We start from the raw sequence: 56494 nt of genomic DNA on the forward strand, positions 1-56494 counted from the left end.
CCGCCGTCGGCATCCCCGCCTCGTGCTCCTTCAAAATCGCAATGATCTGCTCTTCGCTGAACCTGCTGCGCTTCATTCCGTCCGACTCCTTTGCGTCGGACTCTACTCAAAATTGGTCACATTCCAGGGGTGCACGTCAACAATTATAAACGCAATGCTTTTTTGAAATATAATTCATATTACACCTATCTATGTAGCTTAGTTGGAGAAGAAAATATTCACGTTAACCTGTATGAGAAAACAATAAAAGAAGAAAATATATTTCGAGTATTTTTGCGTAATCTTGGTATAGACGATAATAGTTTAACTTATGATATCACGGAAGTTAATACTAGCTTATCTAGTAAGGAACTTATTATTATGTTACAATTAAACCGATTTCTTCCTAGAATGAATTTTTCCGATTTAGTGGTTGAAAATTCAATTGTTGCCGGACTTTCGCGATCCGGAACACGGCATAACTTTTTAAAACCTGAGCAAATAGAAATAATAAAAGCATTTTTCAATGAAGAGAATTCATTGATTTCAAAGCGATTATTCGAAGGGATTGACATTTTTTCTTCTTCCTCCGAGGGAGAACTATTTTGTTTTAAGCCTGAAATGATCGAGATTTCTGATCTAATTAGCTTTTTTGGAGGGTTATTAGTTGGATACGATAAGCGAATTTCTAAATTAGAAAACGATCATTCTGGAATGAATCAAACTTAGAATTTTCTAGTAAAAAATCCTTATAAGATTGTTGAGTAGATATAAAGGATTCTGCTTCGAGGGCCACTGACGAAACCTCCGTAGCAATCTGGGCATATATCAAAGATTCATCAATTAATTTAAGAGCTAAAAGTAGTTCGCCTTTTGCTTCACAAAGCTTTGCCTCGGCTTGCTTTAGCTGAGCGCGGTCGAGCCAGCTGAGTGCATTAAACTGCTCTATAATAAATTTTATAACGGATGCAAATTCATTAATTTTCTCTAATCTATCAATATTGCCTAGTTCAGGGTATGATTGCCAATCAATTTGCAAATCCGAGATTTTTATTTGAGGCCATTCAGTGACAAGAGAATAATTGCTTTCATCAAAGCGAGATTGAAGACTCTCAGCAAAAGAACGGCCGAGTTGCAGTCTTTCTAAAACAGGAATTTTTTCAATAAAAAAATTTGCGTTTTTGTTGGCTCTTCCGTCGGCGCGGTGCAGTTTAAATTGAAGCGCATTCGAGATTGCGATTGTCCGATAATCTAGCGCTTCGTTAATACGAGGAATTGAGGAGAATTCGCTTTGGTCTATTCCAAACTCCTCACAAAAAAAGGATATTATATTATCTATTTGCTTATAAGAGACCGGGTGAATGGCTTCTTTTCCATAAACGCCAGACCACTTCTGTAAAACCTGGCGATAATTAAAGTAATGCTTGCTCGGACTCATTTCGCTACTAAACCAGTCTGCAGTCACTTCGCCGCCAACCCTCGCGCGGGTAGATGCAAGAGACAGACACATTTCTAATTGGGGGCGAATAACAAAATAAATCTTAACTTCGCTAAACAAGGGAGTTAGCAAATCGGCGGTATTTTGAATTACTTTTGGACTAAGGAGGCGGCTATGACAATGCTCATTGCTAATAACGAAAATTTTGGAACCGGCATTTTTGGCTTCTCGAATTTCGAGAAGAAGTTTTTCTTTGGTTCGGTTAATGAATTGCAGCTTTTGCTCATCGGATACAGCGCCATAAAACAAAAAACCTTCATCGGGCCGGACTCCGCCCGCCCAGAGATAGATGCCAGTGTTGTTGGGCCGACCCAGCGCCTCAGAATACCAAATCCCTTTTTTCCGAAGAGCAGCCGAGTTTTTATGAAGCCAGGATTGGATCGCCGTACTTCCGGTTTTTTCCGCGCCAATATGAAAACATAACTTCATCAGGTCTCGCGCTCTTAGGTATTGCTAATTTTATATAATTCCAATTAAAATTGTCAATCGTTCTTTTTTGGATTAAATTTGCGTAGTCGCGCATGTCTGCTCCAGTGCCGGTCTGTCGCCTTGTAGGTAGCGGCACATCCGATCGCTACGGTCTTAAAGAGCGTGCGCAGGGGCAATATTGCTGTGCCATCCCAGTCGAGGTGGCCAGTTTTGGTTAAAACCTGAGTCAGCGCGCGTGTGAGAGCGGCTGGGCCGGTCGCATACCAGACTCCGTCGTTGTCGCCCCGGTTCACCGCCTCTACCGCCAAACGTAGTGCCTCAATAATAACGGGGTGCTGGGGTGTGACCGCGATAAAATTATTTCCGACAGTTCCTAATATTTCTTGAGACAGCACTAATTTCATACCGGGAGGCAACATGCCGGCCACCGGTCGGAGGCAGCGGTCATCCGCATCTGCATAGATGCCCCCCGTCCGTGCCAGCCAAGCCAGCCTGAAAATATCGCTTTTCTGTGCAAATTCGCGGGATCGACGATAAGCAAGAAGGACAGGAGTCGGATAATGCTCCTCAAGCCAGGCCAAAGCGCGAGTATCATCAAAAAGGAAATATTGATGCTGTGGATTTTGCCCGCGCCAGGAGGACGTCATATCGCTAATCTCCTCTGGCAGGATGGGATCGTCCCAGAATTGCATGATGATGTCAGGAATGAGCTTGCCCCTATCCAGTGCGGTCGTTATTTCTAAAGCTCCGCTTTGGCGCAGCGCTACCAGGAGCGAAATAGCTGGCCCGCTATTCTCAGGGTAAGCCCGGGCGAGGTGTATCAATTTTGAAATGCGATCCGCCGGCGCGAGGACGCGCAACGCCTGAAGCTCTTGAGCTAAAGTCTGGTTTACCGAGAATTCGTTCAAAAGCTGCCCAAACTCGGTTTGGGATGTATTGGGAGATAAACCGCGCAGTTGCAAGAGCGGAGCATCTAAGTCGCGGGCGCGGCGCAAATGCCGTCGTGCCCCGTCTAAATCCAGACTCATGATTTTGCTACGTGTAAGAAGGTTTTGGAGCATGCTTTCATTAATCAATACAGATGCTGCGCGTTCATAGTAAGTAATGGCCTCTTGGATCCGCCAACAGCTTTCCGTCCACATGCCTTTCATGCGGTCGAGATGCGCGCGCTCCTTTACTGTCGAAGCATGGATGGTGTTAAAACAAGCCTCCACATCGTCATCGTTCCCCACATATAATTCTGTTTGAATTCGTTCCATCCAGAGCCAAAATGTATATGGATCGGCACGCGTGGCCGCACGGGCGAGGTGGAGCGCCTCATAATACTGGCCCGCTTGACGCAGCAGGCTAATTTGCCTGATTCGTAAAAACGCAGAGGTGCCTTGAGCATCTTCGATACAGCGAAGGACATCCAAGCCTTCCTGTATTCTACCTAGCCTCGCTAGGGCCTCCGCCTTGCCAAACAGAAACTCAGCGCATCCGGGTTGGTCAGCAGCAGCTTCCGTATATAATCTCAAAGCTTCGTCGGGTTCATCAGCCATTAGGGTGTTCTGGGCTCTCGTGGAAAGGGCCTGAACGTTACGGGGCTCATATTCGAGGGCCAAAGTTAGATACCGGTCAGACTCTCTTTGTTGGCCGAGCTGACGATATTGAATGGCAATTTCCACTAGAGCCCCAACATGGCGAGGCTCCGTTGCATTGGCTTCCAAAAATGCAGCTAAGGCGGCTTCGTTATTGCCGGCAGCCCGCTCGATCATCCCCAACATTATCAGCGGGTAGGATGTTCTTCCGCTGCGATCGAGCGCATGTTTGGTCATTACGCGGGCAGCGTCAAATTCGCCGAGCTCCCTTAATTCCGTGGCGGCTTCGAGTCTCGGCCCTGGCAGGCCTGGCGCCACCTTGATAGCTGATTCCAGCCACTCCAGCGCTTGCTGACGCTGTCCTCGTTTCCGGGCGCTGAAGGCCAGATTGATGTAGGCATGCACATTATTCGGAGCGATGGCCAAGGCCTCTTTCGCCATTGCCTCGGCTTCGTCCAGACGTCCCAGCTCTCTCAGTTCTGTGGCGGCTTCGAGTTTCGGTTCCGGAAGATTGGGGACTATATCAATGCAAATTTTGAAATATTCCAAGGCTTTTTTGTGATCACCTAATCGCCTTATGCATTTTCCAGCGCCCATAATTGAAGTAAAAATGCTAGGAGATAACTGTAGCGCAGCAATAAAGGTGTCTTTTGCTTCTATCAGCTTGCCTTGAGCCAGTAACCGTTCTGCTTTATCTATAAAAGTTTCAACCGACATCAACTAAACGCCTCTAGCCCCGGTTACGAAATTTATGCCAGACGGTCAAAAACATGTCTAGCAAGCTGCCGGCGTTATCGTAGCGGTTGCCTTGGGCCAGACATTTAGATCTGGGCGCCATGTTTGCGCCGTTCGGCCTGATAGATGGCAGGTCAGGCTTGGCCGGGCGGCGTAGCTGGTTTCCAGATATTTCTGTTCTGAAAATGGTGCCCCCGGCAGGACTCGAACCTGCATAACCGAACTTAGAAGGATCGGAGCTTATCCAATTAGCCAACGGGGGCGGAGCGCGAAGCCGCTCAGCTCATAACATGGCCGGATAAAAGCTCAAGGCGCCGGGTGCCTTACGCCGCCACCGCCCGGATGCGCCGCAGCGCCTCTTCCTTGCCCAGGGCCAGCAGCGTCGCGTCGATACCGGGGCTCATCGTGCTGCCGGTAAGCGCCACTCGCAAAGGTTGCGCGACCTGGCCGAGCTTGCGCCCCTCCGCCTCGGCGAAGCCGCGCAGAGCGGCGTCCAGCGCCTCGGCGATGAAAGGCGTGGCCTCCAGCACCCCGGCGAGGCGCGCCAGCATCTCCCGGTTTTCCAGGGTGAGCAACGCCTCCGCCTTGGGCTCGAAGGGAAGGGGGACTTCCCGCGCCAGAAACGCCGCCGAATCCGCGAGCTCAACAAGTGTCTTGGCCCGCTCCTTCAGCCCCGGCATCAGCTTGAGAATGCGCGCCATCGCCTCCGTGCTCACTGTAATATCCGCCCGGGCCAGGCGCTCCACCACCTCGTCGCGCAACCGGGTATCGTCGGTCTGGCGCAGCCACATGCCGTTAAGATGGGTGAGCTTGGCGTAATCCATGCGGCTCGGGGCGCGGCCGACATCCTCCAGCGTGAACAGCCTGATCTGCTCCGCGCGGGCGAGAAACTCGGCATCGCCATGGCCCCAGCCAAGGCGTAGTAAATAATTGCACAAGGCCTCGGGCAGGAACCCTTGTTCGCGAAATTCGAGGATCGAGACGGCGCCGTGGCGCTTCGAGAGCTTCGCCCCGTCCGCGCCATGAATCAGCGGAATATGGGCGAATTCCGGTTTATCCCAACCCAGCGCGTCATAGATTTGAATCTGGCGGAATGTGTTGGTTAGGTGATCATCGCCGCGAATGACATGGGTGATGCCCATATCATGGTCGTCCACCACCACGGCATGAAGATAGGTGGGCGTGCCATCCGAGCGCAGGATGATCATGTCATCCATCTCGGCGTTGCGGACTCGCACCTCGCCCTGCACCAGATCGCGCAACACCACCTCGCCCTCCCGCGGCGCCTTGAGCCGGATGGCGGGCTTCACGCCCGGCGGGGCGTCGGCCGGGTCGCGGTCGCGCCAAGTGCCATCATAGCGGGGCGGGCGCTTCTCGGCGATGGCGCGCTCGCGCATCGCCGCCAGCTCCTCCGGGCTGCAATAGCAGCGATAGGCCTTGCCGGCCTTCAGAAGCTGCATCGCCACTTCCACGTGGCGGGCGGCGCGGCGGCTCTGAAATACCGGCGGCTCGTCCGGAGTCAGCCCCAGCCAATCCAGCCCGTCGAGGATGACCTGCACCGCCTCCTTGGTCGAGCGGGCGCGGTCGGTATCCTCGATGCGGAGCAAAAATTCGCCCCCATGATGGCGGGCAAAAAGGTAGTTGAACAGGGCCGTGCGGGCGCCGCCAATATGCAGCAGCCCGGTGGGGGAGGGGGCGAAACGCGTGCGGATTTTCATAAGTCGCCCTTAGCCTCTCGCACCGCGTTGTGCCAGGGCGCAGAACCGGCTAGCCTCCGGCTCGCAACCGGAGGTGGTGGTGGCGACGCAATGGTTCGCGCGCTGGATAGAGGCGGAGCGTGGGCGCTTCGTTCTGCTGCTGCCCATCGCCATGGGCGCGGCGATTCTGGTTTATTTCGTCTTGCCCGCCGAGCCGCCGCTCTGGCTGGGGCTGGCGCTCACTCTCGGGGCCGGATTGCTCCTGATTTTGGGCTGGAGGCGCCCCGTCTGGCGCTTGGCCGGAGCGTTGGCGCTGGCGGCGGCGCTGGGTTTCGCCCGGGCGGAATGGCGCACGGCGGCGATGCCGCCCATCGTCGCCGTCACCAACGGCGTCCAGGGGGTTTCCGGCTTCGTCGCCAGGGTGGAGCCACTGCCGGATGGCGCGCGGGTACTGCTGCGCGCGCCGCGCCTTGGCCATGGACGCACCTTGCGGCGCATGGTGCGCCTCAAGCTTAAGCCGGGCGATACGCCGCCCCGGCCCGGGGCGCTGGTGAAGGTCTATGCCTTGCTCTTCGCGCCCGATCCGCCCGCTTATCCCGGCGGCTGGGACCAGGGCCGGGACTACTATTTCGCCCGGCTAGCCGCGACCGGCATGGCGCTGACGCCGCTGCGCGTTTTGCGTCCCGCGCCGGATAACCGGCTGGACGATGCGCTGCAAAGGCTGCGTGGCCATATCGCGGGCGCAATTCTGGCGGCTCTGCCAATTTCCACCGGCTCCATCGCGGTCACGCTGCTCACTGGCGATGAGCAGATCATCCCGCCTCAGGAACGGCAGAATTTCGTGCTCGCCGGGCTCGCCCATATTCTCGCCGTCGCGGGGCTGCACGTTGGCATCGTCATGGGGCTGGTGTTTCTGGCGGCGCGCTGGCTCCTCTCGCGCAGCGCCTGGATGGCGCTGCATTGGCCGGGCAAGCCCATCGCGGCGGTGTTCGCGTTGGCGGGCGGCGGGGCCTACGCGCTGCTCACGGGCGCGCATCTGCCGATTCTCCGCAGCCTCGCCATGGCCAGCCTGGTCACGCTTGGCGTGCTGGCCGGGCGCAAGGCCATTTCCCTTCGCGGCCTCGCCATCGCCGCGCTGGTGCTGATGCTCCTCATGCCAGAGGCGATTCTCTCCGCCAGCTTCCAAATGAGTTTTTCCGCCGTCGCCGCGCTCATCGCTGGCTATGCGGCGGTGCGGCCCTTCTGGCGGCGCTTCCACGCTTCGCGCGGGGTGATGCGGCGCGCCGCCATGCATGGGGTGGAGCTCGCCTTCACCAGCCTGCTGGCGGGGGGGGCCTCGATGCCGTTTTCCGCTTATCAATTCCAGCAGATCGAACCCTATTGGATTCCCGCCAATCTCGTCGCCGTGCCGCTGACGGCGCTCTGGATCATGCCCTGGGGGCTGACGGGCATCGCCCTGCTGCCCCTGCATCTGGCCGGGCTCGCCTTCCGGCCGATGGGCTGGGGAATTGACGTCATCGTCTGGATGACCCGCCATATCGCCGCTTGGCCGCATGCTTTGGTGCCGGTGCCGCCCATGCCCGCCGCCGCCATCCTGCTCATCGCCGCCGGCCTGGCCTGGCTTTGCATCTGGCGGTCGCCCGCGCGGCTGGCCGGGCTGGGGCTGATGGCGGCGGGAGTGGGGGCGGCGTTGCTGGCGCGGCCGCCGGACGCGCTGATCTCCGCCGATGCCCGGTTGATCGCCATCCGCTCCGGCGCGGAGATTTTTCTCATTCGCCAGAAGGGCGCCAGCAAATACACGCTGGAGCAATGGGGTCCGCTCTGGGGCGGAAGGCCGCTCATCCAGGCCGCTTGTACCGCCGCCACCTGCCGCATCGGCCCTGTCCTGTTCGCCAGCGTTCCGGTGACGGTTTGCGCCGGGGCGCAGGTGTTGGTCTCACCTGTGGCACAGCCTGGCTGCCCCGGCGTGGCGCTGCTGGACGCCGCCGCCGTGGCGCGCGGGGGCGCTATCGCCGCCTGGGCCGGGCCGGGCCGGGCGGTGATTCACGTGAGCCGGGAGGCGCAGGGAAACCGGCCATGGGTTAGCAACTAAAAGTTGTATTTTGGTAGGATTCGGTTAACCATGACGTATGAGCGTCGCGCTTCCTAGCCTGAGCCTCCCCGCCCGGCAGCCTCTGGCCGAGCAGCTTATGGCGTTGCGGCGCCACTGGCGGCTGATCCTGTTTTGCGCTCTGGGCCTGCCAGCCTTGGCGCTGGCCGGGCTGCTCGCCTTGCCGCCGCGCTACAGCGCCACCGGCATTTTACTTTACGATCCCGCCAGCGCCGCCCTGCCCGGCGCCCAGGCCGGAGCCGCGGCGGGGCTGGACGAGGATGCCGTAACCGCCAGCCAAGGGGCGATCATCGCCTCGCTGCCCGCCGCCGCCGCCATTGCCACCCAGCTGCATCTGGCCGCCAACCCGGACTTCAACCCGGATTTGCGTAAACGCCGCTTTCCCCTCAGCCTGCTGCCGCGACCGGCGCTGCCCAGCGGGATGGCGCTGGCCGAGGCGGTGCAGAGCCGGCTCAGCATCTCCGTGCTGCCCGGTTCACGGGTCATCAGCGTGGCCTTTGCCGCCGCCGCGCCGGAGATTGCCGCCGCCGCCGCCAACCTCGCCATGCAGATCTACCTCGATCATGAGCGCGATGTCGCTTTTCAAACCCTCACCGACGCGCAAGCCTGGCTTGAAACCCATTCCGCTCAGGTGCAGCAGCAACTGGACGATACCGAGGCCGCTCTGGCCCGCGCCCGCGCCCGCGCCGGGCTGGTGCAGGGCGCGCAGGGCATGACGCTAACGGATGAAACCTCCAGCCATCTGGGGTCGTCTCTGGTGGAGGCCCAGGCCGCCCTGGCCATGGCCGAGGCTCGTTTGCACGCCGCCAGCCAAGCCGGTGGAGACGCCGCCGCTGCCAACGCCGCCATCGCCCCCAACCTTCTGCCCTTGCGCGCCCAGCAGGCGCAGCTGGCGGCGCAGGTGCGGTCCCTGGCCAGTGAGTACGGCCCCGGCTACCCTGCCCTCATCACCGCCCGCGCCCAGTTGGCGGCGGTGACGGCGCAGATCGGCGCCGAGGCCGCGCGGGAGATGGACGCCGCCCGGGCCGAGGTGGCCGCCGACCAAGCCCAGGTGGCGACGCTGCAAACCGCGCTGGCCCACGCCCGCACGCAGAGCCAGACCGAGGATGAGGAGGCGGCGCCCATCCGCGCTTTGGAGCAACGGGCCGAGGCCGGGCGGGATATGCTGCGCGCGATCACCCTCCAGGCTGGCCAATTGGCGCAGGACGCCTCGCTAACCCGGCCCGACGCCCGGATTCTCTCTGCCGCCGCCGCGCCGGCGCGGCCGGATTCGCGGCATGGGTTGATCGTATTCGCCGCCTCGGCTGTGCTGGGCCTTTGCCTGGGCGTATTGCTGGCGGGGCTGCGCGACGCGCTGGACACCTCGCTGCGCTCGGCCGAGGCTTTGCGCGGCGAAACCGGACTGCCCTGCCACGCGCTTTTGCCGGAAGTGCGCAACCCTGCCGAGGCGGCCCTCATCGCGCCATTCTCTTTATATGCGGAACAGCTTCGCGCGCTGCGGATGGGGTTGCGGCTGGGCGGGAGCGGCTGCCAGATCCTCGCCATCACCGCCGCGCGGCCGGATGAGGGGAAGACCACCTTATGCATCGCCTTCGCGCGCGCGCTCGCCACCGCCGGCTTGAAGGTGCTCGCCGTCGATGGCGATATCCGCCAACCCAGTTTCGACCCTGTTTTCGTCATGGGCGGCCTGCCGGGACTCACGGATCATCTAGCGGGCAAGGCGGCGCTGGAGGAATGCCTGCACGCCGACCCTCTCTCGCCACTGATTCTGCTTCCCGCCGGCACCCAGGCCCAGGCGGCGCTCAGCCTGTTGCTCGGCCCCGCCATGCCGGAAATGCTGGACCGGCTGCGCGGCGAATATGACGTGATTCTTCTCGACGTGCCGCCCGCCTATGCGCTGGCCGAGGGCAGGGTGTTGGCCAGCCATGCCGACGCCGCCTTGCTCTGCGTCCGCTGGGGCCGCACCCCACGGCGGGTGGTGCGCGGCGCGATCACCCTGCTGCAGGAGGCGGGGGTGCGGCTGGCCGGGGTGGCGCTGAGCCGGGTGAATGTCAGGACGCATGGCGCTTCCGGCTTTGCCGATGCTGAGTTCTACGCACCCCGCTATGGCGGTTATTTCCGGCGAGGTTAACGCCCGTCCGAGCCGGCGAGCACGACCACATAGCCGCGCCAGAAGGGCAGGCGGATGCGCCGCCGCCAATCCAGCCGGTGGCGGGGGCGGTGGCGCATGGAGAAATGCAACTCCACGGCCCGCAGCTGGGCGGGGGAAAAACTCGCCGCCAGTGGCGCGGGCAGACGGGCGAGGAACCGGGTGATATCCGGCGACATGGGATTAGCCCGTCAGCCGGTCCAGAATTTTGACGCGCCGAAAAGCGTGGCGCTTGACCATAACCGGGCCAAGCATGCCGGCGGTCATCAGCGCCGCGGCGTAAACGCCGAAATGCGCCGCATCCCAGGGCAGGAAATGTAAAAGGGCGGCCTTGGCGAGACCGATGCAGATGGTGTTGCCGAGATAGATCATGAAACTGTACCGCCCGAAAAACAAAAATAAGCGACACAGCCAGCCTATGTTCAGGCATCTTAACAAACCGTGAAGAGCGGGGAGGGATAACGCGCCGAGCGGCAGCATCACACTTTTTTGAGCCTCGCTTTGGCCCCAAAGCGCCACGGCCGCCAGCCCGGCCAGCAGCAGCGCCAGCGCCAGAGGCCAGAGGCGGTCCATTATCCGCTCCCAGCGCGGCGCGGCCAGCCCCGCCATCGCTCCCAGCAGGAAGAACGGCGCATAGGCGCCCACCCGGTCCAGATAGATATAGGCGGGGAGGGGGAGGGCATAGAGCGCCAGCGCCGCCGCGAGCAGCCAGGACAGGCGGCGGGCCTGGCCATTCAGCAACCAGAGCGTGGCCAGAGAGACGACGAACAGCACGAAGAGATACCAGATGGAGAGGGCGGGGCTGGCCGCCGTATGCCAGAACAGGCCGAGCAGCCCGGCCCTGATCCCGGCCGGCCGGTTATCCACGAATAGGATTGGCGAGGCCAGCAGCTTGCCCGCCAGCACCAGCAGGCCGAGCGAGAAGAAAGGCAGCAACAGCCGTTGCGCGCGCGCTCGCGCCGTTTGTGCCCAGCCGGCGCGCCCGCGCAGCAAAACCCCGGAGAGCGCGGCGGCGAAGCCGCTGAGATACATGAAAAACGGCATATGGAAGGCATAGATCGCCCGGCGCAACGGCTCGTACCAATGCAAATGCTGCGGGTCCTGCCGGGCCACCAGGTGGCCAAACACGACGAGCAGAATGGCGAGGCCCTTGCCCATGTCGAGATCGGCGCGGCGGGGAGGATTCGTTGCAACCATTAGTTGTTAAATGATTAACAAAATTCTACTAAAAGTGATATGGCGAAATGGTGAGTTATTGCTCCCGTTTGGCCATTGCCGCCGCCTGTCTCGCCGCGCCGCTCGCCGGGCGGGCGCAGATGCTGGACGAGCTTTTGCCCGCCGGGGTGCCGGGCTTCGCGCAGGCAGCGGGCATTTTGAATGTCCGGCGCCTCGCCGCGCCCAGCCCAACCGGTTTCGAGCTCGGTGGGGTGCAGGTCGCGCCCGGCCTTGGCTTGCAAACCGGCTACGATTCCGCGCCCAACGCCGCCGCCGGCTCCGCCCTGTTCAACGCCGCGCCCCGGCTGCTGGTTAAGGATGTTCCCGCGGGGTTCGGGGCTTTTGCCCAGGTCAGCGAGACCGCCTATCCTGAGAGCGCCGCGCAAAATCTGTTCAGCGCGGCGCTTGCCGGGGGGTGGCGGATCCAATTGCCGGAGGAGACGCTTACCGTTTCCGCCGGATATCTGCGGGGCGATGAGACGGATTTCTCGCTGAACGGCCTCAGCGCCGCCAAGCCGGTCGCCTTCAGCGTCAACTCACTGCGCGCCCGCGACGAGATCACCACCGGACGGCTGACGCTCACTCCGGATGTCTCGGTTGATGTCTATCGCTTCCCCGCCTGGGCGGGTGAAGACCGTCAGGACTACCGGGCCGGGCTCACGCTGCGTTACGATACGGACGGACCGGTGAGCGCGGTGATGGCGCTGCGCGGGGGCCATACCTCCAGCCCGGACGCGGCGGAGCGGGCAGAGACATACGCCATACTCGCCGGGTTGCAGGACGTGGCGGACGGGCTATGGACCGTCTCGCTGCTGGCGGGAGGCGCCTGGCGCGCGCCGCGCACGGGGCCGGGGCTTTCCGCGCCAGTGGTGGAGGCGCGGCTGGATTGGGCGCCCAGCCGCCTGGATGAGATACATCTCAATATCACCCGCGAGATCGACGATCCCGACCGGCTGAGCACCACACCCTATACCCTCACCCAGGCGAAGCTCAGCTATCAGCGGGCAGGACTCGGCCAGCTCACCGCCGATGGCATGGCCGAGATCTCCCGCGCCGCTTACATGTGGAGTCCGGTGCGCGAAACCCTGTTTTCCACCAGCTTCGCCTTGTCCTGGCGGATGGGCCCGGCTTTGGCGTTGCAAGGCCGTTATGTCTTCAACGACCGGCAGGCAAACTTTCTCCGCGCCGCCAATGAGCATGTGCTCACGCTCGGCCTGGATTGGGCGCCGTGAGGTTTTTTGGTCTCAGCTTCGGCACGCTTTCCCTGGAAGAGGCGGTGGCCTGCCTGCGCGCGCGGCCCGCCGACGCGCCCTTTGCCTATGTGGTCACGCCCAACGCGGATCATCTCGACCGGTTGCGCCGCCAGCCGAGTTTGCGCCCGGCCTATGAGGCCGCTTGGCTGCGCCTGTTCGATTCGCGCTGCCTCGCCCATTGCGCCCGGCTGCTGGGCCGCGCCGCGCCGCCGGTGGTGACCGGGGCGGATCTCGCCGCCGCGCTGCTGCCCCATCTCGCCGGGGCGCGGGTCGCCGTCATCGGCATGGGCGAGGCCGCCTTCGCGGCGCTGGCGGCGCGCTATCCGGCCATCCGCTTCCGCCACCACAACCCGCCATTGGGGTTGCGGACCGGCCAGCCCGCCTTTCACCAGGCGGTGGAATTCGCGCGCCGGCAAGACGGGGGGTGGGTGTTCTTCTGCGTCGGCTCGCCGCTCCAGGAATATCTGGCCCAGGCGGTGGCTCAGGCCGCAGACGCGGCCGGGACCGGGCTTTGCCTGGGGGCGGCGCTGGAATTCACAGCCGGCACGCGCCGCCGCGCGCCTTTATGGATGCGCCGCGCCGGGTTGGAGTGGCTGCACCGCCTGGCTTGTGAACCCCGCCGCCTGGCGCGGCGCTATCTCATCGCCGGGCCGCGCGTGGTCCTCGCTCTGGCCCGCGGGGCGGACGCCTCTGGCCTTCCCCCGGCTCCGCGCGCATAATTCCAGGCAGCCGGCTTGTCCGGCAACCGGGAGATGGCTGATGGATTTTGCGTCACCTGAGCGGCGCCGGGGCGGTGAGGATTCACTCTGGGCGGTGGTGGCGGTGATCGGGCGGGTGATCCGCATCGCGGAGGTATTCCCCAGCCGCGCCCAGGCGCTGACCGATCAGGCGTGGCGCGAAGCCCAGGTCCGCGCTTATGCCGGGTTTCTTGAAAGAACCGAGCATCCAGCCCCACGTTACATGATAAGGCCGATCCGCCGCGCGGATTTGCCCCGGCGGTGGAAACCTCTGCCTGCCCTTGGATTTTTGCATGGGAAATGGTGATGGCTGAAACACGGATCGAACATGACGCGCTCGGAGATGTCGCGGTGCCCGCGGACCGCTTATGGGGAGCGCAGACCGAGCGCAGCCTGGAGAATTTCAAGATCGGCCGCGAGCGCTATGTATGGGGGCGCGACGTGATCCGCGGCCTCGGCGTTCTCAAAAAAGCATGCGCCCTCGGCAACCAGGCCCTCGGGCAATTGCCGGAAGAGAAGGCGCGGCTGATCGTCGCCGCCGCCCAGGAGGTGATCGACGGCAAATGGGATTCCGAATTCCCGCTCGTCGTCTTTCAAACCGGCTCCGGCACGCAAAGCAACATGAATGCGAATGAGGTGATCTCCAACCGCGCCATCCAGATGGCGGGCGGGACGCTGGGCAGCAAGACGCCCATCCACCCCAATGATGACGTTAACCACAGCCAATCCTCCAACGATACATTTCCCACGGTCATGCATATCGTTGCCGTGGAGGTGGCGGCGAATAAGCTGCTGCCCGCCATCGAACGGTTGACGGACGTGTTCAAAGCCAAGAGCCTCGCCTATGCCGATGTGGTGATGACGGGGCGTACCCATTTGCAGGATGCCACCCCCGTGACGCTCGGCCAGGTGTTCTCCGGCTGGCAGACGCAGCTGGAGGACGCGGCGGCGCTGATTCGCGAGTCTTTCAAGGGGCTTTACGAGCTGGCGATCGGCGGCACGGCGGTGGGCACCGGGCTGAACGCGCACCCGAATTTTGGCGCCACCGCGGCGGCCTTCATTGCCGAGGAAACCGGCCACCCGTTCATCTCCGCGCCCAATAAATTCGCGGCGCTTTCGGCGCATGACGCGCTGGTGGCGGCCTCGGGCGCTCTGCGGGTGCTGGCCGGCGCGGCGATGAAAATCGCCAACGACGTACGCTGGTATGCCTCCGGCCCGCGTACCGGCATTGGCGAGTTGCGGATTCCGGAGAACGAGCCCGGCTCCTCGATCATGCCGGGCAAGATCAACCCCACCCAATGCGAGGCCCTGACCATGGTGGCGGTGCAGGTTTTCGGCCATGACCATGCCGTCGCCTTCGCGGGGTCGCAGGGCAATTTCCAGCTCAATGTCTATAAACCCGTCATGCTGCATAACTATCTGGATTCGGCCCACCTCCTGGCCGAGGCGCTGGATAGTTTCCGCATTCATTGCGCCGAGGGCATCGAGCCGGTGCCCGAGCGCATCAAGGAGCATCTCGACCGTAATTTGATGCTGGTCACGGCGCTAAATCCCCATATCGGCTATTCGAAAGCCGCCGAGATCGCGTTGAAGGCGCACCGGGAGGGGCTCACCCTGCGCGAGGCCGCGCTGGCGAGCGGGCTGGTAACGGCGGAGCAGTTCGATCAATGGGTGGACCCCAAGGCGATGACGGCGCCGCTGGCCGTCTAGCCGCCTTATGAGTATTGAAGCAGGATTGACGAGCCCGAGGGATAGATGACCATGGATGGCGGAGCCGATTCACGCCGGATCACGATTTACAAACCGGAGGATTTCGCGCCGATGCGCGCCGCTGGGCGGCTGGCGGCGGCAACGCTGGACATGATCACCGAGCATGTCGCGCCGGGCATGACCACCGAGGAGCTGGACCGGCTCTGCCACGATTTCATCACCGCCCATGGCGCGGTGCCGGCTCCTTTGAATTACCGGGGGTTTCCCAAATCCATTTGCACCTCGATCAACCATGTCGTCTGCCACGGCATTCCCAACAGCCGCAAGCTGGCGGAAGGGGATATTCTCAACATCGACGTCACCGTGATTCTCGATGGCTGGTACGGGGATTCGAGCCGCATGTATGTGGCCGGGGAGCCCAGCACCAAGGCGAGGCGGCTGATGGAGGTGACTTACGAGGCGTTGATGCGCGGTGTGGCCGCGGTAAAACCCGGCGCCACCTTCGGTGATATCGGCCATGTGATTCAGCACTACGTCGAATCCCAGCGTTTCTCGGTGGTGCGGGATTTCTGCGGCCATGGCATTGGCCAGCGTTTTCACGAACCGCCAAATGTTCTGCATTTCGGCCGCCGGGGGGAGGGGGCGGTGCTCAAGCCCGGCATGTTCTTCACCATCGAGCCGATGGTGAATATCGGCCGGCCGGATGTGAAGATTCTGGAGGATGGCTGGACCGCCGTTACCCGTGACCGCTCGCTCTCGGCCCAATTCGAACATATGGTCGGGGTGACGGAAACCGGGGTGGAGATCTTCACCCTATCGCCCAAAGGATATACCGGGCCGCCTTATATCGCCGTTTAGGCGGCCCGGCCCGGCTTAAGCGACGGGGTCGATCCAGCCGACATTTCCATCGGCCCGGCGGTAGACGACGTTGAGCCCGCCGGTTTTGCTGTTGCGGAACAACAGGACGGGCTGGAAGGCGAGATCCATCTTCATCACGGCATCGCGCACGCAAAGCGTTTCGATGGAGGCGGTATCCTCTGCGATCACGGTCGCGTGCAGCTCCGTCTCCAAGGCCTGCCGCTCCTCACCATGGCCATTGGCGGGCGGGCGGGCCTCGCCATCGTCCAATTCCGGCGCCAGCACATAGGCGCGGGCCATTTCCGGCTTGATCTTGGTCAGGTCGCGTTGATGCGCCGAGACCCGGCGGCGGTAACGGCGCAGGCGCTTGGCGATATGTTCCGCCGCGTCATCGAAGGCGGCGTGAGCGTCGCTGGCCTCCCCCTCGCCCCGGACGGTGATGCCCTTGCCGGCATGAAGATTGATATCGCAGGTGAAGAAACTTCTGGCCCGGCTGAACGTCACTTGCGCCTCGAGCGCCTGGTCGAAATATTTATTGATGATGGTGCCAAGCTGTTTGTCCACATGGGCGCGCAGAGCGTCGGACAGATCGATTTGCTTGCCTGAGACCGTCAGTTGCATTGTCTTCTCCCGAACATGGCCCGGCTCGCTTTCGTCTCGTCAGACAAGGCTGCTGCGCCTTGCTCACACGGGCAGCTTCTCCCGCCTGCGCTGCGCCGAACCGGGAATGCGCAACGCCTCCCTGTATTTGGCAACGGTCCGCCGGGCGATGTCTATCCCCTCTTTTTGTAATAAGACTGCAACGGCGTCGTCAGATAAAATATTTTTGGGAGATTCGGCGGCGATGAGGCGCGCTACCCGGTGCCGCACCGCCTCCGCGGAGAGCATTTCCCCGTTCGTCCCCGCCAGCGCGGTGGAGAAGAAGAATTTGAGCTCGAAAACGCCGCGCGGCGTCGCGATGGATTTATTGGAGGTAACGCGGCTCACCGTGCTTTCATGCAGGTTGACCTCCGCCGCGACGTCTCGCAACGTCAAGGGGCGCAAAAATCCGATCCCATGGCGGAAGAATTCCTCTTGCCGCCGCACGATCTCGCCAGCCACGCGCAGGATGGTCTGCGTTCGCGATTCCAGGGATTTCACCAGCCAGGAGGCGCTCTGCATCCTCTCGGCAAGGTAAGACCGGGTCTCCTTGCTCGCGGAGGCGAGCAAGCGGGCATGAAAGCCCCGGCGGATGAGCAGCCGGGGCATGGTCTCGGGGTTGATTTCGAGGACCCAGTCGCTTTCCCCATTTTCCTGGGGCGGGGCGGGATGCATCAGCACATCCGGGATCAAGGGCCGGAGAGGCTCCGAATCGAAGCGGGCGCCCGGCTTGGGGTCCAACCGTCTCAGCTCGGCCGCCATCTCGGCCAGGTCCGCCCCGTCAACGCCGCAAATCCCCGCCAGGGCGCGCATCTCGCGCCGGGCCAGCAGGTCGAGATGGTCAAGCAGCGCCTGCATCGCTGGGTCGAGCCGGTTGAGTTCGGCGAGCTGGGCGGCGAGACACTCGGCCAGGCTGGTCGCGAAAAGCCCCGCCGGGTCGAACCGCATCATCACCGCGCGCACGGCTTCCAGCCGCGCGGGATCCACCCCCAGCATCGCCGCCAGCGCGTCCGGGGCTTCGCCGAGCCGTCCGGAGGGATCAAGCGCGGCGATGAGCGCGGCGGCGATGAGCCGCTCCTCGCGGGAGGCAAAGGCGAGCCGGGCCTGCTGTTCCAGATGTTCGCGCAGGCAGGGGCGGGCGGCGCCCATCTGGTCCGGCCACGAGCCGTCCGCAGCGGCCTCGCCGCCGCCATACCTGTCCGCGCCGGCGCCGGGAACGTAGATATCCGCTTCGCGCGGGAAAAGATTTTCGGCCCGCTGGACCTCTAAGTCAGGGGAGGGGGCGGCGCCCGGCTCCGCCTCTCGCGGGCCGGCAGCGCCGTCCAGCTCCAGCAGCGGATTTCTCAGCAGTTCCTCGGAGAGAAAGGCCTCGACCTCGAGATTGGAGAATTGCAGAATTTGGATCGCCTGGCGCAGTTGCGGCGTCATCACCAGGGATTGGGACTGGCGAAGATCCAGGCGCGGCCCGAGGGATGGAGCAAAACCCATGCCAGAATGCTAACGCCGTTTTAAATTTCGTCCAGAACATTTATGCATGGACGAGAAGGATCAGAGGCTGAATTTCTCGCCAAGATAAACCCGGCGTACATCCTCATGGGCCACCACCTCCTCGGGGTTGCCTTCCATCAGCACCTGACCGTCATAGAGAATATAGGCGCGGTCAATGATTTCCAGCGTCTCGCGCACATTATGGTCGGTGATGAGCACGCCGAGGCCGCGATGCTTGAGATGGGCGACGAGATCGCGGATTTCTCCCACCGCGATGGGGTCGATGCCGGCCAAAGGCTCGTCGAGCAGGATGTAATTGGGGCCGGTGGCGAGAGCGCGGGCGATTTCAACGCGCCGCCTCTCTCCGCCCGAGAGCGCCAGGGCCGGGGTGCGGCGCAGATGCGAGATGCCGAATTCCGCCAACAGGCCGGCCAGCATTTCCTCCCGCTGTTCCTGGTCGGCTTCCACCATATCAAGCGCGGCCATGATGTTCTGCTCGACGTTCAGGCCGCGAAACACGCTGGCCTCCTGAGGCAGATAGCCGATGCCAAGCCGCGCCCGCCGGTACATGGGCAGGCTGGAAATCTCGGCGCCGTCCAGCGAGATGGTGCCCGAATCCGGGCCGATCAGCCCGACGATCATGTAAAAGGTCGTGGTTTTGCCCGCGCCGTTAGGGCCGAGCAGCCCTACGGCCTCGCCACGCTTCAGGGAGAGCGAGACATCACGCACCACCGGGCGCTTCTTGAACCGCTTGCCCAACCCCTGCGCCACCAGCCCCGTCTGGTTGGAGGGCGGCGCGGCGCGGCTGGTATCAGAGATCTCATTCATTGGGTTTTCCCGAACCCGGCAGGATGACGCCGGAGACGCGCCCGCCCGGCGCGGCAAGCAGCGTGGCGATTCCGGTTTTCATATTTATCAGCGCGTCCGAGCCCGCCAGCTCGTTGGGGCCATGGATGACATGGACGTTCCCGCCGATCCGCGCCTCTCCCGTCGGCGGGAGATACACGCCTTTATCTCCGGTGACGGTATCGGTCCGGGTTTTGATGACAACATGGCCGATGGCCTCCACCCGCTTGAGGTTGCCGCTCTCATCCGTTTGCGGGCTGGCCCCTGCGGCGGGCTTGGCGCCGCCGGCAGCCGGGTTGGAAAAATAGCCGGTGATCACGTCAGCGGCGATCGAGCGGCCGTCTTGGGAGACAATAAGCGCGTTGCCCCGCGCGATCGCCTTGCGGTCGGCGGCGTAATATTCAATGGAATCGCGGGCGGTGACGGTATTTTGCGGGGTGGTGAGCTTGAGGTCATGGCCAGTGAGCACGAGAACCTGCTGTTCAACGGAATAAACGGCCTTGTCTCCCCAGGCATTATCCGTCGCGGTGTAGATATGAACATGGCCGAGGGCGTCAAGCTCGGTAAGCTGGGCGTTGCCCTGGTCCAGCCCACCCTCCACCGTGCCGCTGCCCGTTGGGGGAGGCTGAGACGCCCCCGGCTTTTTGACATAATGGGCGACGAGTTCATCGGCGGTCACGGTCACATCCCCCCGTACCGCCTTGGCGCCGCCCGTGGCGGTCACGGTCTGTGCGTCCTGCGACCAGGTGATGCCTTGCGCGGCGGAGATTTGCACGGGCACGGGCGGCGCCCCCGGCGGGCCACCGAGATTCAAATCCTGCCCCATGGCCGGGGCGGCGGCGGCCAGGCCCGGCAACAGCAGCAAATGCAGTTTTCTCATTGAACCTGGGTAAGGGTCAGCGTTGCCGGACCGTGAAATGTAACCTGATGGCCATGGTCGGATATGGTAAAGCCGTTCTGCGCCTGCAACGTGCCGAAGGGGCCGGTGACCTGAACGGGAGCGGAGCCCGAGGCGGTGCCCGCCCGCATATCGATGACCGCGCTGGGCGAGGTCATCACCGTGCCATCATTGCGATAAAGGGTGGTCCCGCCACTGAGGTCGAGCTTGCCGTTTTGCTGGTGGTAATCCCCCGCAGCGGATTTGAGGGAGAGCCAGGCGCCAGATTTCAGGGTTAGATCCCCCTGCGGCGCGGTGAGCAGCACATTATTGCTGTCTTGCTGGATAGCGCTGCTCGCGGTCACGGTATAAGGCTGCCCCTGCGCGTCCCGGCCATGATAGGTCGCGCCCTGCATGCGCGAGGCCGCATCATCCTTCTGCGGCGCCATATGATAGGTGACGCGGTATTTGGCTGGCCCGGCCCGCCAGGATGGCGCGAGCGCCAGCGCCGCCAGCAAGGCCAGCGCCGCGGCGGGTAAGGACCGTTTAAGCAGAGCGATTTTAAGGCTGCGTTTGGCCAGATCGCCTGTCATTTTCCCCTGCCGCTGACGCTGAATCTCATCGAGAACCGAGCGGCGGGGGGGCATGCGGTGAATGTGGTTCATGATGCGGTCCACCCAGCGGCCACGCATGTCGAAAGCATGAAATTCATGGCTCAATTATGAGGGAGAAATAAGGCGATAGCAGGGCAGCCGGGTCCATGGCCCCCCTGTGCTCCGGCATTGTCCCGTTTTCATATCTCTTCATGGCTTGCCTCATGCGGCTTACAACTATGGGCCAGCAGCGCGTTGCCGGTCAACATGAGATGCGCAACCCTGTGTAACGGCCAGGGCAGGGACCCTCAATGCGCGAAGAGGTCCGGCTCCTCATAGCCAAGCAGATCCAGCCTCGCGCGCGCGGGGAGAAACCCATAAGCGGCCTCGGCGATGTCCAGCCGGTTCTCGCGGATGAGCAGCGATCTCAGCTTCTCCCAGATGCGGTGAAGATAGAGCACATCCGAGGCGGCATAGGTGAGCTGGTCCGGCGTCAGTTCGGCGGCGCCCCAATCGCTGGTCTGTTGCTGCTTGGAAATTTCTACGCCGGCGAGATCCCGGCATAAATCCTTTAATCCGTGGCGGTCCGTGTAGGTACGGACCAGCTTGGAGGCGATCTTGGTGCAGATGACCGGCTGGGTGAGCACGCCCAGCCCTTGCTGAAGCGCGGCGATGTCGAAACGGGCGAAATGGAACAGCTTGGTCACACCGGGATCGGCCAGCAGGCGCTTGAGGTTGGGGCAATCCGCGCCCCGCCCGCCCTGCGCCGCGGGAATGATCTGCACGAGATGGGCCGTGCCATCCCCCGCTGAAAGCTGCACCAGGCATAACCGGTCCCGGTGAGGGTTGAGCCCCATCGTTTCGGTATCGACGGCGACGAGCGGGCCAAGATCAAGCCCGTCCGGAAGGTCATGCTTATGAAGCTCGATACCGCTCAAATAAATGTCCTATATGGATGAGAAATGGTGCCCAGGAGAGGACTCGAACCTCCACGCCCTTGCGAGCGCTAGCACCTGAAGCTAGTGCGTCTACCAATTCCGCCACCTGGGCCAGACCATTTTCAATGCCGGAGCATCGTGGGAGCGGCGTTTAGCTTTCCCTCGCCCTGGCGTCAACATGACTTGAGCGGCTTTTTCCCCCGGCTTACATACCGAGGGGAGCAGGAAGGGGCATCGCATGTTTTCTGAGCGCAAGATCGCCACGGTGTTTGGAGCCTCGGGGTTCCTGGGCCGCTATGTCACCCAGCGCCTAGTCGCGCGCGGCTATATCGTGCGCGCGGCGGTGCGGGATACGGAAGCCGCCAAATTTCTCCGGCCCATGGGGGTGGTGGGTCAGATCGTGCCGCTTTTCGCCCCGGTGGAACAGGAAGCGGCGTGCGCGCGGGCGGTGGCGGGAGCGGAGATCGTCGTCAACCTTGCCGACATTCTCAAGCCCTCCCGGCGGGGGGAATTCAACCGCACCCATGTGGAGGGCGCGGCCCGGGTGGCGCGGCTCTCCCATGCGGCGGGGGCAAAGCTGGCCCATATTTCCGCCCTGGGCGCGGACCCGGCGGCTGCCTCGGCCTACGCCAAAAGCAAGGGCGAGGGCGAGGCGGCGGTGCGTGCCGCCCATCCCCAGGCCGTGATTTTGCGTCCCTCCATCATGTTCGGGCGAGAGGACCGGTTTTTCAACCGCTTCGCGGCGCTGGCGATGGTCTCGCCAGTGCTGCCTATTGTTCATGGCAAGACGAAACTGCAACCCGTTTACGTGGCCGATGTGGCCGACGCGGTGATGACGGCGCTCGATTCCGCCGCCGGCGGGCTCTTCGAGCTGGGCGGGCCGGAACAGAAAAGCTTCAAAGCCCTGATGCGTCAGATGCTGGAGACGATCTGCCGCGATTCGGCCATTTGGGATATGCCCGTCGCGTTCGCCCGGCTGCTCGCCTGCCTGCCCGGGATCAACCTCACTCAAGACCAGATCGCCATGCTCGCCCGGGATAATGTCGTCTCGCCCGGCATGCCGGGCCTAGCCGAGCTGGGCGTCACTCCCACGCCGCTGGATCTCATTCTGCCCGATTACCTCGTTTGTTATCGGGCTAAAAGCCATGATGTCGGCGCTGTTTTTATTGAATAGTAAACATACAGGTCCTTTTTTTAAAAAAAATCGCGGCGTCATGTAGGCCGTCGAGGGGTTTACCCTAAAAAACGACAATGCTTCAGACATAATCAAGAAAAAACCTTGGCGTTTCCCTAAAACTTCGGTTAAGAAGCACGGGCGATCCCAAACGCGGCAGTGGCGCCGCGTTTTTCATCTTTAGTGAGGCAAAAATGGCCGAGCGCATGCTGAAATTTGTCCATTTGCCGCAGAAAATGCCCAAAAAGCGTCCCGCTGCGGATCGCCGGGAAGATTTTGCCGAGATTTACGCGGATTTTGACCCAGCGACAGCCTCGGCCCAGGCCAGCCGCTGTTCGCAATGCGGCATTCCTTTCTGCTCGGTTCATTGTCCGCTTTCGAATAATATTCCGGACTGGTTGAAGCTCACCGCCGAGAACCGGCTTGAGGAAGCATATGAAATTTCCTCCGCAACCAACACATTTCCTGAGATTTGTGGGCGCATCTGTCCACAGGACCGGCTTTGTGAAGGTAATTGCGTCATCGAAAAAGGGTTCGAATCCGTCACCATTGGCGCGGTGGAGCGCTACATCACGGATACCGCCTTCGAGAATGGCTGGGTAAAGCCTATCACCGCTCCGGTGGAGCGGGCCGAGAGCGTGGCGGTCATCGGCGCGGGGCCGGCGGGGCTGGCGGCGGCGGAACGGCTGCGGGCCCAGGGTTACCAGGTTACCGTCTATGACCGGCATGACCGCGTCGGCGGGCTACTAATCTACGGTATTCCCGGTTTCAAGCTGGAGAAGGAGATCGTGCTGCGCCGCTGGCGCTGGCTGGAGGAAGGCGGCATCAAATTCGTCCTCAACGCGGATATCGGTGGCGCTCTGCCTTTCACCGCGCTGCGCGAGACGCATGACGCGGTGCTGATCGCCACGGGCGTCTATAAAGCCCGCGAGATCGGCGGCCCCGGCTCCGGCCTGCCTGGCATCGTCAAGGCGCTCGATTTTCTCGTCACCGCCAACCGCAAGGGGTTGGGCGATGTGGTGCCGGAGCGCGAGGCGGCGCTGCTGACCGCGGCGGGCAAGGATGTGGTGGTGATCGGCGGTGGCGATACCGCCATGGATTGCGTCCGCACCGCCATCCGCCAGGACGCTAAATCCGTTACCTGCCTTTACCGGCGCGACCGCCAGAACATGCCGGGCTCGCTGCGCGAGGTGAAGAATGCCGAGGAGGAAGGCGTCAATTTCCTCTGGCTCGCGGCGCCGGAGGCGTTTCTGGGCGATGAGCATGTCACCGGCGTGCGCGCGGTGCGCATGCATCTCGGTTTGCCCGACGCCTCGGGCCGCCAATCGGTGGAACCGCTGGCGGAGTCCTCCTTCACGGTCAAGGCCGATCTCGTCATCAAGGCGCTGGGCTTCGACCCGGAGGATCTGCCCGCCGCCTTCGGCGTGCCAGGGCTGGACCTGACCGGCTGGGGCACGCTCAAGGTGCATCCGCGCAACTTTGAGACTTCGCTGCCCGGCGTGTTCGCCGCCGGGGATATCGTGCGCGGCGCCTCGCTGGTGGTCTGGGCCATCCGTGACGGGCGCGACGCCGCCGCCGCCATCCATCGCCATCTGCAAGCCGCCCGCCCGGCGCGGGCCGCGGAGTAACCGCCATGTCCCACGCAATTCCCGAGACAGCTCCGCAATTCCTCGCCGCCTGGCAGGCCAACACCGCCGCGCTGCGCCAGACCTATCATCCCGGCCAAGAGCACGACGCTTGCGGGGTGGGGCTGGTCGCCGCGCTGGATGGCCAGCGCCGTCGCGACATCGTCCAGGCCGGCATCGACGCGCTGAAGGCGGTCTGGCACCGGGGCGCGGTGGATGCGGACGGCAAGACGGGTGACGGCGCTGGCATCCATATCGAAATTCCCCAGGATTTCTTCGCCGCCGAGATCAAGCGCGGCGGCGACCGCCTGCGCGAGGGGGCGATCGCGGTGGGGATGGTGTTTCTGCCCAAAACCGATCTCGGCGCGCAGGAACGCTGCCGCCAGATCGTCGAGGCCGAGATTCTCAATTTCGGCTACCGCATCTATGGCTGGCGTCAGGTGCCGATCAATGTCGAGTGCATCGGCGAGAAGGCCAACGCCACCCGCCCCGAGATTGAACAGATCATGCTGTGGAACGCGCGCGGCATTCCAGATGAGGATTTCGAGCGCGAACTCTACATCATCCGCCGCAAGATCGAGAAGGCGGCGATCGAGGCGCAGGTCGATGAGCTTTATATCTGCTCGCTCTCTTGCCGCTCGATCGTCTATAAAGGCATGTTCCTGGCGGAAAGCCTGACCCGGTTCTATCCGGATCTTCTGGACGAGCGCTTCATCTCGCGCTTCGCCATCTATCATCAGCGTTATTCCACCAACACCTTCCCCACCTGGAGGCTGGCCCAGCCCTTCCGGATGCTCGCCCATAATGGCGAGATCAACACCCTCGCCGGCAACGTCAACTGGATGAAGAGCCACGAAACGCGGCTGGCCGCCGAGGGGCTGGATGAATTTCTCGACTATGTAAAGCCGGTGGTGCAGTCCGGCGGCTCGGACACGGCGGCGCTGGACAATGTGTTCGAGCTGCTGGTGCGCGCCGGGCGCGACGCGCCGATGGCAAAGACGCTGATGATCCCGCCCGCTTTGGGGGCGGACGCCACCATGCCGCTGGCGCACCGGAACCTGTTCGCCTACTGCAACGCGGTGATGGAGCCGTGGGATGGCCCGGCCGCCGTGGCCGCCACCGATGGCCGCTTCGTCATCGCCGGGCTGGACCGCAATGGTCTGCGGCCCCTGCGCTATTCCATCACCCGCAATCAGATGCTGATCGTCGGCTCCGAGACCGGCATGGTCAAGCTGGACGAGGAGAACATCGTCGAGAAGGGCGCGGTCGGCCCTGGCCAGACCATCGCCGTCGATCTCGACGAGGCAAAATTCTATCATGACGGCGAGGTCAAGGACATGCTGGCCGCCCGCCAGGACTTTGCCGCCTGGGTGAAGCGGATCACGGTCATCGACCATATCGTCAAGACCGACGCGCCGGAGCCGGTGCGGCTGGACGGGGAGGGACTGCGGCGGCGCCAGCTCGCGGTCGGCTTCTCGCTCGAGGATATGGAGCTGATATTGCATCCCATGGTGGAGAGCGCCCAGGAGGCGGTCGGCTCCATGGGCGACGACGCGCCGCTCGCCGTGCTCTCGGGCCGCTATCGCGGCCTGCATCACTATTTCCGCCAGAGCTTCAGCCAGGTCACCAACCCGGCCATCGATTCCCTGCGCGAGACGCGGGTGATGTCGCTCAAAACCCGGCTCGGTAATCTCGGCAACGTTCTGGACGAGAATGAGGAGCAATGCGACCTGCTCCAGCTCGAATCGCCCGTGCTCTCCACGGCGGAGTTCGAGGCGATGCGCCGTACCATGGGTGCTTCCGCCTGCGTGGTGGACGCCACCTTTAAGGTGGCGAATGGGGAGGGCGGGTTGCGCCGGGCCATCGAGCGCATCCGCCGCGAGGCGGAGGAGGGGGTGCGCGCCGGCTGCACCCACGTCATCCTCACCGATGAGGCGATGAGCCCGGAACGCGCCCCCATACCGATGATTCTCGCTACCGGCGCGGTGCATACCCATCTCGTCCGCCAATCCCTGCGCACCTTCACCTCGCTCAACGTCCGCTCCGCCGAGTGCCTGGACGTGCATTATTTCGCGGTGCTGGTGGGGGTGGGGGCGACGACCGTGAACGCCTATCTCGCGCAGGAATGCATCGCTGACCGCCATGCGCGCGGTCTCTTCGGCGCGCTCTCGCTCAAGGATTGCGTCGCCCGCTACAAGAAGGCAGTGGATAAGGGGTTGCTCAAGGTGATGTCGAAGCTCGGCATCTCCGTCATTTCCTCCTATCGCGGCGGCTATAATTTCGAGGCGGTGGGGCTGTCCCGCGCGCTGGTCGGCGAGTTCTTTCCCGGCATGCCCTCCCGCATCTCGGGTATCGGCCTGCCCGGCATCGCCCATAAAGTGCTGGAACTGCACGCCAACGCGTGGAGCGGCAATATCGTGCCTTTGGATGTCGGCGGGCTGTACCGGCTGCGCCGCACCGGCGAGGCGCATGCCTTCGACGACAACGCGGTCCATCTGCTGCAAAGCGCGGTGGCCACCGGCTCCTACCGGATTTTCCGCAAATATTCGGAGACGGTGCGCCGCCAGCGGCCCATCGCGCTGCGCGACCTGCTCGATTTCCGCAAGGACGGTCTCACCCCCATCTCGGTGGACGAGGTCGAGAGCATCACCTCTATCCGCAAGCGGCTGCTCGCTCCCGGCATCTCGCTTGGCGCCCTCAGCCCCGAGGCGCATGAGACGCTTTCCATCGCCATGAACCGCATCGGCGCGCGTTCTGATTCCGGGGAAGGCGGAGAGGACCCCGCCCGCGCCGAGCCGCGCCCGAACGGCGACAACGCCTCCTCCGCCATCAAGCAGATCGCCTCTGGGCGGTTCGGCGTCACGGCGGAATATCTCAATGATTGCAATGAGATCGAGATCAAGGTCGCCCAGGGCGCCAAGCCCGGCGAGGGCGGGCAATTGCCCGGCTTCAAAGTAACGGAACTGATCGCCCGGCTGCGGCACGCCACGCCCGGCGTCACCCTCATCTCGCCGCCGCCGCATCACGACATCTATTCCATCGAGGATCTCGCCCAGCTCATCTATGATCTCAAGCAGATCAATCCGCGCGCCACGGTCTGCGTGAAGCTGGTGGCGCGCTCGGGCATCGGCACCATCGCGGCGGGGGTCGCCAAGGCCAAGGCGGATGCGATTCTCGTCTCTGGCCATGTCGGCGGCACCGGGGCCTCGCCGCAATCCTCGGTGAAATATGCCGGGCTGCCCTGGGAGATGGGGCTGTCCGAGGCGCACCAGGTGCTGATGCTCAACCGGCTGCGCCACCAGGTGGTGCTGCGCACCGATGGCGGCATCAAGACCGGGCGGGACGTGGTGATCGCCGCCATGCTGGGGGCGGAGGAATTCGGCATCGGCACGGCCTCGCTCGTCGCCATGGGCTGCATCATGGTCCGGCAATGCCATTCCAACACCTGCCCGGTGGGCATTTGCACCCAGGATGACAAGCTGCGGGAGAAATTCGAGGGCACGCCCGAGAAGGTCATCAATCTATTCTCCTTCGTGGCGGAGGAGGTGCGCGAAATTCTCGCCTCGCTCGGCTTTCGCAAGCTGGAGGAGGTGATCGGCCGCACCGATCTGCTGCATCAGGTCTCGCGCGGAGCGGAATATCTGGACGATCTCGACCTCAACCCCATTCTGGCCCAGGCCGATCCGGGGCCCTATGCCCGGCATTGCACCCGGCAGGGCCGCAACGAGGTGCCAGAGACGCTGGACGCGCAGATGATCGAGGACGCCGCGCCCTTCTTCCAAAATGGCGAGCGGATGCAGTTGCAATATAATATCCGCAACACCCACCGCGCCATCGGCACCAAATTCAGTTCGCAGATCGTCGCCCGCTACCGCAAGGTCAAGCTCCAGCCCGACCATGTCACGGTGCGCCTGCGCGGCTCCGCCGGACAATCGCTGGGCGCCTTCGCGGTGAACGGGCTGAAGCTCGAGGTGCTGGGCGATGCCAATGATTACGTCGGCAAGGGGCTGTCCGGCGGCACCATCGTGGTGCGCACCGGCCCGTCCTCCCGGCTCAAGACCAATGAGAACACCATCATCGGCAACACGGTGCTCTACGGCGCCACCTCCGGGGCGCTGTTCGCGGCGGGCCGGGCGGGCGAGCGTTTCGCCGTGCGCAATTCCGGCGCCACCGCCGTGGTCGAGGGCGCGGGCTCCAATGCCTGCGAGTACATGACCGGGGGCACGGTGGTCATACTCGGCGGGGTGGGTGATAATTTCGGCGCGGGTTTCACCGGCGGCATGGCATTCGTTTACGACCGCGCACGCCTCTTCGAGAAACGGCTGAATCCGGAGACGCTGCATTGGCAGCGCCTCGACTCCGCCTATTGGGAAAATGTGCTGAAAACCCTCATCGCCCGCCATGTCGCGGAAACGGAGAGCCGCTACGCCGCCACCTTGCTGAATGATTGGGGGCGCGAGGCGGCGCATTTCTGGCAAGTGGTCCCCACGGAATACGTGAAATATCTGCCCGCCGGGCTGAGCGATGAAAGCGAGGCGGCGCGCGCCTGACCAAAAGAGGCCGCCCGCGCGGGCGGCCTCTTTTGGTGAAATTCACGCGGTGGCATAAAACGGGCCATGCGAATCCTCTACCATCTCCCGCTCTCTCCCTTCTCGCGCAAGGTGCGGATGGTGCTCGCGGAAAAACGCCTGCCCTTCGAGTTGCGGGTGGAGAAGGTATGGGAGCGCCAGCCCAGCTATCTGGAACTCAACCCCGCCTGCACCGTGCCGACCCTGGTGGAGGATAACGGCCTCGTCGTGCCGGATTCGCGGGTGATTTGCGAATATCTGGAGGAATCCTATCCCGACACCTCGCTGCTCAGCCGCTCACAGCCGGAGCGGGTGGAAACGCGGCGGCTCATCGCCTGGTTCGATGAGAAATTCTATGACGAGGTGGTGCGCAATCTCTATTGGGAGAAGCATCTCAAACCACTGCTCAAGCTGGGCGCGCCGGATGCCAACGCCTTGCGCGCGGGCTATGCGAATTTGAAACAGCATCTGCTCTATATCGGCTGGCTGGCCGAGCATCGCCGCTGGCTGGCGGGTTCCGCCCTGTCCTTCGCGGATTTCGCCGCCGCCGCCATGCTCTCCACCCTCGATTTCATGGGCGATGTGGATTGGTCCGTCTCGCCCCCGGCCAAGGACTGGTATGCGCGCATCAAATCGCGCCCGTGTTTCCGCGCCATCCTCTCCGACCGCATCAGCGGCATGGCCTCGCCGCCCCATTACGCGGATTTGGATTTTTGACCTCGCCATGACGGCCCTGACCGCCGGGCTGCGCGACGCCCTAGGGGCGGAGGCGGTGCTGACCAGCGCGGCGGAGCGCGCCCCTTATGAGCGCGATTGGCGCGGGCTGGTCAATAATCCGGCCCTGGCCGTGCTGCTGCCCCGTTCCCCGGAGCAGATCGCCGCCGCGGTGAAGCTCTGCGCCGCGCATGGCGCGCGCATCGTGCCGCAAGGCGGCAATACCAGCCTCGTCGCCGGAGGCGTGCCGGCGCCGGGCGGGGATCAGGTCATCATCTCGTTCTCCCGCCTGCGGGCGGTGCGTGGCATCGACCCGGCGGGCGACACGATCACCGTCGAGGCCGGGCTGACCCTGGCGGAATTGCAGGGGGAGGCCGCGCGGGCCGGGCGCTTTTTTCCGGTGAGCCTGGGCGCTGAGGGTACGGCGGAGATCGGCGGGGTCATTTCCACCAATGCGGGCGGCTTGCAGGTGCTCTCCTATGGCAATATGCGCGCGCAGGTGCTGGGGCTGGAGGTGGTCCTGGCGGATGGCGCGATCTGGCATGGCCTCTCCGCCTTGCGCAAGGACAATACCGGCTACGACCTCAAACAGCTTTTCATCGGCGCGGAGGGCACGCTCGGCCTCATCACCGCCGCCACGCTGAGGCTCTACCCGCCCATTGCCGCCCGGGCGGCGGCGCTGGCGGGCATTACCACATTGGCGGCGGGGCTGGAGGTTTTCGCCACTCTGCGTCACGCCGCCGGACCAAGCCTGACCATGTGCGAGTTCTGCTCCGGCACGGCCCTGGCGCTCGGCGCCGCCCAACTGCCGGGCGCGCGCCTGCCCTTCGCCGCCCCGGCCTATCTGCTGGTGGAAATTTCAGCTCTGGCGGGCGGGCGCGAGCCCGGCGAGATATTGGAGGCGGTGCTGGCCGGGGAATTGGCGCAGGGCAGGGTGGGGGAGGCCGTCATCGCCCAGTCCGAGCGCGAGCGGCTGGATCTCATCGCCCTGCGCGAGGCGATTTCAGAAGGTGAGCTGCGCGCGGGCGGGGCGGTGAAACATGACATCGCCGTGCCGCTCAGCCGCCTGCCGGAGACGATCGCGGCGGTGGAGGCGCTGGTGGCGAGAAAATATCCGGGGTTCCGGCTCAATATTTTCGGCCATGTCGGCGACGGCAATCTGCATGTGAATGTCCTGCCGCCCCAGGGGCGGGGATTGGCGGAAATCGGCAGCATCAAGGCGGAAATCAGCGCCGATATCGAGGCGCTGGCGGTGCAGATGCATGGCAGCTTCTCGGCGGAGCACGGCATCGGCCAGTTGCGCCTCTCCGCCATGGCTGCGCATAAATCGCCGGTCGAACTGGCGATGATGCGCGCCATCAAGCGGGCGTTTGACCCGGACGGCCTTTTCAACCCTGGCAAAACCATCCCGGAGACGACATGAAGGACAGCAGGCCCGACCCTAAACTCGCGGATTTCACGTTCAAAACCTATGACAAGGTGCGCTACGGGGACACGGACCGCCAGGGGCATGTCAACAACGCGGTCTTCGCGACCTTTCTGGAAAGCGGGCGGTGCGAATTTCTCGATCACGTGTTCGGCCCGGATTGGCGCAAGCAGGGCGGCAGCTTCGTCATCGTCCGGCTGGAGGTGGATTTCCGCGCCGAAATTTTCTGGCCGGGGCGGGTGGAAATCGGCACCTCGGTGATGCGGGTGGGAACCAGCTCCTTGCGGACCTACCAGGCTCTGTTCCAGGGAGAAAAGCTGGTCGCCACGGCGGAAGGCGTGCTGGTGTTTCTGGATAGCGATAAACGCTCCCGGCCTTTGCAGGCGCCGGAGCGGGAAAAGCTCAACGCGCTGATGCATCCTTGCGCATGAGCCGGTGCGGGATGCCCGCGTCGAGAAATTCCGGCCCTTCCGCGGCATAACCCAGGGTTTCATAAAAGCCGATCGCGTGGGTCTGGGCGTCGAGGAGAAAAACGCGGCCCTGGGTTTCGGCCTCGATGCCCCGCATGAGACTCTTTCCGATCCCGCGCCGCCGCCAGGGCGCCGCCACCGCGACCCGCCCGATTTTCCAAACTCCCGGCGCTTTTTCCACGGCGCGGGCGGTGCCCACGGCGTCATCTCCATGCAACGCCAGCACATGCAGCGCGGTCTCGTCCAGCGCGTCCAGCTCTTGATCCGCGGGCACGCCCTGCTCGGCCACGAACACCGCGAAGCGAAGCTTGAGACAAGCCGCCAGTTCAGCCGAACCGGGAACCGCCCGCACTACCCGGATCACTGGATGACGAGACCGATGATGGTGGATTGGGGCGGCATGGCGGGGTCTAGCGTGGGCCAGCGCGTCGCTGGCTGGACGAAGCTCGCCTCCGGCGTGGCGCCAGGATGGCGTATGGAACCGAAGGCGGTTTTGGTATTGGCATCGAAGGCCGCCCCGCCCGCCGCCGCACCCACCGGCGCGAGATAGGCACAGGCCACCGCCCCGCGCGCCGGCCCTGCCGCCTGCATGATGAAATACCCGTCGGCGGTCCGCGTGGTCTGGCCGCGCTGATCGGTGCCGATCCAGAGATTGCCGGCCGGGTCCACCGCCAGGCTGCGCGGCTTGCGCAGCCAGGCCTGGCTGCCCGGACCGTATCGGGTGCCAGGCGCGCTGGCCGGGTCGCCCGCCACCAGCGCCAGGCTGGCGGGAAAATGGCGGGCGCTGGCATCGCCGCCGGGCAGGGTGAACTGGACGATGTGGCCATCATCGTTTCCGGCGCGCGGGTTGAGCGCGTCGGCCACGCCGCGTGCCGGGTTGCCGCCGCAGGCGAGATAAAGCGTCATGCCATCCTGGCTGAGCGCCAGCCCGCCCGGCGCGTCGAAGCGCTCGCCCCCGGCATTGGCCGCCGCCCCCGCCAGCCCGACCAGCGAGGCCAGATCGTTGGGTAGATCCACCCAGTCGATGCCGTCCGTATTCAGCGTGGCCACGGCGAGCGTGCCCGTATCCAGGGCGGTGCCATCGCCGGTATTGGCGGCCGCGACAAAACGGAACAGCAGGCCCGCCGGATCGTCCTGGGTGAAGAAAACCACTGGCCGTCCGTCCCGGGCGGCGGTCGCCAGAAGTCCGGCCCGGGCCAGACGGCCGAGCCCGGTCCGCTTGATGGGAATGAATAAAGGGTTCAACGCGTCGAGCTCCACCACCCAGCCGTAACGCGCGGCATGGGTGGGGTCTTCATAGCCGAGGCCGAGCCCCGCCAAACGGGAGAGCCAAGGAGTGGCGTCGCCCTCGGCCAGGAGAATATTGCCCCAGGGCGCGACCCCGCCGCCCTGCACCGCCACCAGGCCCAGCGCTGTGCCCCCCAGCGGTCCGGCGGCGGGGCCCGAGAACTGGCAGAAGGCGTCATCAGCGAGGCGGCGGGTCTGGTAGCCGCCCACCGCCGTCACCCAGCGCCCGGAGAGATATTCGAGATCGGCGATGGTGACACCCTGCTCGCGTCCCGCCACGGCGGGGTTGTCCGCCCCATCCGGAAACAGCATGCGCGCCGGAGCGGTGGGGTTGGCCAGCACCATCACCAGCCGGGCGATACCGTCCTGGGCGGGGGGCGGCGTGATCAGCGCCGCGATGGACATATCATAGGCAAACTGGGTGTTCGCCTGGTCAATGGTCAGCGCGTTGGGCTGAAAGGGCGGGGCGTCTGGCTGGAGCATGTCTCCCCAGCGGGCGATGACCAGGCGGGAAAAGCCGGGCCCGGGCCTGTCATCCAGCGCCGGGGCTTGCGGCCCGGCGGGCTGCGTCTGCGCGCGCAGGCCCGCCGGGGTCACCGCCCAAGCGGCGGCCCCGGCCAGAAGCAAGGGACGCCGGCGCATCTTAGAAGCTCGAACTGCCGAAGCTGCCCGCCGGGCTGCTGCCCAGCGCGCCCGAGCCGTAATTGCCGGAGGTGTCGGAGGCCGCGCCCAGCGGGTTGTAGCTGCCGACGCCGCCAATGATCTGCTGGATCAGGCTGGCATTACCGCCGGGCACCGGCGTGGTCTTGCCATCCATCTCCACGGGCAATGCCTGGGAGAGAGAGCGGCGCGTGACGGATTTGAAACTGCCGTCATTGTTAAAGGTGACGACCACCACGCTTTGTTTTTTCAGGCCCTCGGTATTGGCGATGCGCATCTTAGTGATTTGCGCGACGTAGACCCAGTTATTCGAGTCGAACTGCTCAACGAAGGTGGGCGGGCCGAGCAGCGCCTGCACATCCGCCTGCTGGGACACGCCGGGGGTGAGCTGCTTGAGATCGTTGTCGGAGAGCGCGATGCCGCGATAATGCGGTGAATCGGAGAAGATGGCGCAGCCGGGCAGACCCAGCATGGCAAAGAGGAGCAGGCTACGGGACAGCTTGAGCGGGCGCACGCGGTGATCCTCGTTTTGGGGCGATTATCGTCCGGTTGCGTCTCACGGCAGGGGCTTTCCTGTCAATGAGGTCCCTCTATATTGCATGGATGCAGGAAGAATTGAGTCATCTCGTCCGCGCCGCCTCCGTCAAGGAGCAGCCGCAAGATCATGTCGTCACCGCCAATGCCGGGGAGCGCGCCGCTTTGGCCGCGCGTTTCGGCCTGCCCGCCATCTCCCGCCTGGAAGGACAATTCCGGCTGCGGCACGAGCATGGCGGCGTCCTTGCCGCGGCGCTCGCCCTGGAGGCGTGCGTGACCCAGATCTGCGTGGTGACGCTGGACCCGTTCGAGGCGGAGATTAGCACCCAGGCCGAGCTTCGCTTCGTGCCGGCGGCGGCGCCGGAGGCCGCCGCGGATGAGGAGGAGATGACCCCCGATGCCCTCGATGCGCCGGATGAAATTCCCTATGCGGGGGAGTTCATAGATCTGGGCGCCGCCCTGGCCGAGGAATTGGCGCTCGCCCTCGACCCGTATCCTCGCAAGCCGGGCGCGCAATTGCCGGAGGAGGCCACGGACCTGGGCGCGCACCCCTTCGCCGCGCTGGCCGCCCGGCGGCGCCCGCCCGAATGAGCCGAAGCCACGGGGAACAGCCATGACTTGCGGCGCGCGTCGGGCTCTGCTACGCGGCGCCTTCCATCTGTCAGACCGTTTCCATAAGGCGTTGTATCATGGCTGTTCCCAAGAAGAAAACTTCCCCGTCGCGAGCGGGCATGCGCCGGAGCCACCAGGCGCTCACCGCCCAGGCTCACGCGGAATGCTCCAATTGCGGCGAGCTGAAGCGCCCGCACCATGTCTGCGTCCATTGCGGCCATTATGACGGGCGCGAGGTCGTTGGCGCCGGCAAGGAAGCCAAGGGCGTCGTTCGCGTCTGAGCCTCTCTCGCGCGGCGCCGCCAGTGAACCACCCGGAACAGGGGTAAAATGAGCCAGAGCCGTACACTGGCGGTGGATGCCATGGGAGGCGACCACGCTCCGGACGCGATTATCGCCGGTCTGGACATTGCCGCGGAGCGCCAGCCGCAAGCTTTTTTTCTCATATTCGGGGATGAGGCCCGGCTCGCGCCCCTGTTGGGCGCCTCGCGGCGGCTCGCCGGGCGGTATGAGCTGCGGCATTGCGCCGAAATCATCACCGGCGACATGAAACCCACAGTGGGGCTGCGGCTGCGCGATTCCTCGATGCGCCGCGCCATAGACGCGGTGGTGGCGGGCGAGGCGCAAGGCGTCGTCTCCGCCGGCAATACCGGGGCGCTGCTGGCGCTTTCCAAAATCGTCCTTAAAACATTGAAGGGGCTGGATCGCCCCGCCATGGCCGCCACCGTCCCTTGCCTGAAAGGGGATGTGGTGATGCTCGATCTCGGCCTGAACGTGGTCTATGACGCGCGCAACCTTGTCGAATTCGCCCTGATGGGCATCGCCTTCGCCCGCACCGTGCTCGGCCTGCCCGCGCCCAGTTTCGGCCTGCTCAATATCGGCTCCGAGGAAGGCAAGGGCGACGACACGCTGCGCGCCGCCGCCGCCATGTTGCGGGCGAGCCCGGCCGCCAAGCAATTTTACGGTTTCGTCGAGGGTCACGACATCGCCGCCGGCACCGTGGATGTGGTTGTAACCGACGGATTCACGGGTAATGTCGCGCTCAAGACCGGCGAGGGCGCGCTTAAGATGATGGCCGATCTGCTTCGCCAGGTCTTTAGTGCTGGTCCCTTCGCCAAGCTCGGCTATCTCTTCGCGCGCGGGGCGCTGCGGCGGCTGCGCGAGACGCTGGACCCCAACCGTTATAATGGCGCGGTGCTGTTGGGGCTGAACGGCGTGGTGGTGAAATCCCATGGCGGCACGGACGCGCTGGGTTTTGCCCATGCGGTGGAGGTGGCCATGGACATGCTCGCCAATGATTTCAACACCTATATCGCCGAGGCGCTCGCGGCGATGGACCAGGCCCTTCTTTCCGGCGAGGCGGTGATCCAGACCAATGGCTGAAACCCAGCGTCTTACCCGGGCCGTGCTGACCGGCCTTGGCACCTATCTTCCCGCGCGCGTGGTTACCAACGCGGAGATGGCCAAGCGGATCGACACCTCCGATGAATGGATCGTCGAGCGCACCGGCATCCGGCAGCGCCATTTCGCCGCCCCGCACGAGACCGCCGCCTTCATGGGGGCCGAGGCCGGGCGCGCCGCGCTCACTGAGGCCGGTCTCGCCCCGGAGGCGCTGGGGGCTATCATCGTCGCCACCTCGACGCCGGATCAGGCCTTTCCCTCGACGGCGGTGCATATCCAGGCGGCGCTGGTGGCGTTCAACGCCTTCGGCTTCGATCTTTCCGCCGCCTGCTCGGGCTTCGTCTATGCGCTTTCGGTGGCGGATGCGATGCTGCGCGCCGGGCAGGTAAAATCCGTGCTGGTCATCGGCACCGAGGTTTATTCGCGCATCCTCAATTTCGCTGATCGCGGCACCTGCGTATTGTTCGGGGATGGGGCGGGAGCGGTATTGCTGGAGGCGAAAGAGGTGCCCAGGACCGGCCCCGGTCTGCTCTCCACCCATCTGCACGCCGATGGGCGGCTGGCGGAGATTTTGTACGTGGATGGCGCGGTGGGGCGGAAGGATCACCCTGGCCATCTCGTCATGCAAGGGCGGGAGGTGTTTCGCCACGCGGTCACGCTCCTCGCCGGGGCGGTGAACGAGGCCTTGGCCGCTAACAGCCTCTCCCCAGCCGATATCGACCTTTTGGTGCCGCACCAGGCCAACCGGCGCATCATCGACGGGGTGGGAAAAAAACTCGGCCTGCCGCCGGAACGGGTGGTGGTGACGGTGGACCGCCACGCCAATACCTCCGCCGCCTCAATTCCCCTCGCCTTGGCGAGCGCGGTCGCGGATGGCCGCGCCGCGCCGGGCAAGTTGCTGCTGTTGGAGGCGCTGGGGGGCGGCCTCACCTGGGGCTCAGCGCTGCTGCGGCTTTGAGGCTGACGGCATAAGCCGGAAAGCGTTTAGAATCAGAGAATCGCGGGTCAAGACATCGATTTCACCGCGAATCGGCCCGTTAAGTTGTTGACCCTAAAATCCTTCATGCCTAATCATGTGGCAATGAATACATTGACGCGCGCGCAGCTTACCGAGGCGATCTATGCCAGCGTTGGCCTGTCGCGGCATGAATCGGCCGATTTGCTGGAACACGTCCTCAACCGCATCGCCTCTGCCCTTGAAGCAGGAAATTCAGTTAAAATCAGCGGGTTCGGAACATTTTCTGTAAGGCAAAAGGGCAGACGGGTCGGCCGCAACCCAAAGACCGGCATCGAGGTTCCCATTTTGCCTCGGCGGGTGCTCGTTTTCCGCCCTAGCCAAATTTTGAAGGATGCGGTGAATGCCGGTCCGGCCCACGCCCCGGCCAAGGCCTGACATGAACGAAGGATTGCATGGTGGACGAAGACTATAATCCGGAGTTGGAAGGGCTGGCTTCCGGCGCTGGGGACGAGACCGGGCGGCCACGCATCCGTAAAGCGGCCGATGCGTTCCGGACGATTTCCGAGGTCGCCGATGAACTGCACGTGCCTCAGCATGTGCTGCGGTTTTGGGAAAGTAAATTTCCGCAAGTCCGGCCGCTGAAGCGCGGCGGCGGCCGGCGCTATTACCGTCCGGAGGATGTGGCGCTGCTGCGCCGCGTCGCAGATTTGCTTTATACTCAAGGATATACAATAAAAGGCGTCCAGCGCCTGTTACGTGATAGCGGCAGCGGGCTGGCCTCGGCGGTCAGCGAGGCCGCGCCTTCCACTCAAGAATTTCTGATTCCGCCAGTGCCGGGGGAAGGCGCGGCGGCGGGGCGTGCCGGACTGGAAACATCCGCGCCGGGGCCGGAACAACCGGAAGCGCGGGTTGACTCCCCCCCGCCCGTGAGCGAGAGCCAGCCTCCCGCGCCGCCTCCCCCCGTGCGGGTGGAGTTTCCCGCTCCGGATATTGAAATGGAGGAAGAGGTGACCCGGTTGCGGCGCCTGTTGGGCGAGACTCTGGAGGCGCTGGAAGCGCTCCGCCGCCATTTGGGCTAATCCTTTGGGCATCTTTGCCACTGAAAAAGCGCCGTTAAGCCGGTTTGGCTGGGGGACCTGGATTCGAACCAAGGCTGCCCGGGTCAGAGCCGGGAGTTCTACCGCTAAACTATCCCCCAATTCGCGGGTGGCGGGCCTCTAGCATCGCTGGCGGCGGGCGGCAAGCGCCGAAGGCCGGGGTTTTGTCATAAAAATATCGTATCCGCGGCGCTGCCGGCGTGTTTGCGCCTTGCCCCGCCGCGGCAATCCGCGAATAAATAGGTCATGGCCAGCCAATCCTCCTTCGCGCAGCCCCTGCCGCCGGTGCTCCACCGGCGCCCGCGCCGCCGCGCCGTTTTTGGAGGAATCGATCTTGGCACCAATAATTGCCGAATGCTGATCGGCACGCCCTCCGGCCAGGGTTTCACCGTTCTCGACAGTTTTTCCCGCGTCGTACGGCTGGGCGAGGGGCTGTACGAGACTGGCCGGCTCTCCTCCGTGGCCATGGAGCGGGCGCTCGTCTCGCTCGCCCTGTGCGCCGAGCGGGCGCGGCGGTGGCGGGGAGACGAGGCGAACGCGCCCATCCGCCTGCGCGCCATCGCCACCGAGGCGTGCCGGCAGGCGGAAAACGGCGAGGAATTTGTGCGCCGCGTGCGGGAGACGACGGGGCTGCCGCTGGAGATCATCAACCCGCGCGAGGAAGCGGAGCTGGCGGTGGAAAGCTGCGCCTCGCTCCTGCGCCGGGCCGGGCGGCGGGCCCTGTTGTTCGATATCGGCGGCGGCTCGACCGAGATCGCCTGGGTACGGCTCGATGGCGGACCGCGCCCGGAGCTCATCGGCTATCTTTCCTTGCCGGTGGGGGTGGTCACCCTGTCCGAGCGTTGCGCGGGCTCCTGCTACCAGGCGGAAGGGTTCGCGCGCCTGATGCAGGATGTCATCACTTTGTTGCGCCCCTTCGAGGCGGTGCATCGCATCGGCGAGGAAATCCGTCAGGGCGGGGTGATGATGGTCGGCACTTCCGGCACCGTCACCACCCTGGCCGGGGTCTCGTTGAAGCTCGAGCGTTATCGGCGCGGCGTGGTGGATGGCGTTTCGCTCAGCCGCCAGGCCGTGGACGCGGCCTTGGCGGAGGCCTGGGCGTTGGGGCGGGAGGGACTCTCCCGTCACCCTTGCATCGGCCAGGAGCGCGTGGAATTCGTTCTGCCCGGCTGCGCCATCTTCGCCGCCATCCATGAATTATGGCAGGCACAGCAATTGGTGGTGGCCGATAGGGGCCTGCGCGAGGGTATATTGATGCGCCTGATGCGCGGCGGGCCGCCCCAGACCAGATCCCGTTTTCAGGCATGAACGGAGGGTCCTCGAGATTGCCGCCACGCCGTGAGGCGGTGCGGCTGAAAAACGCGCGGCGCCTTTCCGTCTCCTCGCAGCGCTGGCTGCAAAGGCAGCTCAACGATCCCTACGTGGCGGCGGCCAAGGCGCAGGGCTGGCGCTCGCGCGCGGCTTTCAAGCTCATCGAGCTGGATGATAAATTCGAGCTCATCCGCAAGGGGGCGCGGGTGGTGGATCTAGGCGCCGCCCCCGGCGGCTGGAGCCAGGTGGCGCTGGCGCGCGGCGCCGCCCGCGTGGCGGGAATCGACCTGCTGCCCATTGAGCCGGTACCGGGGGCTGACTTCATCGAAGCCGATTTCATGGCGGAGGGCATGGAGGCCCGGCTCGTGGCGCTGCTGGGGGGGCAGGCGGATATTGTCCTCTCCGACATGGCCCCCAACACCTCCGGCCACGTGGCCACCGACCATCTGCGCATCATGGCCTTGGCCGAGACGGCGCTCGCCTTCGCCTGCGATATCCTGGCGCCGGGCGGCGCTTTTGTGGCCAAATTGTTCCAGGGCGGCGCCGAGCGGGAGATGCTGACCACGCTGAAACAGCGTTTTCGCCAGGTGCGCCACGCCAAGCCGCCGGCCAGCCGCAAGGATTCGAAAGAGATGTATGTAGTGGCCACCGGTTTCCGGCCGGTTTGATTTATTTCGGAAATTGTAGATGAACGGCTCCGCCGTATCGGCCTGGGAATCAGAGTGAACGGAACGATGAAAAAAATAGCCATTGCGGGCGCGGGGTTTTCCGGCGCGGTCATCGCCAGGGAATTGGCGGAGCGCGGGCATCGCGTTGATGTGTTCGAGACGAGACCGCACGTGGCGGGCAATTGCCACACCGAGCGCGACCGCCAAACCGGGGTCTTGGTCCATGTGTATGGGCCGCATATTTTCCATACCAGCGATGAGCGGGTCTGGGCCTATATCCGCCGTTTTGACGAGTTCATGCCCTTCGTGAACCGCGTCAAGGCGCATGCGCGGGGCGGTGTCTATTCGCTGCCGGTCAATCTGATGACGATCAACCAGCTTTTTGGCCGGCAATTCTCGCCCCAGGAGGCGCGGGACTTCGTCACTAAGCTGGCGGATCAGAGCATCACCGAGCCGCGCAGCTTCGAGGAGCAGGCGCTGCGTTTCGTGGGCCGGGAGATCTATGAGACCTTCTTTCGGGGCTATACCCGCAAGCAATGGGGCATGGAGCCGGCGGAACTTCCCGCCAGCATCCTCAAGCGCCTGCCGGTGCGCTTTAATTACGATGATAATTATTATGCCAGCAAATATCAGGGCATACCCCGTCACGGCTACAGCTATATCGTCGAGCGCATCCTGGATCATCCCGGCGTCACCCTGCACATGCCCGCCCGCTTCAACCGCGAGATGGCGCGGGATTACGGACATGTGTTTTATAGCGGCCCGATCGATGCCTGGTTCGGCCACGCCGAGGGGCGGCTCGGCTATCGCACTTTAGATTTCGAGGTGCTGCGCGAGAAGGGTGATTACCAAGGAAACCCGGTCATCAATTATTGCGACGAATCCGTGCCCTGGACCCGCATCGCCGAGCACAAGCATTTCGCGCCCTGGGAAGAGCAGGAACAGAGCGTGATCTACCGGGAGCACAGCCGGTTCTGCGGGCCGGAGGATACACCCTATTATCCGATCCGCCTGGTTAACGACAAAGCCCTGCTGGAGCGGTACGTTGCGAAGGCGAAAGCGGAGCCGAACGTCACCTTTATCGGCCGGCTCGGCACTTATCGCTATCTCGACATGCACATCACCATTGGCGAGGCGCTGGCGAGCGCGGACCGCTTCGCCCTGGCCCGGGAAAAGGATGAACCCATGCCGGCGTTTTGCATCGATCCGTTGACGTGAGTTTGAATGAGCGGCCCGCGCCGCGCGTCGCGGCGGTGATCGTCACCCATAACCGGCTGGAAAAACTGAGGCAGACGCTGGCCCGGACGCTGGCCTTGCCCTTCTCTCGGGTGGTGGTGGTGGACAATGCCTCCACCGACGGCACCGCCGCCTATCTCGCCGCTCTCGCTGATCCCCGGCTCGTCATCCTGTCAGAGCCCGAGAATGCGGGCGGCGCGGGCGGCTTCGCGCGCGGTTTCGCGGCGGCGGCGGCAACCGGAGCGGAATGGCTGGTCTGCTACGATGACGACGCCTACCCGGCCCCGGACGCGCTGGAGCGCTTCGCGGCGCTCAACCTGGGCAAAGACGTGGGCGGGGTGGCGGCGGCGGTCTATTTCCCGGATGGTCGCATCTGCCCGATGAACCGCCCCGGCGCCCCCGCCCTCAGCCTGCGGCGGATCGCGGCGCATCTGCTCAAGCGGAATGTCAGCGCCGCGGGAATGGATTATGCCATTTACCAGCGGCGGGAGCCGGTCGAGATCGGCTTTTCCTCCTTTGTCGGGCTGTTCATACGCTGCGCCCTGGTCCGCGGCGGTCTGGGCCTGCCCTGGGAAGGGCTGTTCATCTACCGCGATGATTCGATCTATACCCTGACCCTGACCCAACGTGGCCATAAGCTGCTTTTCGCCCCCTCTGTGCGGTTCGTCCATGATTGCCGGACGCCGGTGGCGGGGCCGCGCGTCTATGCCCCGCTCTGGAAGGCCTATTACGTCATCCGCAACGACATGCCGTTTTTCCGCCGCTACGCGGGCCGGTATTTTTATTTCATTCTGCCGGCGCTGCTGGCGCGCTGGCTGCTGCAAAGCCGCCATTACCAGGAGCGCGGGCGGTTTTTGCGCCTCGCCTGGCTGGCGGTGACAGATGGTCTGCGGGAAAATTTTTCCCGCCCCCATGAGGAAATCGTCGCCCGCGCCGCCCGGCCATGACTTTCATCCTGCTTGCGCCCATGGCGGGCGATGGTTATTGGGAGCCGCCAAGATTTCAAATTATGAGCGGGCCATGGCATCGGACATCGCGGACAGGCAGGAATTTTCACGGCGCATCACCGAGGCGCTGGCCTTTGACGATGTGCTGCTCGTGCCGGGCTATTCCGAGGTGCTGCCGGGAGGCGTGAAGACCGCGACCCGCCTCACCCGCGAGATTTCCCTCAACATCCCCCTCATCTCCGCCGCCATGGATACGGTGACCGAGGCGGAGATGGCCATCGCCATGGCCCAGCAGGGCGGCATCGGCGTCATTCACAAGAATTTCACCATAGCCGAGCAGGCCGCCCAGGTCCGCCGGGTCAAGAAATTCGAGAGCGGCATGGTGGTGAACCCTCTCACCATTTTTCCGGATCAGACCCTGGCCGACGCCCGCGCTCTGATGGCCCAGCATAATATATCGGGCTTTCCCGTGGTGGAGCGGGACGGCAAGCTGGTCGGCATCCTCACCCACCGGGACATGCGCTTCGCGACCGACCCCGACACCAAGGTCCATGAGCTGATGACGCGCGAGAATCTGGCCGTGGTCACGGCGGGCGTCTCGCCGGAGGAGGCGCGCGCCCTGCTGCATAAGCGCCGGCTGGAGAAGCTGCTGGTGGTGGATGACACTTTCCGCTGCATCGGGCTGATGACGGTGAAGGATATGGACAAGGCCGAGGCCCATCCCCTCGCGAATAAGGACGAGCTGGGGCGGCTGCGGGTGGCGGCGGCCACTGGCGTTGGCAAGGATGGGGCGGAGCGCGCGGAGGCGCTGATCGCGGCGGGGGTGGATGTGGTGGTGGTGGATACCGCCCATGGCCATTCCGAGGGTGTGCTGCGGACGGTGGCGCGGGTGAAGCAGCTTTCCAACGCCGTGCAGGTCATCGCCGGCAATGTGGCGACGCCCGAGGGCGCGCGGGCGTTGATCGATGCCGGCGCGGACGCCGTGAAAATCGGTATCGGCCCCGGCTCCATCTGCACCACGCGGGTCGTGGCCGGGGTGGGCGTGCCGCAATTCTCCGCCGTCATGGAAACCGCCGCCATCTGCCATGCCGCCGGGGTGCCCGCCATTGCCGATGGCGGCATCCGCGCCTCGGGCGATTTGGTGAAGGCGCTGGCCGCCGGGGCGGACGCGGTGATGGTCGGCTCGATGCTGGCGGGAACGGACGAGGCGCCGGGCGAGGTGTTTCTCTATCAGGGCCGCTCCTATAAATCCTATCGCGGCATGGGTTCGCTGGGGGCCATGGCGCGCGGCTCGGCGGACCGCTATTTTCAACAGGAAATCAAGGACAAGCTGAAGCTGGTGCCGGAGGGTATCGAGGGCCGGGTGGCCTATAAGGGGCCGATGGCGGTGGTGGTGCACCAGCTGGTCGGCGGGCTGCGCGCCGGCATGGGCTATACCGGCAGCGCCGATATCCCCGCCTTGCAGACCGGCGCCAAATTCCGCCGCATCACCGGGGCGGGGCTGCGGGAGAGCCATGTGCACGACGTGGCGATCACCCGCGAGGCGCCGAATTACCGCCAGGAGGGCTGAGGCTCAGCCGGGGACGCCGAGATTATCGAGCAGCCGCACCGGGCCGAGCCGCGCGGCGGCGAGCAGCCGCGCCGGGGCTTGCAATACCGCGAGCGGCTCCAGGGTTTCCGCCTGCACCAAGGCGAGATAATCGGGCAGCATCCCCTGCGCGATGAGCCGGTCCCGCGCCGCCGCCAGCGTCGCCTCCACCGGGGCGCCGGCGGCAAGGTCCGCCGCCACCTCGCGCAACGCCGCGTAAAATCCGGGGGCCGTCGCGCGTTCCTCCGGGGAGAGGTAACGGTTGCGCGAAGACATGGCGAGCCCATCCGCCTCGCGCACCGTGGGCACCGGCTCGATCCGCACCGGCAGATGCAGATCGGCGGTCATCCGCCGCACCACCTGTAATTGCTGCCAATCCTTTTCGCCAAAAAACGCCGCCGCCGGGCGCACCTGTCCCAGGAGCTTGGCCACCACTGTCGCCACCCCGTCGAAATGGCCGGGCCGGACCGGCCCCTCCCATAACCGCGCCGGGCCATCCATATGGACCACGGTGGCCCCGCCCGGCGGGTACATCTCCGCGACGGCGGGCATCCACACCAGGGCGCAGCCCGCCGCCTCCAGCTTGGCGAGGTCGCCGGCCTCGTCGCGCGGGTACCGGCTGAAATCCTCATTGGGGCCGAACTGGGTGGGATTGACGAAGATACTCGCCGCGGGGGCGAGCCCTTGCGCCCGCGCGGCGGCGAGGAGGGCGAGATGCCCGGCATGCAGCGCCCCCATGGTGGGGGCCAGGCCAAGCGGCCCCAGCCCAGCGCGCGCGGCTTCGAGTTCGTTCAGTGTTCTGGCGATGATCATTTGGCCGCTGGATTTTCACGAAAACGCAGCCGCGTCCAGCCCCTGGGCAAGGCATGGGGCTGCGTCTACAAACGGGCGCATGAGCAGAGCCGCGAATCCCTGGATCAAATCGGAGCAGGCCGCCGGATTCCGGGCGGCGCGGCGATCATTCCTGCTGGGCGCGGCGGCGATTTTATGCGGCATTTTTCAGGCGGGGGCGGCGGCGCGGCTGCTGGCCGCGGTGCTGCACGTGCAAAAGGCCGGGATGGCGGCCTGGGCCGCGGGGCTGATCTTTTCCCTGGCCGTTTTGGGCCGGGCCGCGCTGCAAACCCGCTCTGAGCGGTGGAATTTCGAGCTGGGGGCGGCGGCGCGGCGGCGGCTGCGCGGCCGGGCGCTCGGCGTGCTGCTAGCCTTGGGTCCGGCGGGGCTGCGGGACCGGCATTCCGGTGAACTCGCCGCCATCGCCGTGGACAAGGTGGAGGCGATGGAAGGGTTCCACGCCCGCTGGATTCCCGCCGCCGGCCTCGCCCTCATCGGCCCGTCCCTGGTCGGCCTCGCCGCCCTCGGCGCGGATTGGCGCGCCGGGTTGATCCTCATTGTCGCCGGGCTGTTCGTGCCCCTCGCTATGGCGGTGGCGGGCATCGGCGCTGGCCTCGCGGTCAAAAAGCAATTCCTGGCGATGACCCGGCTCCAGGTGCGGTTTCTCGACCGTATTCGCGGCATCTCCACCATCGTCCTCGCCGGGCGGGCGGAGGATGAGGCGGCAGCCCTGGCGGCGGCGGCGCGGGAATTGCGCCAGCGCACCATGCGGGTGCTGCGCGTGGCGTTTCTCTCCTCCACCGCGCTCGACCTCGCGGCGGCGGCGGCGCTCGTGCTCATCGTCCTGCGTTTCGCGCCGGTGCTGCGCGGCGCGCCCGAGCTGGCGCGCACCGCCTTGTTCCTGGTGCTGCTGACGCCGGAATTCTTCGCCCCCTTGCGGGCCTATGCCGGGGTGTATGGCGACCGCATGGCGGCCGAGGCGGTGGCGGAGGAGTTCGCCTCGTTGCCCGAGGCGCCGGCTCCCGTGCCGCCCGCCAATATCCGCTCCGTCGCCGCGCATGGGGTGACGCTCGCCTTCGAGCATGTCTCCTTCGCCTGGGACCCGGCGCGGCCGGTGCTGGAAAACCTCTCCTTCAAGGTCGGGCGCGGCGAGATGCTGCTGCTCACCGGCGCCTCCGGCACGGGCAAATCCACCATCATCGATCTCATTCTGGGATTTCTCGCCCCGCAGGCCGGGCGCATCACCATCAATGGCGCGGAGCTGGACATCCTCGTCCCTGCCGCGCGCACCCGCATGATGGGCTGGATCGGCCAAAGGCCGGTGATCTTCGCTGGCACCATCGAGGAGAATATCCGTTTCGCCAACCCGGCGGCCAGCGAGGATGAATTGCGCGCCGCCATTCGCAACGCCCATTTGGAAGAGCTGGTCGCCAGCCTGCCGCAAGGGCTGCAAACGCCGCTGGGCGAGGGCGGGTTCGGAATCTCCGGCGGGCAGGCGCAGCGCATCGCCATCGCCCGGGCTTTTTTGAAGGACGCGCCCTTGCTGCTGCTGGACGAGCCGACAGCCCATCTCGATCCCGCCGTGGAGCGGGACATATTGGAAAGCCTGAAGCGCCTGGCGGCGGGCCGCACGGTGGTGCTGGCCACCCATTCCACCCAGGCCATGGATTTCGCCAAGACCATCGGCGCCCGCCGGGTGGATCTCGATGCCCTGCGCTATGCCAGCTGGCGCGGGGTGGTGGCATGAACCCGGTCGGGCGCATCGTCCGGCTCTGGCTGCGCCATCCGGGCTGGCTGGCGGCGGCGACGCTGCTTTCCCTGGCGGCGCTGGCGGCGGGGGTGGTGCTGATGGGCGGTTCCGGCCAGGCCCTCGCTCTGGCTTTGGGCGGCGGCGCCCTCGCCACCTCCCTGCTGCTGCAATGGACCGGCGTGGCAAGGGTGGTGCTGCGCTATGCCGAGCGCGTGGTTGGGCATGAGGCCATTTTCCGGGCGCTGGCGGATGTGCGCGTCTGGCTGTTCCGGGGGCTGGCGCGCAGCGCGGCGGGCGGGCTGGGGTTGCGCCGGGCGGGAGACGCTCTGGCCCGGCTGGTCAATGATGTCGATATGCTCGACGGGCTGTTCCTGCGCGTCTATCTGCCTTTGCTGGGGGCGGTGCTGCTGGTGCCGATGCTGGCTTGGGCGCTCTCCCGCGCTTATGGCCCCGCCTTGCTCGCGCTCCTGCCCTTCGCCTATGTCGCCTTCTGGTTGCCGCGCCGCGCGGCGCGGGCGGCGGTAGCCAATGCCCCCCGCGCGGGGCTGGCCATGGCCGGGCTGCGCGTCGCGGCGCTGGACGCGCTGCACGGCTTGCGGGAGGTGAAAATTTTTGCCGCCGAGGGCCGCATGCTGGCCATGGTGCAGGCGCGCGAGGCGCAGCTTCTCGCCGCCCAGCGCGAACAGGCGAGGCAGGGCGCGCGGCTCGCCGCGATCGCTTTCATCGTCGCCCAGGCGACCATCCTGTTTGTTATCATTCTTGGGTTTTTCGGCCTGCCTGCCCCAGCCGTGGCCGCCGTGCTGGTGCTCATCGCCGCCTTCGAGGCCGTGCTCGGCCTGCCGCGTGGCGGCATGCTCTACGGCCAGGCCAAGGCGGCGGCGGCGCGGGTGGTGCAAGCGGCGGAGGCGGGGCCGCCCGTGCCCGACCCGGCCAGCCCGGCGCCCATGCCCAGCCGCAACGCCATCGCCTTCGAACATGTCAGCTTCCGCTACGCGCCAGACCGGCCCTGGGTATTCCAGAACCTCTCCTTGCAATTGCCGGAAGGGTCGCGCACCGCCATTCTCGGCCCCTCCGGAGCGGGCAAATCCACCATCGCCGCCTTGATCCTCAAGCTGGTCCAGCCGGTGAGCGGGCAGATCCGCTTCGGCGGGGTGGATATTCTCCAGGTACCCGCCGAGGCGCTGCGCCGCCGCATCGCCTATCTCGGCCAGACCACGCATCTCTTCGCCGACACCATCCGCAACAATCTCCGTCTCGGCGACCCGGCGGCGGACGAATCCCGCCTATGGGCGGCGCTGGAGGCGGCGCAGATCGCGGAGGCGGTGCGCGCTTTGCCGGAGGGGCTGGATAGCTGGCTGGGCGAGGGCGGCAGCACGCTCTCGGGCGGGCAGGGCCGGCGGCTGGCCTTGGCGCGCACCCTGCTGATGGACGCGCCGGTGATCATACTGGACGAGCCCTGTGCCGGGCTGGACGCCGCCACCGAGCAGGAATTCTTCCGCGTGTTCAACACCGCGACGGAGGGGCGGACGGTGCTGCTGATCCTCCACCGGCTGACCGGGGTTGAGCATCTGGAGCGCATCTGGCGCTTCACCAGCGGCACGCTGGTCGCGGCGGCGGGCTGACCGCCGGCCCGCAATTTTTTCTTGAAGCGTTGGAAAAAATTCCTATAATACTTGGTGCCGGGCCGCCTCTTCAGGGGCTTGGCGCTCAGACGGTTCGCCGCAACGGGAACCGATGGGCTTTCACTGATGACTGAATACCTTGCTTGCAAGAAGGAGGTTGATGACCATGACTTACGATTTCGCGCCGCTTTTCCGTACCGCCGTCGGGTTTGACCGTCTCGCCCGGCTGGTCGATTCCCTGCCGCAGGATTCGGCGGGCTATCCGCCCTATAATATCGAGAGGCTGGGAGAGGATGAATACCGCGTCACCCTCGCGGTGGCCGGCTTTTCCTCCAACGACATCGAGGTGACGGTGAAGGACAACGCCTTGATCGTCTCGGGCCGCGTGGCCGAGGAGACGGGCAAGGGTGATTTCCTGCATCACGGCATCGCCGCCCGCGCCTTCCAGCGCCGTTTCGTGCTGGCCGACCATATGGTCGTCGACGGGGCCGAGCTGGTGAATGGCCTGCTGCACATCAAGCTCCGCCGCCAGGTGCCTGAAAGCGCCAAGCCGCGCCGCATCGAGATCAGCACGGCCATGCCGGCCAAGACCATCGAGGCCGCGCCCCAGGCGGATATGCAGAAAGCGGCCTGATACTCCGGGGGTTGCCCCGGACTCTCAAGGCCACGGAGCCGCGCAACGGGACCTCCCCGCTGCGCGGTTTTTCTTTGCGTGGCGGGGCGCTTGATCTCGCCGCTTGTTGCAGCCATCCTGACCGAACCGGACGCGGCGGGAAGGAAATGAAGGCATGAACCATATCAGCGGCGAAGACCTCCTTTTGCGCGAGGAGGCGGAGGGCGTGGTGACGCTGCGCATGAATCGCCCCGCCAAATTCAACTCTCTTTCGGAGGGGATGCTGGGCGCGCTTTCCCGCGCGGTCGAGGACATCGCCGCCAGCCCAGCGGTTCGCTGCGTCGTCATCGCGGGGGAGGGCCGGGCTTTCTGCGCTGGGCATGATCTGGAGGAGATGCGCGGCCAGCCGCGTTATGAATATTACCGGGCGCTGTTCGGGCGCTGCGGCCAATTGATGCTGGCCTTGCAGCGCCTGCCGGTGCCGGTCATCGCCCGCGTGCATGGCGTGGCGACGGCGGCGGGTTGCCAGCTGGTCGCCGGCTGCGATCTCGCCATCGCGGCGGAATCGGCCCGTTTCGCCGTCTCCGGTGTCAATCTCGGCCTGTTCTGCTCCACCCCTGCGGTGCCGCTCTCCCGTAACGTCGCGGCGAAGCGCGCCTTCGACATGCTGGTGACCGGGCGTTTCATCGACGCGCGCACCGCCCTCGAATGGGGGCTGGTGAACGAGGTCGCGCCGGATGCGGCGCTGGATGAGGCGGTCAGCCGCAAGACCCAGGAGATTTTGAGCAAGAGCGCGGCGGCCATCCGCCATGGCAAAACCATGTTCTACCGGCAGCGGCAGATGGCCGCCGCGGACGCCTATGACTACGCCGCCGAGGTGATGGCACGCAACATGATGGAGCCGGACGCCCGCGACGGCATCGATGGATTTTTGCATAAAAGCGCCAGGCGCTGAGCCCGGCGGAGGGAGCCTCCATGGATTTTGACTACACCGCGACCCAGAATGAGATGCGGGCGGCCGTGCGTGGCCTCTGCGAAAAATTCGGCGATGAGTATTGGCGCAGGCTGGATGAGGAAGGCGCCTATCCGGAGGCCTTCGTGAAGGCGATGACCGAGGCCGGCTGGCTGGCCGCCCTGATCCCGGAGGAATATGGCGGCTCCGATCTCGGCATTCTCGACGCCAGCCTGATCCTGCAGGAGGTCAACCGCAGCGGCGGCAATGGCGCCACCTGCCACGCCCAGATGTACACCATGGGCTCCGTGCTGCGTCATGGCAGCCCCGAGCAGAAACGCCGATATCTGCCGCGCATCGCTGATGGCAGTTTGCGCCTGCAGGCCTTCGGCGTGACCGAGCCGGACGCCGGCTCGAACACGCTGCGGATCAAGACCTTCGCGCGCAAAATCCCCGGCGGCTATGTCATCAACGGGCAGAAGATCTGGACCTCACGGTTCAAGCAATCCGATCTGTATCTGCTGATCACCCGCACCACCCCATATGAGGAGGCGGCCCGCAAGACGGACGGCCTCACCTTGTTTCTCGTGGACATCAAGAAAGCCGGCGCGGCGCTGCAAGCCCGGCCGATCCGCACCATGCTCAACCACCACACCAACCAGGTGTTCATCGACAATCTCGAGGTCGCGGATGAAGACCGCATCGGCGAGGAAGGGAAGGGGTTTTATTACCTTCTCGATTCGCTGAACGCCGAGCGGATCATCGCCACCGGCGAGATCCTTGGCAACGGGCAATGGATGGTGGAGCGCGCCTCGCGTTATTCCAGCGAGCGCGTGGTTTTCGACCGGCCGATCGGCGCTAATCAGGGCGTGCAATTTCCCATCGCCAAGGCGCATATGAATCTCGAAGCCGCCGAGCTGATGCGCAACAAGGCGGCGGCGCTGTTCGATGCCGGCCGCCCCTGCGGGCCGGAGAGCAATATGGCCAAATACCTCGCCAGCGAGGCGGCCTGGGAGGCGGCGGAGGCGGCCATGACCGCCTATGGCGGCTTCGGTGTCGCCTGCGAGTACGATATCGAGCGCAAATGGAAGGAAACCCGCCTGTTCCGCACCGCGCCCATCGCGAATAACCTCGTCGTCGCCCAGGTGGCCCAGCACCAGCTGGGCATGCCCCGGTCCTATTGATGGAGGCGGCGCGCATGACTTTCGAAACCCTGCTGCTGGAACCCGCTCCCGGCACGGAAGAGGTTGAGGGTGTGCGCCTGCTCACCCTCAACCGGCCCGAAATCCTCAACGCGATGAACACCCGCATGCTGGAGGAGCTGCGGGCCGCCCTGCACGCGCTCGCCTATGAGGACGGGTTGCGCGTGCTCATCGTCACCGGGGCCGGGCCGCGCGCCTTTTGCGCTGGCGGCGATTTGAAGGAGCGCCAGGGCATGAGCGACCATACCTGGCGCCGCCAGCACCAGCTGGCTGAGGAGGCGCTGCTGGCCATCAAGGATTTCCCCCAGCCGGTCATCGCGGCGGTGGAGGGGATCGCCCATGGCGGTGGGTTCGAGCTGGCATTGATGTGCGATTTCATCATCGCCTCGCGCGCCGCCGATTTCGCCTTGCCCGAGGCCAAAAGGGGCATTCTGCCCGGCGGCGGCGGCATTCAAAATCTGGTGCGCGCCGCCGGCATGCGCCGGGCCAAGCAGTTGATCTTCTGCGGGGAGCGCTTCTCCGGCGAGATGGCGGCGGGCTGGAACATCGTCAACGAGGCCGTGGAACCTGGCCAGGCGCTCGCCGCCGCCATCGCCGTGGCGCGGCGCATCGCCGCATCCGCTCCGATGTCTGTCCGCTACGGCAAGCTCGCCGCCTCGCGCGGGGGCGAGGTTGATTTCCACACCGGTTATATGCTCGACCTCGCGGCCTATAACGTGCTGGTATCCTCCGAGGACCGGCTGGAGGGGGTACGGGCGTTCAATGAAAAGCGCAAACCGCGCTGGAGCGGCGGCTAGGATCGTGGTTTAGGCGCAGGACAAGGAGAGGAAACGCAACCATGGCGCAAGAGTCGCTCACCCCCCGGCTGGCCGCCTTCATTGCCTCGGCGGACTTTGCAGATCTGCCCGCATCCACGGCGGACAAAGCCGCCGCCGCCATTCTCGACACGCTGGCCGTGCTGGTGGCGGGCGGGGGCGAGGCGCCGGTGACGCTTCTGGACGCGGCGTTGGACCCTGCCGGGCAGGGCGGCATCGCCTCGCCCTGGAGCGGTAAATCCCTGAGCCCGGAAGACGCGGCGCTGCTCTACGGCATGGCCTCCCATATTCTCGATTACGACGATGTTTGCATGCTGGGCGTCTGCCATCCCAGCGCGCCCATTCTCTCCGCCCTGCTGGCGGCGCTGCCCCAGGCCGCCGCCCAAGGCCCGGTTTCCGGCGCGCGGCTGCAACTCGCCTTTTGCGTTGGCACGGAGGTGATGACCCGCATCGGCGAGGGGCTGGGCTTCCGGCCCTATGCGCTCGGCTTTCATACCACCGCCATACTGGGCACGCTGGGTGCCGCCGCCGCCGTGGCCAAGCTGCGCGGCATGGCGGCCCAGCCCGCCGCCCATGCCCTCGCCATCGCCGCCAGCATGGCGGCGGGACTGCGGAAGAATTTTGGCAGCATGGTCAAGCCGCTGCATGTGGGGTTGGCGGCGCAGAACGGGGTGCGCGCGGCGCGGCTGGCGGCGGCGGGCATTACCGGCAGCGCCGAACCCTTCGAGGCGGATGCGTTTCTGCAAGCCTATTCCGGCGGCGAGACGGACATCTGGCCGGGCGGCATCCGCTTCGGCGCGCCGTTTTCCATCGAATCTCCCGGCTTCAGCCAAAAATTATTTCCCTGCTGCTACATGCTGCATAAAATGATCGCCGCCACGCTGGAATTGCGCGCGCGGACGCCCTGCACGCCGGAGCAACTCGCCCGCGCCGTCGTGCACATGCCCAAGGGCGGCGGCGCCCCGCTGATCCATCCGCGCCCCCGCACCGGGCTGCACGCGAAATTCAGCGCGCCTTACGCCATTCTCGCCAGCCTGCTCGATGGCCGTATCGGGCTGGAGAGCTTCACCGATGCGGCGGTCATGCGCCCCGCCATCCAAACCCGGCTCGCCGATGTGGAGCTGGTGGAAAGCGATACGGCGCCCCTCCAGGGCTCGGATATCGACCAGCCGGTGACGGTGACCCTCACCTTGCGCGATGGCAGCGTGCTGACCCATACCGTTGAGCATGCTCCCGGCGCGGCGGCCAGCCCGCTCACCCGCGCGCAGCTGGGCGCCAAATGGACAGATTGTCTGCGCCACGGCCACCCCGCGTTAACCCAGCCCCAGGCGGAAAAATTCTTCGCCGAGGGCTGCCGCCTCGCGGAGATGGCGGATGTCTCGGGCTGGCTTGGCGCCGTTCTCAATCCCGCCAGGACAATCATCTCTAATCCCCGCCCGAAGGAAACGCGCCATGGATAACATTACTCTCACTGATACCGACCGCTTCGCGCTCGAAAAAAATCTCGCGACGCGCGTCAATGTCGGCGATATGCTCACCCGTAGCGCCGCGCGAGACCCGCATAAGACCGCGCTCGTCCAAGGGGAGCGCCGCCTCTCCTACCGGGAGTTCAACGACTACGCCAACCGCCTCGCCAACGCCCTGCTCGCACGCGGCTACCGCCCTGGGGACGCGCTGGGGCTGATGTGCGGCAATTGCATCGAGTTTCTCGCTGTATATTACGCCTGCGCCAAGATCGGCGTGATCTGCACACCCATCAATCTATTCTGGCGGCGGGGTGAGATCAGCTATGTCTTCAACCATGCCCGCGTGCGCGGCATCGCGGTGCAGGAGCGCTGGCTGGACGAACTTGGCCACGCCCTGCCTGATATTCCCTTGGCGCGCGATATCATCGTCATCGAGGAGGGCAGAGGGGCAAGACTCGACCTGCCGGCGCATTGCGAGGCGCTGTCCTTTGCCCGGCTTTGCGCGGCGGCGGACAGCTCCAACCCCGAAGTTCTGGTCGAAGACCGTGCCCCACTCTCCTATCTCTACACCAGCGGCACCACTTCCGCGCCCAAGGGCGTGGTGGGCAATCATCTTGCCATCTATGTGCAAACCCTCAATGTCATCATCGATATCCAGCTTACCGCCAATGACAGGCTGGCCGCGATGATGCCAATGTTTCATACCGCGCAGCTCAATGGGTTCTGCACCACCGCCATCGCCAATAACGCCACGATCTATATTCTCGAGGCATTTGAGCCCAAGGCGCTGCTCGATCTGATCGATGCCGAGAAAATCTCGCTGATGTTCGCCCTGCCGATGATGTACCGCGCTATGATGGAGGAACAATTACGCGCACCCCGGAATGTCTCCAGCATGCGGCGGATGATCTATGCCATGGCGCCGATGCCCGATGACGATGTCCGTAAATTGATGGACATGTTCAAATGCGAATTGTCGCTGTTGTTCGGCCAGACGGAGATGAGTCCCGCCTCCACCTGTTTCCGGCCCGAGCATCAGCTCACCCATCCCGGCGCCATCGGCCACCCCATGATCAATGTCGAGGTCGGGATCGTCGATGAGAACGATCAGCTGCTGCCCTGGGGGCAGACGGGCGAGATCGTCTATCGCAGCCCGCATCTGCTCACCGAATATTTGCGCGATGAGGAGGCGACCCGCAAAGGCTTCCGCAAGGGCTGGTTTCATTCCGGCGATGTCGGCCATTTCGACGAAACCGGCATGTTGTGGTTCGATGACCGCAGCAAGGACGTCATCAAATCCGGCGGCGAGAACGTCGCCTCCATCGAGGTGGAGAAGGCGCTTTACGCCATCGAGCCGAAGCTGTTGGAGGTGGTGGTGGTGGGCGTGCCGCATGAGCGCTGGGGCGAGGCGATCACCGCCGTCGCCACGGTGCGCGAGGGCGAGACAGTGGATCCGGAGGATGTGCTCGCCCGGCTGCGCTCCAAGCTCAGCCCGTTCAAATGCCCGAAGGCGCTGATTCTGGTGGACGCCATGCCGCGCACCGCGACCGGCAAGGTGCAGAAAAACGAGGTGCGGAAGAATTACGCGGATTATTTCCGCGCCTGACCAATGATGATCGAAGGGAGTGACGGATCGTGACGACACAGACAAAGCCCGCCGCGCGGGGGATTCGCGGCAAAACCGCGATCATCGGCGCGGGTATATCCGAGGTCGGCAGGGTTCCGGGCCGCAGCGCCATGGCCCTCGCTGCCCAGGCGGCGTTGCGCGCCATGGCGGATGCGGGCATCTCGCGGGATGAGATCGACGGCGTGCTCTCCAGCGTCGCCTTTGCCGCGCCCTTTCACCGCTTCAGCGTCGCCATCAGCGAATATCTGGGCATTCAGCCAAAATTCTCCAATACGCTGCAAGTCTCCGGCGCCACCGCGGCGACCATGTTCAACATCGCCGCCGCCGCCATCGCGGGCGGGCTGGCGGAGACGGTGCTGATCGTCGGTGGGGACAGCCTGCTCTCCGGTCTCACACCCGATCTCGCCTTGCGCTCGATGACCGAGAGCCGCGACCAGCAATATGAAATGCCGTTCGGCATCCCCGTGTCCAATACATTCGCGATGACCGCGCACCGGCACATGAAGGAGTTTGGCACTACAGCGGAACAATTTGCCCAGGTGGCGGTGATTCACCGCGAGCATGCGCGCCGCACCCCCAACGCGCAGATGACGCAGCCGATCACGGTGGAAGACGTGCTCAATTCGGGCTGGGTCGCAACGCCCTATCACAAGCTGGATTGCTCGCTGATCTCCGACGGCGGCGGAGCCTTCATCGTCACCTCGGCGGAGCGGGCGAAATCGCTCGGCATCGAGCGGCCGGTTTATATTCTCGGCGGCGGCGAGTTTTACACGCATGAGCACATCTTCCTCATGCCCTCCCTCACCACCACCGGGGCGGTGCAATCCAGCGCCGCCGCCTACGCCATGGCGGGGTACGGACCCGGCGACATGGACGTGGCGGGCGTCTATGATTGCTTCACCGGCACGGTGATCATGATGCTGGAGGATCTCGGCTTCTGCCCGAAAGGCGAGGGAGGCCGGTTCGTCGAGGATGGCCAGATCACCTATGGCGGGGCGATTCCCTGCAACACCCATGGCGGTCTGCTTTCCTTTGCCCATTCCGGCATGCCGGGCTCGCTCTTCCATTTCTACGAGGTCGTAAACCAGCTGCGCGGCCTCTGCGGCCCGCGCCAGGTGCCCGATGCCGCGCTCGGCCTTGTGCATAGCCTCGGCGCTGGCTTCGCCACCAACGCAACCACCATTCTCGGCACGGAGGCCACGCTATGAACCCGGTGAAGGACGCCCATATCAAGCCGCTCCCCACGCCGGATGGCGATTCCGAGGCCTATTGGCAGGGGCTCAAGCGCGGCCAGATTCTCTTGCAGCATTGCCTGGATTGCGGCCATTTACAGGTCTATCAGGAATCGATCTGCCGCACCTGTACCAGCGAGCGGCTTGAACACCGCGCCGCCAGCGGGCGCGGCAAAATCCATTCCTTCAGCGTCGTCTACCGGGCGCCCGGTCCCGCCTTCAAGAACGACACGCCCTATGCGGTGATCCTGGTCGAGCTTGAGGAGGGCGTGCGGATGATCAGTTCGATGGTCGAATGCCCGGTGGAGGATGTCGCTTTCGACATGCCGGTCGAGCTGGTTTGCGACCCGGTGGCCGAGGATGTGGTGCTCCCCCGCTTCCGCCCGCGCCGCTGAGCCGCGCATAAAACCCGGTATCCCGCGGCCCGCCCCTGGATAAGACGGCGCGGGCTGCTTATTTCAGCCTGGCATCCAAACACCAGAAGGAGCGGGCATGGCTAAACAGGAACTCACCAAAGCGCGCTGGAGCACCTATTTCGACACGCTGGCGCATATTCTGCGCGGGCAGACGGTCAACGCCCGGCTAACGATTCCGAGCGAGGGCGGACGTGTGGAGGCCGATTGGCGGCGGCTGGAAGGCATCACCTACGACCATAAGGACGATGTGCTGATCATCGATTTGCCAGGGCTGGAGCATATCATCCGCGCCCCGCAGAGCATCCGTGCCGAGGCTGGCGATAACGAGCTGCGCCGGCTGGAGGTCACCGACAAAGAGAGTA

Annotated in this window: 51 protein-coding genes and 3 tRNA genes (1 of these 54 cut by a window edge); 36 read left to right on the plus strand and 18 right to left on the minus strand. The window is 64.5% G+C overall.

The genetic code is table 11. From position 1 onward, the window contains the following. Positions 1-162 precede the first annotated feature (162 nt). Positions 163-708, plus strand: a complete 546-nt coding sequence (locus tag M7H45_RS05870) for a hypothetical protein (RefSeq protein ID WP_298215320.1) — start codon at positions 163-165, stop codon at positions 706-708. Here the strand turns inward: M7H45_RS05870 and M7H45_RS05875 are convergent. The 4 genes from M7H45_RS05875 to gltX all read right to left on the minus strand — a co-directional run bounded on the left by M7H45_RS05875 (position 668) and on the right by gltX (position 5939). Next, a complete protein-coding gene (locus M7H45_RS05875) occupies positions 668-1906 on the minus strand; it encodes a hypothetical protein (protein WP_298215321.1) in 1239 nt (412 codons plus the stop codon). The two genes, M7H45_RS05870 and M7H45_RS05875, sit on opposite strands and share 41 nt — an antisense overlap. Before the next feature lie 53 nt (positions 1907-1959). Further along, positions 1960-4203, minus strand: coding sequence for a tetratricopeptide repeat protein (locus M7H45_RS05880; RefSeq protein ID WP_298215322.1), 2244 nt, complete (start codon positions 4201-4203; stop codon positions 1960-1962). 204 nt (positions 4204-4407) lie between these two features. Beyond that, positions 4408-4484: transfer RNA gene (locus M7H45_RS05885), tRNA-Arg, on the minus strand. A 60-nt stretch (positions 4485-4544) separates the two neighbouring features. Then, positions 4545-5939: a glutamate--tRNA ligase gene (gene gltX / locus M7H45_RS05890; RefSeq protein ID WP_298215323.1), complete on the minus strand. Its 1395-nt coding sequence runs from the start codon at positions 5937-5939 to the stop codon at positions 4545-4547. 79 nt (positions 5940-6018) lie between these two features. Between gltX and M7H45_RS05895 the strand changes: the two genes are divergently transcribed. Both M7H45_RS05895 and M7H45_RS05900 read left to right on the plus strand, forming a co-directional pair. Further along, the gene (locus M7H45_RS05895) at positions 6019-8010 is read left to right on the plus strand and encodes a ComEC/Rec2 family competence protein (RefSeq protein WP_298215324.1); all 1992 of its coding nucleotides are present in this window, start codon (positions 6019-6021) and stop codon (positions 8008-8010) included. Between the two features lie 37 nt (positions 8011-8047). Further along, positions 8048-10159 carry a polysaccharide biosynthesis tyrosine autokinase gene (locus M7H45_RS05900; protein ID WP_298215325.1) on the plus strand — a complete coding sequence of 704 codons (2112 nt, stop codon included), beginning with the start codon at positions 8048-8050 and terminating at the stop codon, positions 10157-10159. Here M7H45_RS05900 and M7H45_RS05905 read toward each other — a convergent pair. Then, entirely contained in the window at positions 10156-10356 is a 201-nt protein-coding gene (locus M7H45_RS05905; protein ID WP_298215326.1) for a hypothetical protein, read from the minus strand. The two genes, M7H45_RS05900 and M7H45_RS05905, sit on opposite strands and share 4 nt — an antisense overlap. Before the next feature lie 4 nt (positions 10357-10360). Beyond that, complete coding sequence (locus tag M7H45_RS05910; RefSeq protein ID WP_298215327.1) at positions 10361-11374, minus strand: acyltransferase; 1014 nt, start codon at positions 11372-11374, stop codon at positions 10361-10363. Between the two features lie 47 nt (positions 11375-11421). Between M7H45_RS05910 and M7H45_RS05915 the strand changes: the two genes are divergently transcribed. The 5 genes from M7H45_RS05915 to map are packed head-to-tail and all read left to right on the plus strand — an operon-like array spanning position 11422 to position 15950. After that, the gene (locus M7H45_RS05915) at positions 11422-12624 is read left to right on the plus strand and encodes an outer membrane beta-barrel protein (RefSeq protein ID WP_298215328.1); all 1203 of its coding nucleotides are present in this window, start codon (positions 11422-11424) and stop codon (positions 12622-12624) included. Continuing rightward, positions 12621-13364, plus strand: coding sequence for a WecB/TagA/CpsF family glycosyltransferase (locus tag M7H45_RS05920; protein ID WP_298215329.1), 744 nt, complete (start codon positions 12621-12623; stop codon positions 13362-13364). The genes M7H45_RS05915 and M7H45_RS05920 overlap by 4 nt, the downstream gene beginning before the upstream one ends. Before the next feature lie 40 nt (positions 13365-13404). Next, positions 13405-13689 (plus strand): hypothetical protein, encoded by a 285-nt coding sequence (locus M7H45_RS05925; RefSeq protein WP_298215330.1) that lies wholly within the window; start codon positions 13405-13407, stop codon positions 13687-13689. Next, positions 13689-15092, plus strand: a complete 1404-nt coding sequence (gene fumC / locus M7H45_RS05930; RefSeq protein ID WP_298215331.1) for a class II fumarate hydratase — start codon at positions 13689-13691, stop codon at positions 15090-15092. Before M7H45_RS05925 ends, fumC begins: the two co-directional genes overlap by 1 nt. A gap of 51 nt (positions 15093-15143) precedes the next feature. Beyond that, the gene (map, locus tag M7H45_RS05935) at positions 15144-15950 is read left to right on the plus strand and encodes a type I methionyl aminopeptidase (protein ID WP_298215410.1); all 807 of its coding nucleotides are present in this window, start codon (positions 15144-15146) and stop codon (positions 15948-15950) included. Between the two features lie 15 nt (positions 15951-15965). Here map and hpf read toward each other — a convergent pair whose 3' ends face one another. The 7 genes from hpf to M7H45_RS05970 form a co-directional block, all read right to left on the minus strand. Then, on the minus strand, positions 15966-16571 hold the full coding sequence (hpf, locus tag M7H45_RS05940) for a ribosome hibernation-promoting factor, HPF/YfiA family (RefSeq protein ID WP_298215332.1): 606 nt from the start codon (positions 16569-16571) through the stop codon (positions 15966-15968). A gap of 63 nt (positions 16572-16634) precedes the next feature. Continuing rightward, the gene (gene rpoN, locus M7H45_RS05945; protein ID WP_298215333.1) at positions 16635-18077 is read right to left on the minus strand and encodes an RNA polymerase factor sigma-54; all 1443 of its coding nucleotides are present in this window, start codon (positions 18075-18077) and stop codon (positions 16635-16637) included. A 60-nt stretch (positions 18078-18137) separates the two neighbouring features. Continuing rightward, complete coding sequence (gene lptB / locus M7H45_RS05950; RefSeq protein ID WP_298215334.1) at positions 18138-18905, minus strand: LPS export ABC transporter ATP-binding protein; 768 nt, start codon at positions 18903-18905, stop codon at positions 18138-18140. Next, positions 18898-19788 (minus strand): LptA/OstA family protein, encoded by an 891-nt coding sequence (locus M7H45_RS05955; RefSeq protein WP_298215335.1) that lies wholly within the window; start codon positions 19786-19788, stop codon positions 18898-18900. Before M7H45_RS05955 ends, lptB begins: the two co-directional genes overlap by 8 nt. Positions 19789-19799: 11 nt before the next feature. Further along, on the minus strand, positions 19800-20492 hold the full coding sequence (gene lptC / locus M7H45_RS05960; RefSeq protein WP_298215336.1) for an LPS export ABC transporter periplasmic protein LptC: 693 nt from the start codon (positions 20490-20492) through the stop codon (positions 19800-19802). Positions 20493-20701: 209 nt separating this feature from the next. Continuing rightward, positions 20702-21331, minus strand: coding sequence for a ribonuclease D (locus M7H45_RS05965; RefSeq protein ID WP_408832563.1), 630 nt, complete (start codon positions 21329-21331; stop codon positions 20702-20704). Between the two features lie 25 nt (positions 21332-21356). After that, positions 21357-21443, minus strand: a tRNA-Leu gene (locus M7H45_RS05970). Between the two features lie 126 nt (positions 21444-21569). Here M7H45_RS05970 and M7H45_RS05975 point away from each other — a divergent pair. From M7H45_RS05975 to M7H45_RS06000, 6 genes are all read left to right on the plus strand, one after another. Continuing rightward, positions 21570-22505, plus strand: a complete 936-nt coding sequence (locus M7H45_RS05975) for a complex I NDUFA9 subunit family protein (RefSeq protein WP_298215337.1) — start codon at positions 21570-21572, stop codon at positions 22503-22505. A 194-nt stretch (positions 22506-22699) separates the two neighbouring features. Next, positions 22700-24133 carry an NAD(P)-dependent oxidoreductase gene (locus tag M7H45_RS05980; RefSeq protein ID WP_298215338.1) on the plus strand — a complete coding sequence of 478 codons (1434 nt, stop codon included), beginning with the start codon at positions 22700-22702 and terminating at the stop codon, positions 24131-24133. A gap of 5 nt (positions 24134-24138) precedes the next feature. Continuing rightward, positions 24139-28680: a glutamate synthase large subunit gene (gltB, locus tag M7H45_RS05985; RefSeq protein WP_298215339.1), complete on the plus strand. Its 4542-nt coding sequence runs from the start codon at positions 24139-24141 to the stop codon at positions 28678-28680. Positions 28681-28746: 66 nt separating this feature from the next. Beyond that, a complete protein-coding gene (locus M7H45_RS05990) occupies positions 28747-29415 on the plus strand; it encodes a glutathione S-transferase family protein (protein ID WP_298215340.1) in 669 nt (222 codons plus the stop codon). Between the two features lie 7 nt (positions 29416-29422). Then, positions 29423-30835: an FAD-binding oxidoreductase gene (locus M7H45_RS05995; RefSeq protein WP_298215341.1), complete on the plus strand. Its 1413-nt coding sequence runs from the start codon at positions 29423-29425 to the stop codon at positions 30833-30835. After that, the gene (locus tag M7H45_RS06000; protein WP_298215342.1) at positions 30832-31269 is read left to right on the plus strand and encodes a thioesterase family protein; all 438 of its coding nucleotides are present in this window, start codon (positions 30832-30834) and stop codon (positions 31267-31269) included. Before M7H45_RS05995 ends, M7H45_RS06000 begins: the two co-directional genes overlap by 4 nt. Here M7H45_RS06000 and M7H45_RS06005 read toward each other — a convergent pair. Genes M7H45_RS06005 through M7H45_RS06015 form a run of 3 tightly spaced genes read right to left on the minus strand, consistent with a single transcriptional unit; the run spans position 31241 to position 33769 of the window. Beyond that, complete coding sequence (locus M7H45_RS06005) at positions 31241-31660, minus strand: GNAT family N-acetyltransferase (protein WP_298215343.1); 420 nt, start codon at positions 31658-31660, stop codon at positions 31241-31243. The genes M7H45_RS06000 and M7H45_RS06005 overlap by 29 nt on opposite strands. Before the next feature lie 8 nt (positions 31661-31668). Next, entirely contained in the window at positions 31669-33237 is a 1569-nt protein-coding gene (locus M7H45_RS06010) for a PhoX family phosphatase (protein ID WP_298215344.1), read from the minus strand. A 1-nt stretch (position 33238) separates the two neighbouring features. Continuing rightward, a complete protein-coding gene (locus tag M7H45_RS06015; protein ID WP_298215345.1) occupies positions 33239-33769 on the minus strand; it encodes an outer membrane protein assembly factor BamE in 531 nt (176 codons plus the stop codon). A 65-nt stretch (positions 33770-33834) separates the two neighbouring features. On the opposite strand from M7H45_RS06015, the gene M7H45_RS06020 reads away from it, so the two are divergent. The 6 genes from M7H45_RS06020 to M7H45_RS06045 all read left to right on the plus strand — a co-directional run bounded on the left by M7H45_RS06020 (position 33835) and on the right by M7H45_RS06045 (position 37838). Further along, positions 33835-34380 carry a YceD family protein gene (locus M7H45_RS06020; RefSeq protein WP_298215346.1) on the plus strand — a complete coding sequence of 182 codons (546 nt, stop codon included), beginning with the start codon at positions 33835-33837 and terminating at the stop codon, positions 34378-34380. 98 nt (positions 34381-34478) lie between these two features. Further along, positions 34479-34682 carry a 50S ribosomal protein L32 gene (gene rpmF, locus M7H45_RS06025; protein WP_298215347.1) on the plus strand — a complete coding sequence of 68 codons (204 nt, stop codon included), beginning with the start codon at positions 34479-34481 and terminating at the stop codon, positions 34680-34682. Positions 34683-34730: 48 nt separating this feature from the next. Continuing rightward, positions 34731-35783: a phosphate acyltransferase PlsX gene (gene plsX / locus M7H45_RS06030; RefSeq protein ID WP_298215348.1), complete on the plus strand. Its 1053-nt coding sequence runs from the start codon at positions 34731-34733 to the stop codon at positions 35781-35783. Continuing rightward, on the plus strand, positions 35776-36759 hold the full coding sequence (locus M7H45_RS06035) for a beta-ketoacyl-ACP synthase III (RefSeq protein WP_298215349.1): 984 nt from the start codon (positions 35776-35778) through the stop codon (positions 36757-36759). The genes plsX and M7H45_RS06035 overlap by 8 nt, the downstream gene beginning before the upstream one ends. Before the next feature lie 105 nt (positions 36760-36864). Continuing rightward, on the plus strand, positions 36865-37194 hold the full coding sequence (locus M7H45_RS06040) for an integration host factor subunit alpha (protein WP_298215350.1): 330 nt from the start codon (positions 36865-36867) through the stop codon (positions 37192-37194). 17 nt (positions 37195-37211) lie between these two features. Next, a complete protein-coding gene (locus M7H45_RS06045) occupies positions 37212-37838 on the plus strand; it encodes a MerR family transcriptional regulator (RefSeq protein ID WP_298215351.1) in 627 nt (208 codons plus the stop codon). A gap of 45 nt (positions 37839-37883) precedes the next feature. Here M7H45_RS06045 and M7H45_RS06050 read toward each other — a convergent pair. Further along, positions 37884-37957, minus strand: a tRNA-Gln gene (locus tag M7H45_RS06050). A gap of 145 nt (positions 37958-38102) precedes the next feature. On the opposite strand from M7H45_RS06050, the gene M7H45_RS06055 reads away from it, so the two are divergent. The 5 genes from M7H45_RS06055 (at position 38103) to guaB (ending at position 43588) form a co-directional block, all read left to right on the plus strand. Then, positions 38103-39164: a Ppx/GppA phosphatase family protein gene (locus tag M7H45_RS06055; RefSeq protein WP_298215352.1), complete on the plus strand. Its 1062-nt coding sequence runs from the start codon at positions 38103-38105 to the stop codon at positions 39162-39164. Beyond that, complete coding sequence (locus M7H45_RS06060; RefSeq protein WP_298215353.1) at positions 39161-39835, plus strand: RlmE family RNA methyltransferase; 675 nt, start codon at positions 39161-39163, stop codon at positions 39833-39835. Before M7H45_RS06055 ends, M7H45_RS06060 begins: the two co-directional genes overlap by 4 nt. A gap of 66 nt (positions 39836-39901) precedes the next feature. Beyond that, positions 39902-41053: a UDP-galactopyranose mutase gene (locus M7H45_RS06065; RefSeq protein ID WP_298215354.1), complete on the plus strand. Its 1152-nt coding sequence runs from the start codon at positions 39902-39904 to the stop codon at positions 41051-41053. Further along, on the plus strand, positions 41050-42018 hold the full coding sequence (locus M7H45_RS06070) for a glycosyltransferase (RefSeq protein WP_298215355.1): 969 nt from the start codon (positions 41050-41052) through the stop codon (positions 42016-42018). The genes M7H45_RS06065 and M7H45_RS06070 overlap by 4 nt, the downstream gene beginning before the upstream one ends. 73 nt (positions 42019-42091) lie before the next feature. Beyond that, positions 42092-43588 (plus strand): IMP dehydrogenase, encoded by a 1497-nt coding sequence (gene guaB, locus M7H45_RS06075; protein ID WP_298215356.1) that lies wholly within the window; start codon positions 42092-42094, stop codon positions 43586-43588. A 3-nt stretch (positions 43589-43591) separates the two neighbouring features. On the opposite strand, the gene panC is transcribed toward guaB, so the two are convergent. Further along, a complete protein-coding gene (panC, locus tag M7H45_RS06080) occupies positions 43592-44419 on the minus strand; it encodes a pantoate--beta-alanine ligase (RefSeq protein ID WP_298215357.1) in 828 nt (275 codons plus the stop codon). A 79-nt stretch (positions 44420-44498) separates the two neighbouring features. On the opposite strand from panC, the gene cydD reads away from it, so the two are divergent. The 11 genes from cydD to M7H45_RS06135 form a co-directional block, all read left to right on the plus strand. Then, positions 44499-46184, plus strand: a complete 1686-nt coding sequence (gene cydD / locus M7H45_RS06085; protein WP_298215358.1) for a thiol reductant ABC exporter subunit CydD — start codon at positions 44499-44501, stop codon at positions 46182-46184. Then, a complete protein-coding gene (cydC, locus tag M7H45_RS06090; RefSeq protein ID WP_298215359.1) occupies positions 46181-47809 on the plus strand; it encodes a thiol reductant ABC exporter subunit CydC in 1629 nt (542 codons plus the stop codon). The genes cydD and cydC overlap by 4 nt, the downstream gene beginning before the upstream one ends. Before the next feature lie 160 nt (positions 47810-47969). Further along, positions 47970-48443: an Hsp20 family protein gene (locus M7H45_RS06095; protein WP_408832571.1), complete on the plus strand. Its 474-nt coding sequence runs from the start codon at positions 47970-47972 to the stop codon at positions 48441-48443. A 154-nt stretch (positions 48444-48597) separates the two neighbouring features. Beyond that, positions 48598-49377: an enoyl-CoA hydratase gene (locus M7H45_RS06100; RefSeq protein WP_298215360.1), complete on the plus strand. Its 780-nt coding sequence runs from the start codon at positions 48598-48600 to the stop codon at positions 49375-49377. Positions 49378-49397: 20 nt separating this feature from the next. Beyond that, complete coding sequence (locus tag M7H45_RS06105) at positions 49398-50558, plus strand: acyl-CoA dehydrogenase family protein (protein WP_298215361.1); 1161 nt, start codon at positions 49398-49400, stop codon at positions 50556-50558. A gap of 14 nt (positions 50559-50572) precedes the next feature. Continuing rightward, positions 50573-51373: an enoyl-CoA hydratase/isomerase family protein gene (locus M7H45_RS06110; RefSeq protein ID WP_298215362.1), complete on the plus strand. Its 801-nt coding sequence runs from the start codon at positions 50573-50575 to the stop codon at positions 51371-51373. Between the two features lie 41 nt (positions 51374-51414). Continuing rightward, positions 51415-52851 carry an MmgE/PrpD family protein gene (locus M7H45_RS06115; RefSeq protein ID WP_298215363.1) on the plus strand — a complete coding sequence of 479 codons (1437 nt, stop codon included), beginning with the start codon at positions 51415-51417 and terminating at the stop codon, positions 52849-52851. After that, positions 52844-54463: a class I adenylate-forming enzyme family protein gene (locus tag M7H45_RS06120; protein ID WP_298215364.1), complete on the plus strand. Its 1620-nt coding sequence runs from the start codon at positions 52844-52846 to the stop codon at positions 54461-54463. The genes M7H45_RS06115 and M7H45_RS06120 overlap by 8 nt, the downstream gene beginning before the upstream one ends. Positions 54464-54492: 29 nt before the next feature. Then, the gene (locus M7H45_RS06125; protein ID WP_298215365.1) at positions 54493-55692 is read left to right on the plus strand and encodes a thiolase C-terminal domain-containing protein; all 1200 of its coding nucleotides are present in this window, start codon (positions 54493-54495) and stop codon (positions 55690-55692) included. Next, positions 55689-56111, plus strand: a complete 423-nt coding sequence (locus tag M7H45_RS06130; protein ID WP_298215366.1) for a Zn-ribbon domain-containing OB-fold protein — start codon at positions 55689-55691, stop codon at positions 56109-56111. Before M7H45_RS06125 ends, M7H45_RS06130 begins: the two co-directional genes overlap by 4 nt. 97 nt (positions 56112-56208) lie before the next feature. Further along, on the plus strand, positions 56209-56494 hold the 5' portion of the coding sequence (locus M7H45_RS06135; RefSeq protein ID WP_298215367.1) for a DUF5335 family protein. The gene runs 128 nt beyond the window's last position; 286 of the gene's 414 nt are visible here — the first part of the coding sequence; the start codon lies at positions 56209-56211; the stop codon falls past the right edge of the window.

The sequence above is a fragment of the Acidocella sp. genome (assembly GCF_027352905.1).
In the GTDB taxonomy this organism is placed as follows: domain Bacteria; phylum Pseudomonadota; class Alphaproteobacteria; order Acetobacterales; family Acetobacteraceae; genus Acidocella.

What these genes read in the sequence shown, in the direction of transcription:
- M7H45_RS05875 (WP_298215321.1), bottom strand. Translation starts at nt 1,906, where the DNA reads ATGAAGTTATGTTTTCATATTGGCGCGGAAAAAACCGGAAGTACGGCG.
- M7H45_RS05880 (WP_298215322.1), bottom strand. Translation starts at nt 4,203, where the DNA reads ATGTCGGTTGAAACTTTTATAGATAAAGCAGAACGGTTACTGGCTCAA.
- gltX (WP_298215323.1), bottom strand. Translation starts at nt 5,939, where the DNA reads ATGAAAATCCGCACGCGTTTCGCCCCCTCCCCCACCGGGCTGCTGCAT.
- M7H45_RS05900 (WP_298215325.1), top strand. Translation starts at nt 8,048, where the DNA reads ATGAGCGTCGCGCTTCCTAGCCTGAGCCTCCCCGCCCGGCAGCCTCTG.
- M7H45_RS05905 (WP_298215326.1), bottom strand. Translation starts at nt 10,356, where the DNA reads ATGTCGCCGGATATCACCCGGTTCCTCGCCCGTCTGCCCGCGCCACTG.
- M7H45_RS05910 (WP_298215327.1), bottom strand. Translation starts at nt 11,374, where the DNA reads ATGGTTGCAACGAATCCTCCCCGCCGCGCCGATCTCGACATGGGCAAG.
- M7H45_RS05915 (WP_298215328.1), top strand. Translation starts at nt 11,422, where the DNA reads ATGGTGAGTTATTGCTCCCGTTTGGCCATTGCCGCCGCCTGTCTCGCC.
- M7H45_RS05925 (WP_298215330.1), top strand. Translation starts at nt 13,405, where the DNA reads ATGGATTTTGCGTCACCTGAGCGGCGCCGGGGCGGTGAGGATTCACTC.
- fumC (WP_298215331.1), top strand. Translation starts at nt 13,689, where the DNA reads ATGGCTGAAACACGGATCGAACATGACGCGCTCGGAGATGTCGCGGTG.
- map (WP_298215410.1), top strand. Translation starts at nt 15,144, where the DNA reads ATGGATGGCGGAGCCGATTCACGCCGGATCACGATTTACAAACCGGAG.
- hpf (WP_298215332.1), bottom strand. Translation starts at nt 16,571, where the DNA reads ATGCAACTGACGGTCTCAGGCAAGCAAATCGATCTGTCCGACGCTCTG.
- rpoN (WP_298215333.1), bottom strand. Translation starts at nt 18,077, where the DNA reads ATGGGTTTTGCTCCATCCCTCGGGCCGCGCCTGGATCTTCGCCAGTCC.
- lptB (WP_298215334.1), bottom strand. Translation starts at nt 18,905, where the DNA reads ATGAATGAGATCTCTGATACCAGCCGCGCCGCGCCGCCCTCCAACCAG.
- lptC (WP_298215336.1), bottom strand. Translation starts at nt 20,492, where the DNA reads ATGCGTGGCCGCTGGGTGGACCGCATCATGAACCACATTCACCGCATG.
- M7H45_RS05975 (WP_298215337.1), top strand. Translation starts at nt 21,570, where the DNA reads ATGTTTTCTGAGCGCAAGATCGCCACGGTGTTTGGAGCCTCGGGGTTC.
- M7H45_RS05980 (WP_298215338.1), top strand. Translation starts at nt 22,700, where the DNA reads ATGGCCGAGCGCATGCTGAAATTTGTCCATTTGCCGCAGAAAATGCCC.
- gltB (WP_298215339.1), top strand. Translation starts at nt 24,139, where the DNA reads ATGTCCCACGCAATTCCCGAGACAGCTCCGCAATTCCTCGCCGCCTGG.
- M7H45_RS05990 (WP_298215340.1), top strand. Translation starts at nt 28,747, where the DNA reads ATGCGAATCCTCTACCATCTCCCGCTCTCTCCCTTCTCGCGCAAGGTG.
- M7H45_RS05995 (WP_298215341.1), top strand. Translation starts at nt 29,423, where the DNA reads ATGACGGCCCTGACCGCCGGGCTGCGCGACGCCCTAGGGGCGGAGGCG.
- M7H45_RS06000 (WP_298215342.1), top strand. Translation starts at nt 30,832, where the DNA reads ATGAAGGACAGCAGGCCCGACCCTAAACTCGCGGATTTCACGTTCAAA.
- M7H45_RS06010 (WP_298215344.1), bottom strand. Translation starts at nt 33,237, where the DNA reads ATGCGCCGGCGTCCCTTGCTTCTGGCCGGGGCCGCCGCTTGGGCGGTG.
- M7H45_RS06020 (WP_298215346.1), top strand. Translation starts at nt 33,835, where the DNA reads ATGAGGTCCCTCTATATTGCATGGATGCAGGAAGAATTGAGTCATCTC.
- rpmF (WP_298215347.1), top strand. Translation starts at nt 34,479, where the DNA reads ATGGCTGTTCCCAAGAAGAAAACTTCCCCGTCGCGAGCGGGCATGCGC.
- plsX (WP_298215348.1), top strand. Translation starts at nt 34,731, where the DNA reads ATGAGCCAGAGCCGTACACTGGCGGTGGATGCCATGGGAGGCGACCAC.
- M7H45_RS06035 (WP_298215349.1), top strand. Translation starts at nt 35,776, where the DNA reads ATGGCTGAAACCCAGCGTCTTACCCGGGCCGTGCTGACCGGCCTTGGC.
- M7H45_RS06040 (WP_298215350.1), top strand. Translation starts at nt 36,865, where the DNA reads ATGCCTAATCATGTGGCAATGAATACATTGACGCGCGCGCAGCTTACC.
- M7H45_RS06045 (WP_298215351.1), top strand. Translation starts at nt 37,212, where the DNA reads ATGGTGGACGAAGACTATAATCCGGAGTTGGAAGGGCTGGCTTCCGGC.
- M7H45_RS06055 (WP_298215352.1), top strand. Translation starts at nt 38,103, where the DNA reads ATGGCCAGCCAATCCTCCTTCGCGCAGCCCCTGCCGCCGGTGCTCCAC.
- M7H45_RS06060 (WP_298215353.1), top strand. Translation starts at nt 39,161, where the DNA reads ATGAACGGAGGGTCCTCGAGATTGCCGCCACGCCGTGAGGCGGTGCGG.
- M7H45_RS06065 (WP_298215354.1), top strand. Translation starts at nt 39,902, where the DNA reads ATGAAAAAAATAGCCATTGCGGGCGCGGGGTTTTCCGGCGCGGTCATC.
- guaB (WP_298215356.1), top strand. Translation starts at nt 42,092, where the DNA reads ATGGCATCGGACATCGCGGACAGGCAGGAATTTTCACGGCGCATCACC.
- panC (WP_298215357.1), bottom strand. Translation starts at nt 44,419, where the DNA reads ATGATCATCGCCAGAACACTGAACGAACTCGAAGCCGCGCGCGCTGGG.
- cydD (WP_298215358.1), top strand. Translation starts at nt 44,499, where the DNA reads ATGAGCAGAGCCGCGAATCCCTGGATCAAATCGGAGCAGGCCGCCGGA.
- cydC (WP_298215359.1), top strand. Translation starts at nt 46,181, where the DNA reads ATGAACCCGGTCGGGCGCATCGTCCGGCTCTGGCTGCGCCATCCGGGC.
- M7H45_RS06095 (WP_408832571.1), top strand. Translation starts at nt 47,970, where the DNA reads ATGACCATGACTTACGATTTCGCGCCGCTTTTCCGTACCGCCGTCGGG.
- M7H45_RS06100 (WP_298215360.1), top strand. Translation starts at nt 48,598, where the DNA reads ATGAACCATATCAGCGGCGAAGACCTCCTTTTGCGCGAGGAGGCGGAG.
- M7H45_RS06105 (WP_298215361.1), top strand. Translation starts at nt 49,398, where the DNA reads ATGGATTTTGACTACACCGCGACCCAGAATGAGATGCGGGCGGCCGTG.
- M7H45_RS06110 (WP_298215362.1), top strand. Translation starts at nt 50,573, where the DNA reads ATGACTTTCGAAACCCTGCTGCTGGAACCCGCTCCCGGCACGGAAGAG.
- M7H45_RS06115 (WP_298215363.1), top strand. Translation starts at nt 51,415, where the DNA reads ATGGCGCAAGAGTCGCTCACCCCCCGGCTGGCCGCCTTCATTGCCTCG.
- M7H45_RS06120 (WP_298215364.1), top strand. Translation starts at nt 52,844, where the DNA reads ATGGATAACATTACTCTCACTGATACCGACCGCTTCGCGCTCGAAAAA.
- M7H45_RS06130 (WP_298215366.1), top strand. Translation starts at nt 55,689, where the DNA reads ATGAACCCGGTGAAGGACGCCCATATCAAGCCGCTCCCCACGCCGGAT.